Origin of the sequence: Actinomyces sp. AC-20-1 (genome assembly GCF_023369555.1) — a bacterium.
Taxonomy (GTDB): Bacteria; Actinomycetota; Actinomycetes; order Actinomycetales; family Actinomycetaceae; genus Actinomyces.
In genome coordinates this window covers 1-56,366 of record NZ_JACJVC010000004.1, presented here as the reverse complement: position 1 = coordinate 56,366, position 56,366 = coordinate 1, and the positions used below count along the sequence as shown (strand labels likewise).

The 56,366-nt window shown below is 73.0% G+C and carries 51 protein-coding genes, 2 pseudogenes and 1 riboswitch (1 of these 54 running past the window's edge); of the genes and pseudogenes, 29 read left to right on the top strand and 24 right to left on the bottom strand.

Annotated elements, in window-relative coordinates; translation table 11 throughout:
* Positions 1-427, bottom strand: partial view of a DUF418 domain-containing protein gene (locus tag H6X67_RS03735; protein ID WP_249368742.1) — the start only. The gene continues 1,040 nt to the left of window position 1, outside the view; the window shows 427 of its 1,467 coding nt (coding positions 1-427); the start codon lies at positions 425-427; its stop codon lies off the left edge, out of view.
* A 79-nt stretch (positions 428-506) separates the two neighbouring features.
* Positions 507-612: riboswitch (TPP riboswitch) on the top strand.
* A gap of 50 nt (positions 613-662) precedes the next feature.
* Here H6X67_RS03735 and H6X67_RS03730 point away from each other — a divergent pair.
* From H6X67_RS03730 to H6X67_RS03695, 8 genes are all read left to right on the top strand, one after another.
* Positions 663-1,751, top strand: a complete 1,089-nt coding sequence (locus H6X67_RS03730) for a thiamine ABC transporter substrate-binding protein (protein WP_249368741.1) — start codon at positions 663-665, stop codon at positions 1,749-1,751.
* Complete coding sequence (locus tag H6X67_RS03725; RefSeq protein ID WP_249375323.1) at positions 1,748-3,577, top strand: ABC transporter permease; 1,830 nt, start codon at positions 1,748-1,750, stop codon at positions 3,575-3,577. The genes H6X67_RS03730 and H6X67_RS03725 overlap by 4 nt, the downstream gene beginning before the upstream one ends.
* Positions 3,574-4,311 carry an ABC transporter ATP-binding protein gene (locus H6X67_RS03720; protein ID WP_249369032.1) on the top strand — a complete coding sequence of 246 codons (738 nt, stop codon included), beginning with the start codon at positions 3,574-3,576 and terminating at the stop codon, positions 4,309-4,311. The genes H6X67_RS03725 and H6X67_RS03720 overlap by 4 nt, the downstream gene beginning before the upstream one ends.
* A 241-nt stretch (positions 4,312-4,552) precedes the next feature.
* Positions 4,553-5,563: an ABC transporter permease gene (locus tag H6X67_RS11985; RefSeq protein WP_249369031.1), complete on the top strand. Its 1,011-nt coding sequence runs from the start codon at positions 4,553-4,555 to the stop codon at positions 5,561-5,563.
* Entirely contained in the window at positions 5,560-6,546 is a 987-nt protein-coding gene (locus tag H6X67_RS03710; RefSeq protein ID WP_249369030.1) for an ABC transporter permease, read from the top strand. Before H6X67_RS11985 ends, H6X67_RS03710 begins: the two co-directional genes overlap by 4 nt.
* 110 nt (positions 6,547-6,656) lie before the next feature.
* Positions 6,657-8,336: an ABC transporter substrate-binding protein gene (locus H6X67_RS03705; protein WP_249369029.1), complete on the top strand. Its 1,680-nt coding sequence runs from the start codon at positions 6,657-6,659 to the stop codon at positions 8,334-8,336.
* Positions 8,336-10,084: a dipeptide ABC transporter ATP-binding protein gene (locus H6X67_RS03700; RefSeq protein ID WP_249369028.1), complete on the top strand. Its 1,749-nt coding sequence runs from the start codon at positions 8,336-8,338 to the stop codon at positions 10,082-10,084. The genes H6X67_RS03705 and H6X67_RS03700 overlap by 1 nt, the downstream gene beginning before the upstream one ends.
* 135 nt (positions 10,085-10,219) lie before the next feature.
* Positions 10,220-11,083 carry a glutathione S-transferase C-terminal domain-containing protein gene (locus tag H6X67_RS03695; RefSeq protein ID WP_249369027.1) on the top strand — a complete coding sequence of 288 codons (864 nt, stop codon included), beginning with the start codon at positions 10,220-10,222 and terminating at the stop codon, positions 11,081-11,083.
* Positions 11,084-11,090: 7 nt separating this feature from the next.
* Here H6X67_RS03695 and H6X67_RS03690 read toward each other — a convergent pair whose 3' ends face one another.
* Positions 11,091-12,437, bottom strand: a complete 1,347-nt coding sequence (locus H6X67_RS03690; protein WP_249369026.1) for a DUF4921 family protein — start codon at positions 12,435-12,437, stop codon at positions 11,091-11,093.
* Between the two features lie 96 nt (positions 12,438-12,533).
* The gene (locus tag H6X67_RS03685; RefSeq protein ID WP_249369025.1) at positions 12,534-13,787 is read right to left on the bottom strand and encodes an MFS transporter; all 1,254 of its coding nucleotides are present in this window, start codon (positions 13,785-13,787) and stop codon (positions 12,534-12,536) included.
* A 108-nt stretch (positions 13,788-13,895) separates the two neighbouring features.
* Between H6X67_RS03685 and H6X67_RS03680 the strand changes: the two genes are divergently transcribed.
* From H6X67_RS03680 to H6X67_RS03655, 6 genes are all read left to right on the top strand, one after another.
* Positions 13,896-15,269 carry a cation:proton antiporter gene (locus H6X67_RS03680; protein ID WP_249369024.1) on the top strand — a complete coding sequence of 458 codons (1,374 nt, stop codon included), beginning with the start codon at positions 13,896-13,898 and terminating at the stop codon, positions 15,267-15,269.
* A 73-nt stretch (positions 15,270-15,342) separates the two neighbouring features.
* Positions 15,343-18,771, top strand: coding sequence for a DEAD/DEAH box helicase (locus H6X67_RS03675; RefSeq protein WP_249377042.1), 3,429 nt, complete (start codon positions 15,343-15,345; stop codon positions 18,769-18,771).
* Between the two features lie 40 nt (positions 18,772-18,811).
* Positions 18,812-19,333 carry a GNAT family N-acetyltransferase gene (locus tag H6X67_RS03670; protein ID WP_250649263.1) on the top strand — a complete coding sequence of 174 codons (522 nt, stop codon included), beginning with the start codon at positions 18,812-18,814 and terminating at the stop codon, positions 19,331-19,333.
* Between the two features lie 164 nt (positions 19,334-19,497).
* On the top strand, positions 19,498-19,767 hold the full coding sequence (locus tag H6X67_RS03665) for a DUF4244 domain-containing protein (protein WP_249369060.1): 270 nt from the start codon (positions 19,498-19,500) through the stop codon (positions 19,765-19,767).
* A gap of 111 nt (positions 19,768-19,878) precedes the next feature.
* The gene (locus H6X67_RS03660) at positions 19,879-20,175 is read left to right on the top strand and encodes a TadE family type IV pilus minor pilin (RefSeq protein ID WP_349305307.1); all 297 of its coding nucleotides are present in this window, start codon (positions 19,879-19,881) and stop codon (positions 20,173-20,175) included.
* Positions 20,176-20,234: 59 nt separating this feature from the next.
* Positions 20,235-20,609: an Rv3654c family TadE-like protein gene (locus tag H6X67_RS03655; RefSeq protein WP_250649264.1), complete on the top strand. Its 375-nt coding sequence runs from the start codon at positions 20,235-20,237 to the stop codon at positions 20,607-20,609.
* 13 nt (positions 20,610-20,622) lie between these two features.
* Here H6X67_RS03655 and H6X67_RS03650 read toward each other — a convergent pair whose 3' ends face one another.
* The 4 genes from H6X67_RS03650 to H6X67_RS03635 form a co-directional block, all read right to left on the bottom strand.
* Positions 20,623-21,432 (bottom strand): carbohydrate ABC transporter permease, encoded by an 810-nt coding sequence (locus tag H6X67_RS03650; protein WP_249369058.1) that lies wholly within the window; start codon positions 21,430-21,432, stop codon positions 20,623-20,625.
* Positions 21,429-22,352: a carbohydrate ABC transporter permease gene (locus H6X67_RS03645; protein WP_249369057.1), complete on the bottom strand. Its 924-nt coding sequence runs from the start codon at positions 22,350-22,352 to the stop codon at positions 21,429-21,431. Before H6X67_RS03645 ends, H6X67_RS03650 begins: the two co-directional genes overlap by 4 nt.
* 36 nt (positions 22,353-22,388) lie before the next feature.
* Complete coding sequence (locus tag H6X67_RS03640) at positions 22,389-23,795, bottom strand: ABC transporter substrate-binding protein (protein WP_249369056.1); 1,407 nt, start codon at positions 23,793-23,795, stop codon at positions 22,389-22,391.
* Positions 23,796-23,858: 63 nt separating this feature from the next.
* On the bottom strand, positions 23,859-24,887 hold the full coding sequence (locus H6X67_RS03635; RefSeq protein WP_249375478.1) for a carbohydrate kinase family protein: 1,029 nt from the start codon (positions 24,885-24,887) through the stop codon (positions 23,859-23,861).
* Positions 24,888-25,026: 139 nt separating this feature from the next.
* On the opposite strand from H6X67_RS03635, the gene H6X67_RS03630 reads away from it, so the two are divergent.
* Positions 25,027-25,776 carry a DeoR/GlpR family DNA-binding transcription regulator gene (locus tag H6X67_RS03630; protein ID WP_249369055.1) on the top strand — a complete coding sequence of 250 codons (750 nt, stop codon included), beginning with the start codon at positions 25,027-25,029 and terminating at the stop codon, positions 25,774-25,776.
* The gene (locus H6X67_RS03625) at positions 25,773-27,188 is read left to right on the top strand and encodes a 6-phospho-beta-glucosidase (RefSeq protein WP_249369054.1); all 1,416 of its coding nucleotides are present in this window, start codon (positions 25,773-25,775) and stop codon (positions 27,186-27,188) included. Before H6X67_RS03630 ends, H6X67_RS03625 begins: the two co-directional genes overlap by 4 nt.
* An 87-nt stretch (positions 27,189-27,275) precedes the next feature.
* Here H6X67_RS03625 and H6X67_RS03620 read toward each other — a convergent pair whose 3' ends face one another.
* The 7 genes from H6X67_RS03620 to H6X67_RS03590 form a co-directional block, all read right to left on the bottom strand.
* Entirely contained in the window at positions 27,276-29,840 is a 2,565-nt protein-coding gene (locus tag H6X67_RS03620) for a DEAD/DEAH box helicase (protein ID WP_249377040.1), read from the bottom strand.
* 105 nt (positions 29,841-29,945) lie between these two features.
* A complete protein-coding gene (rbsK, locus tag H6X67_RS03615; RefSeq protein WP_249367863.1) occupies positions 29,946-30,890 on the bottom strand; it encodes a ribokinase in 945 nt (314 codons plus the stop codon).
* A gap of 1 nt (position 30,891) precedes the next feature.
* On the bottom strand, positions 30,892-31,911 hold the full coding sequence (locus tag H6X67_RS03610) for an aldose 1-epimerase family protein (RefSeq protein WP_249367862.1): 1,020 nt from the start codon (positions 31,909-31,911) through the stop codon (positions 30,892-30,894).
* 2 nt (positions 31,912-31,913) lie between these two features.
* Positions 31,914-33,302: an L-fucose:H+ symporter permease gene (gene fucP / locus H6X67_RS03605; protein ID WP_249367861.1), complete on the bottom strand. Its 1,389-nt coding sequence runs from the start codon at positions 33,300-33,302 to the stop codon at positions 31,914-31,916.
* Positions 33,299-33,958, bottom strand: coding sequence for a deoxyribose-phosphate aldolase (gene deoC / locus H6X67_RS03600; protein ID WP_249367859.1), 660 nt, complete (start codon positions 33,956-33,958; stop codon positions 33,299-33,301). The genes fucP and deoC overlap by 4 nt, the downstream gene beginning before the upstream one ends.
* Before the next feature lie 242 nt (positions 33,959-34,200).
* On the bottom strand, positions 34,201-35,208 hold the full coding sequence (locus H6X67_RS03595) for a sugar-binding transcriptional regulator (RefSeq protein ID WP_249367857.1): 1,008 nt from the start codon (positions 35,206-35,208) through the stop codon (positions 34,201-34,203).
* A 99-nt stretch (positions 35,209-35,307) separates the two neighbouring features.
* Positions 35,308-35,982: an ImmA/IrrE family metallo-endopeptidase gene (locus H6X67_RS03590; RefSeq protein ID WP_311765871.1), complete on the bottom strand. Its 675-nt coding sequence runs from the start codon at positions 35,980-35,982 to the stop codon at positions 35,308-35,310.
* A 286-nt stretch (positions 35,983-36,268) separates the two neighbouring features.
* Between H6X67_RS03590 and H6X67_RS03585 the strand changes: the two genes are divergently transcribed.
* The 4 genes from H6X67_RS03585 (at position 36,269) to H6X67_RS03570 (ending at position 39,642) form a co-directional block, all read left to right on the top strand.
* Positions 36,269-38,209 (top strand): ribonucleoside triphosphate reductase, encoded by a 1,941-nt coding sequence (locus tag H6X67_RS03585; RefSeq protein ID WP_249367852.1) that lies wholly within the window; start codon positions 36,269-36,271, stop codon positions 38,207-38,209.
* A gap of 27 nt (positions 38,210-38,236) precedes the next feature.
* Positions 38,237-38,506 carry a type II toxin-antitoxin system RelE family toxin gene (locus tag H6X67_RS03580; RefSeq protein ID WP_249367850.1) on the top strand — a complete coding sequence of 90 codons (270 nt, stop codon included), beginning with the start codon at positions 38,237-38,239 and terminating at the stop codon, positions 38,504-38,506.
* 157 nt (positions 38,507-38,663) lie between these two features.
* The gene (relB, locus tag H6X67_RS03575) at positions 38,664-38,900 is read left to right on the top strand and encodes a type II toxin-antitoxin system RelB family antitoxin (protein WP_249367847.1); all 237 of its coding nucleotides are present in this window, start codon (positions 38,664-38,666) and stop codon (positions 38,898-38,900) included.
* The gene (locus H6X67_RS03570; protein WP_249367846.1) at positions 38,893-39,642 is read left to right on the top strand and encodes an anaerobic ribonucleoside-triphosphate reductase activating protein; all 750 of its coding nucleotides are present in this window, start codon (positions 38,893-38,895) and stop codon (positions 39,640-39,642) included. Before relB ends, H6X67_RS03570 begins: the two co-directional genes overlap by 8 nt.
* Before the next feature lie 135 nt (positions 39,643-39,777).
* Here the strand turns inward: H6X67_RS03570 and H6X67_RS03565 are convergent, their stop codons facing one another.
* From H6X67_RS03565 to H6X67_RS03555, 3 genes are read right to left on the bottom strand one after another with little or no spacing between them, the layout of a single operon-like run.
* Positions 39,778-40,458: a cupin gene (locus H6X67_RS03565; protein WP_249367844.1), complete on the bottom strand. Its 681-nt coding sequence runs from the start codon at positions 40,456-40,458 to the stop codon at positions 39,778-39,780.
* Complete coding sequence (locus tag H6X67_RS03560) at positions 40,455-41,162, bottom strand: ABC transporter ATP-binding protein (protein ID WP_249367842.1); 708 nt, start codon at positions 41,160-41,162, stop codon at positions 40,455-40,457. Before H6X67_RS03560 ends, H6X67_RS03565 begins: the two co-directional genes overlap by 4 nt.
* A 2-nt stretch (positions 41,163-41,164) precedes the next feature.
* The gene (locus H6X67_RS03555) at positions 41,165-42,055 is read right to left on the bottom strand and encodes an ABC transporter permease (RefSeq protein WP_249367840.1); all 891 of its coding nucleotides are present in this window, start codon (positions 42,053-42,055) and stop codon (positions 41,165-41,167) included.
* A gap of 134 nt (positions 42,056-42,189) precedes the next feature.
* Between H6X67_RS03555 and H6X67_RS03550 the strand changes: the two genes are divergently transcribed.
* From H6X67_RS03550 to H6X67_RS03530, 5 genes are all read left to right on the top strand, one after another.
* Complete coding sequence (locus tag H6X67_RS03550; protein WP_249367839.1) at positions 42,190-43,074, top strand: sensor histidine kinase; 885 nt, start codon at positions 42,190-42,192, stop codon at positions 43,072-43,074.
* A complete protein-coding gene (locus H6X67_RS03545; protein ID WP_249367837.1) occupies positions 43,071-43,703 on the top strand; it encodes a response regulator in 633 nt (210 codons plus the stop codon). Before H6X67_RS03550 ends, H6X67_RS03545 begins: the two co-directional genes overlap by 4 nt.
* A 158-nt stretch (positions 43,704-43,861) precedes the next feature.
* Positions 43,862-44,377: an excalibur calcium-binding domain-containing protein gene (locus tag H6X67_RS03540; RefSeq protein ID WP_249367836.1), complete on the top strand. Its 516-nt coding sequence runs from the start codon at positions 43,862-43,864 to the stop codon at positions 44,375-44,377.
* A gap of 102 nt (positions 44,378-44,479) precedes the next feature.
* On the top strand, positions 44,480-44,809 hold the full coding sequence (locus H6X67_RS03535) for a type II toxin-antitoxin system Phd/YefM family antitoxin (protein ID WP_249367835.1): 330 nt from the start codon (positions 44,480-44,482) through the stop codon (positions 44,807-44,809).
* Positions 44,806-45,084, top strand: coding sequence for a PIN domain-containing protein (locus tag H6X67_RS03530; RefSeq protein ID WP_249367834.1), 279 nt, complete (start codon positions 44,806-44,808; stop codon positions 45,082-45,084). The genes H6X67_RS03535 and H6X67_RS03530 overlap by 4 nt, the downstream gene beginning before the upstream one ends.
* Positions 45,085-45,324: 240 nt before the next feature.
* Here the strand turns inward: H6X67_RS03530 and H6X67_RS03525 are convergent, their stop codons facing one another.
* On the bottom strand, positions 45,325-46,416 hold the full coding sequence (locus H6X67_RS03525; protein WP_249367833.1) for a bifunctional glycosyltransferase family 2/GtrA family protein: 1,092 nt from the start codon (positions 46,414-46,416) through the stop codon (positions 45,325-45,327).
* Position 46,417: 1 nt separating this feature from the next.
* Positions 46,418-47,511: pseudogene (locus H6X67_RS03520) on the bottom strand (phosphodiester glycosidase family protein).
* A 13-nt stretch (positions 47,512-47,524) separates the two neighbouring features.
* Between H6X67_RS03520 and H6X67_RS03515 the strand changes: the two are divergent.
* Positions 47,525-47,689: a hypothetical protein gene (locus H6X67_RS03515; protein WP_283251307.1), complete on the top strand. Its 165-nt coding sequence runs from the start codon at positions 47,525-47,527 to the stop codon at positions 47,687-47,689.
* A gap of 216 nt (positions 47,690-47,905) precedes the next feature.
* Positions 47,906-49,654 carry a catalase gene (locus H6X67_RS03510; RefSeq protein ID WP_283251306.1) on the top strand — a complete coding sequence of 583 codons (1,749 nt, stop codon included), beginning with the start codon at positions 47,906-47,908 and terminating at the stop codon, positions 49,652-49,654.
* A gap of 81 nt (positions 49,655-49,735) precedes the next feature.
* Here the strand turns inward: H6X67_RS03510 and H6X67_RS03505 are convergent, their stop codons facing one another.
* The 4 genes from H6X67_RS03505 to H6X67_RS03490 form a co-directional block, all read right to left on the bottom strand.
* Positions 49,736-50,755 carry an Abi family protein gene (locus tag H6X67_RS03505; RefSeq protein ID WP_249367832.1) on the bottom strand — a complete coding sequence of 340 codons (1,020 nt, stop codon included), beginning with the start codon at positions 50,753-50,755 and terminating at the stop codon, positions 49,736-49,738.
* A gap of 124 nt (positions 50,756-50,879) precedes the next feature.
* On the bottom strand, positions 50,880-51,674 hold the full coding sequence (locus H6X67_RS03500; RefSeq protein WP_249367831.1) for an ABC transporter permease: 795 nt from the start codon (positions 51,672-51,674) through the stop codon (positions 50,880-50,882).
* Positions 51,675-51,677: 3 nt separating this feature from the next.
* Entirely contained in the window at positions 51,678-52,517 is an 840-nt protein-coding gene (locus H6X67_RS03495; RefSeq protein WP_249375293.1) for an ABC transporter permease, read from the bottom strand.
* Positions 52,517-53,542 (bottom strand): ABC transporter ATP-binding protein, encoded by a 1,026-nt coding sequence (locus tag H6X67_RS03490; protein WP_249375291.1) that lies wholly within the window; start codon positions 53,540-53,542, stop codon positions 52,517-52,519. The genes H6X67_RS03495 and H6X67_RS03490 overlap by 1 nt, the downstream gene beginning before the upstream one ends.
* A 129-nt stretch (positions 53,543-53,671) precedes the next feature.
* Between H6X67_RS03490 and H6X67_RS03485 the strand changes: the two genes are divergently transcribed.
* Complete coding sequence (locus H6X67_RS03485) at positions 53,672-55,030, top strand: sensor histidine kinase (protein ID WP_249375289.1); 1,359 nt, start codon at positions 53,672-53,674, stop codon at positions 55,028-55,030.
* Positions 55,027-55,743 (top strand): response regulator, encoded by a 717-nt coding sequence (locus H6X67_RS03480; RefSeq protein ID WP_249367827.1) that lies wholly within the window; start codon positions 55,027-55,029, stop codon positions 55,741-55,743. The genes H6X67_RS03485 and H6X67_RS03480 overlap by 4 nt, the downstream gene beginning before the upstream one ends.
* Positions 55,744-55,805: 62 nt before the next feature.
* Here the strand turns inward: H6X67_RS03480 and H6X67_RS11795 are convergent.
* Positions 55,806-56,366 (bottom strand): annotated as a pseudogene (locus H6X67_RS11795) (hypothetical protein); the annotation flags it as partial.

The following is a 56,366-nucleotide window of genomic DNA, read 5'->3' as shown; positions in this document are numbered from 1 at the left end:
TCATCCACCACCCGCGGCGGCGCACCATCCGGCGCGCGTCCACCGTCGCCGCCTCGCGCACCGCCGCCACGAAGGCCTCCCGGTGCGCCTCGGGCAGGCAGTCGTGGAAGGCGCGGTTGGCCTCCAGCACGGAGTCGGTGTCGTGCTCGATCCGACGGCGGGCCATCACCATGAGACCGAAGCCGAACAGCAGGGCGAACAGCGGGTAGGAGCGCTGGTTCACCAGGGCGCCGCGCACCCACTCCCAGGCGGTGCCGACCGCCGTCGGCTCGGCGATGTCCGTCCAGAGCATGAGCCAGAACGGCACGTTCGCCACGGCGATGAGCAGCAGCATGAAGCCGCGCGCGACGTCCGGGGCCGGGTAGCGGGGCGAGCGCGCCCCCGTGAACGAGGTGAAGGGGCGCGAGGCCGGGTCAGTGGTGCTCATGGGCACAGTCTCACGAACGCGGTCGCCGTCGTCATCCCCCGTGAGGGTGAACAGGTCCCGGACAACCGGGTAGCCTGCTGCCACACGACAGGGGAGCGCCGACCGGCGCTGAGAGTGCGGTAAGCCCGCAGACCCTCGAACCTGCTCCGGTTAGCACCGGCGAAGGAAGTCGAGCATCTCCCTGCGCGCCCCCCGGGCCGCGCAGGCCCTCCTGACACACGTCCAGGAGACCACCATGACCACCCTCCCGAACCGCCCGATCGCCCGCCGCGCGCTGCTCACCGGGGCCGCCCTCGGCGCCGTCGGCCTCACCCTCGCCGCCTGCGGGTCCAGGGGCGCCGACGGCGACACCCAGGCCGGCGCCTCCACCGTCGCCGTCCTCACCCACGACTCCTTCCACGTGCCCGACGAGCTCATCGCCGCCTTCGAGTCCTCCACCGGCCTCACCCTCGAGCTCGTGCCCGCTGGGGACGCCGGCGAGCTGGTCAACAAGCTCGTCCTGACCAAGGACGCCCCCCTGGGCGACGCCGTCTACGGCATCGACAACACCTTCGCCTCCCGCGCCCTGGGCGAGGGCGTCATCGACACCGGCGTCACGGTCACCCTGCCCGACGGCGTCGACGTCGAGCAGTACCTCGTCGCGGACACCCCCGCGCTCGTGCCCGTCGACTTCGGCGAGGTCTGCCTCAACACGGACACCACCTGGTTCACCGAGCACGGCCTGGCCGAGCCCACCAGCTTCGAGGACCTCACCAAGCCGGAGCACAAGGGCCTGAGCGTCCTCATCAACCCCACCTCCTCCTCCACCGGCCTCGCCTTCCTCGTCGCCACCATTGGCCACTTCGGCGAGGGCGCCTGGCAGCAGTACTGGAAGGACCTCGTGGCCAACGGCGCCAAGATCGACGAGGGGTGGAGCGACGCCTACTACACGGACTTCTCCGGCAGCGGCGAGGGTGGCACCTACCCGATCGTCGTCTCCTACTCCTCCTCCCCGGCCGCCACCGTCAGCGAGGACGGCACGACGTCGACCACCGCCTCCGTCCCGGCCACCGCCACCCGCCAGGTCGAGTACGCCGGGGTTCTCGCCGGGGCCGCCAACCCCGAGGGAGCCACGGCCTTCATCGAGTGGATGCTGTCCGTCGAGGTCCAGGAGTCCATCCCGGACAACATGTACATGTACCCGGTCAACACCCGGGCCGCGCTCAGCGAGGAGATCGAGGCCTTCGGCGCCGTGAGCCGGACCCCGGTCGTCGTCGACCCGGCGGACATCGACGCCAACCGCGAGGCCTGGCTCGCCGCCTGGACCGAGGCCGTCGGCGCGTGAGCGCACGGGCTGGGCGGGTCAGGGGCCCGGGGCCGACGGCGGGTGAGTGCGCGGGCTGGGCGCTCGCCGTCGGCCTGCCCCTCGTCTTCCTCGGCGTCCTGTTCGCCTGGCCCGTCGCCACCCTCGTCGCCCGGGGCCTGGCCCCCGACGGGACGCTCGACCTGTCCGGCTTCGGGGAGGTCCTCACCCGCGAGCGCACGTGGCGGATCATCCGCCAGACCCTCCTGCAGGCCACCGCCGCCACCGCCGTCTGCGTCGTCCTGGGCGTTCCCGGCGCGCTCGTGCTCTACCGGCGCCGCTTCCCCGGACGCGACCTGCTGCGCGCCCTGGTCACCGTGCCCTTCGTGCTGCCCAGCGTCGTCGTCGGCGTCGCCTTCCACGCCATGGTCACCACCGGCGGCCCGCTGGGCGGTTGGTTCGACGGCGCGCTCGCCGGCTCCACGGTGACCGTCGTCGCCGCCCTCACCTTCTTCAACTACGGGCTCGTGGTGCGCACCGTCGGCACCATGTGGTCGCGTCTCGACCCGCGCGCCGTCGAGGCCGCCCGCACCCTGGGAGCCTCCCCCTGGCGGGCCTTCCTCACCGTGACGCTGCCGAGCCTGGCCCCCGCCATCGCCTCCGCCGCCTCCCTCGCCTTCCTGTTCTGCGCGACCGCCTACGGCGTCGTCCTCGTCCTGGGCGGCCCCGGCATCGGCACCATCGAGACCGAGATCTACGTGCTCACCGCCCAGTACCTCGACCTGCGCGCCGCAGCCGTCCTCAGCGTGCTCCAGCTGGCCGTCATCGCCGCCTGCCTGTGGGTCAGTGAGCGGGCCCGCGCCGCCCACCAGGCCGCCCTGCGCCTGCATCTGGACGTGCCCGCCACCCCCCTGCGCCGCGGCGACGCCCCGGCCCTGCTGCTCACCCTGGCCGTCGTCACCGGGCTGCTCATCGGCCCCATGGCGGTGCTGCTCGCCCGCTCGCTGCGGCGCGCCGGGCGCTGGACGCTCGCGAACTACACGGACCTGGGCACCACCGGCGGGCGCAACGCCCTGACCGTCACCGTCTGGGAGGCGGCCGCCAGCTCCCTGAGGGTCGCTGTCGTCGCCGCCGCGATCTCGCTGGTCATCGGGGTGGCGGTGGCCCTGGTCGTCTCGCGCCGTCCCCGATCGCCCTGGCTGCGGCGCGGTGTGCGCGCCCTCGACTCGGCCTTCATGTTGCCGCTGGGGGTCAGCGCCGTCACCGTGGGATTCGGCTTCCTCATCACCCTCACCCGCCCGCCCCTGGCACTGACCCGCTCGTGGTGGGTGCTTCCGCTCGCCCAGGCGGTTGTCGCCGTGCCCCTCGTGGTGCGCACCCTCCTGCCGGCGCTGCGGGCCATCGACCCGCGCCAGCGTGAGGCGGCCGCCACGCTCGGCGCCGGGCCCGGGCGGGTGCTCGCCAGCGTGGACGGCCCGCACCTGCTGCGCGCCGGCGGGCTCGCCGCGGGCTTCGCCCTGGCCACGAGCCTGGGGGAGTTCGGGGCCACGTCCTTCCTCGTGCGGCCCGCTACCCAGACGCTGCCGGTCGTCCTCTACCGGCTCATCGGCTCGCCCGGGGCCCAGAACCAGGGGATGGGGCTGGCCGCCGGCGTGGTCCTGGCGGCCGGGACGGCGGCGCTCATGCTGGCCTGCGAGTGGGCCCAGACCGCGCGCCTGCGGGCATCCCGCCCCGCCGCCCGCCCACACCGCCCGTACCGCCTGCGGGCGCGAGCTCGAGGGTTACGTGCCGAGTTCGAGGGCGTCACCCTCGACGTCGCGACAGAACCCTCGAGCTCGCGGGGGACGCAGGAGAAGGAGAGCGCATGAGCACCGCCCTCGAGGTCGCGGACCTCAGCGTCGTCTACCCGGCCACGGGCCGCGGCGCGAGCCGGAGCGCACCCGTCACCGCCGTCGACGCCGTGAGCCTGACCGTGGCCGACGGCGAGGTCCTCGCCCTCCTCGGCCCCTCCGGCTGCGGCAAGTCCTCCCTCCTGCGCGCCGTCGCCGGGCTCGAGCCCGTTGCCGCAGGCGCGGTCCGCTGGGCGGGGCGGGACGTCGTCGCCACCCCCGTCCACAGGCGCGGCTTCGGGATGGTCTTCCAGGACGGCCAGCTCTTCCCCTTCCGGGACGTCGCCGGCAACGTCGCCTACGGCCTGGCGGGTCTGCCGCGCGCCGAGCGCGAGGCCCGCGTGGACGAGGTCCTCGCACTCGTCGGCCTGCCCGGCTACGGGCACCGGGCCGTGACCACCCTGTCCGGCGGGCAGGCGCAGCGCGTGGCCCTGGCCCGCTCCCTGGCCCCGCGACCCCGCCTCCTCCTGCTCGACGAGCCCCTGTCCGCCCTGGACCGGGCCCTGCGCGAGTCCCTGTCCCAGGACCTGGCGAGGATCCTGCGGGCCGAGGGCATGACCGCCCTCTACGTCACGCACGACCACGCCGAGGCCGAGGCCGTCGCGGACCGGGTGGGGGTCATGGTCGCCGGACGGCTGCGCGCCCTGGGCACCATGGGGGCGCTGCGGGCGCACCCGGGAGACGAGGAGGTCGCCCGCTTCCTCGGTGTGTGAGGACGGGGCCACTGAGAGGCTCGTCTCAGATCACGGGAGGGTATCGACCTGTCGGTCGGCACCTTGCTAGCGTCCGGGACCAGCCGACGGGCGCCCGAGCACGGCCGCCCACCACCCACGTCGAGAGGTCCCGGTCGCATGACCAAGCGAATGTGTTGCTGCTGCTGTCGTTGACGACAGCTCCACACCCATTCGCCCTCGAGCGCGCTCCCGCGCTCACCGACCCCCGTGAGGTGCCGTTGTGGCCCCGTCCGTACAGGACCCCCGTACCCCTGCGACCGCTGAGCCTGCCGCCGACGTCTCCCCGGCCGTCGCCGCCCACCCGGCTGCCGACGACGCCGACCGCGCTGCGGGCCGCCCCAGCGGCTGGCGCGCCGTCGCGCACCGCCTCGGCCGCGACCGGGGCGCTGTCGCCGGCGCCGTCATCGTCGTGCTCACGACGCTCGTCGCACTCCTCGCCCCGCTCCTCACGCGGGCGGTCGGGGTGGACGCCTACAGCTACAACCTCGACCTCCTCGACGACCTCGGACTGCCGCTGGGACCCCTCGGGGGCGTGAGCGCCGCCCACCCCTTCGGCGTCGAGCCGCAGACCGGCCGCGACCTGTTTGCCATCGTCGTCGAGGGCACGCGCACCTCCTTCTCCATCGGCATGGGCGCGACCCTGCTGTCGATGGTCATCGCCATCGCCCTGGGCGTGAGCGCGGGGTACTTCGGCGGCTGGTGGGACGCCCTCGTCTCGCGCGTCACCGACGTCACCCTCGGCTTCCCCCACCTCATCTTCATGATCGCCGTCTCCGCGCTCATCCCGGCCACCGCCCCGCGCGTGCTCGTCATGATCGTCATCATCGGGGTCCTGGGCTGGCCGTCGACGGCACGCGTCCTGCGCAGCCGCACCCTGGCCGTGCGCGCACGCACCTTCGTCGGCGCCTCCCGGGCCATGGGCGCCAGCGAGCCGCACGTCCTGCTCACGCAGGTCCTGCCCAACCTCGTCGCCACCATCATCGTCTTCACCACGGTCTCCATCCCCGGCAAGATCACCGCCGAGGCCGCCCTGTCCTTCCTCGGCGTCGGCGTCGCCCCACCGACACCCTCCTGGGGCCGCTCCATCGGCAACGCCGTCACCTGGGTGAGCACGGACCCCTGGTACCTGCTCTTCCCCGGCGCCGCCCTCTTCCTCGTCACCCTCGCCTTCAACCTCTTCGGTGACGGCCTGCGCGACGCCCTCGACCCCAGGACCGGTGAGCACCGATGAACCGCCTGCGCTTCCTCGCCTCCCGGCTCGTCCAGACCCTCCTCGTCCTGCTCGTGGTCGCCTTCGTCACCTTCGCGATCTTCTCCCTGTGGCCCTCGGACCCGGCCAGCCTGGCCTGCGGCAAGCCCTGCACGCCCGCGAACCTCGAGCGGGCGCGCGAGCTCATGGGCTACGACGACCCCTGGTACGCGCAGTTCTGGCACTACGTCACCGGCATCGTCGCGGGCCGGACCTTCGGTTCCGGGACGGGGGCGATCGTCTGCTCCGCCCCCTGCCTGGGCTACTCCTTCCGCCTGTCGACGCCGGTGACCGAGCTCATCGCCACCCGCCTGCCCGTCACCGCCTCCATCGCGGTGGGCGCGGCCGTCCTGTGGCTGCTCATGGGAGTCGTCGCGGGCATGGTCTCCGCCCTGCGCCGTGGCACGAGGCTCGACCGCGTCATCATGACCGGCACGGTCCTGGGGGTCTCCGCCCCCTCCTACCTGCTGGGCCTGCTGGGCATCCTCCTGCTCGGCTTCACCCTCGGCCTGGTGCCGACCTCCGGCTACGTCCCGCTCACCCGGGACCCGGTGGGCTGGCTGTGGCACCTTGTCCTGCCGTGGACCGTCCTCGCGCTCATCTCCGCCGCCGTCTACGCCCGGATGGTGCGCGGCGAGGTGCTCGAGAACCTCGGTGAGGACTACGTGCGCACCGGCCGGGCCGTGGGCCTGAGCGAGCGGCGCGTCATCGGGCGCCACGTCATGCGCAACATCTCGCTGCCGGTGGTGACCTACTTCGCCCTCGACCTGGGCGGGATGCTCGGCGGCGCGGTCATCACCGAACGCGTCTTCTCCATGCAGGGCCTGGGCGCCCTGCTCATGGACGCCGTCGGCACCGTGGACGTGCCCGTCGTCATGGGCGTGACGATCGTGTCAGCCTCCTTCGTCGTCATCGCCAACCTCGTCGTCGACGCCTTCGCGGCCGTCATCGACCCGCGGGTCTAGCCCGCCCCCGCCGCGCCGCGCGGCCCCCATGCCCCGGCCTCCGGGCCGGCCCACCCATAAAGGAACCCCATACCTGTAAGGGGTATGACTCAACAGGAATGAGCACCACCATGGCACGCACCCTGAACCCCAGCCGCCGCAGCCTCCTCGCCGGCGCAGGGCTTTCCGCCCTCGCCCTCACGCTCGCCGCCTGCGGGGCCAGCTCCACCGGGTCCTCCTCCACCTCCGGCAGCGCGGGCAGCGCCGAGGTCTCCCCCGGTGGCCGCCTGGGCATCCTCACCTCTGGCACCGACATCAACTGGGACCCCGCCAAGAGCCAGTCGATGCCCGTGACCTCCCTCGTCCTCGTCCACCGCCGGCTCACCACCTGGTCCCTGAGCGAGGGGTCCGAGGTCGAGGTCGTCGCGGACCTCGCCACCGACACCGGCACCGTCTCCGAGGACGGCCTGTCCTGGACCTACACCCTCAAGGACGGGCTCTTCTTCGAGGACGGCACGGCCATCACCTCCGCGCACGTCAAGTACGGCCTCGAGCGCTCCTTCGCTCCCGCCCTCGCCGGGGGCCTGGGCTACCACAAGACCCTCCTGGCCGGCACCGAGGGCTACGAGGGCCCCTTCGACGGCGCCCACCTCGACTCCATCGAGACCCCGGACGACAAGACGATCGTCTTCCACCTCAGGCAGACCTACGGCGACTGGCCGTGGATCGTCGCCCAGCCCGCCTTCTCCCCGGTGCCCGAGGACAAGGACGACGTCGCCACCTACGCGCGCACGCCCATCGCCTCCGGCCCCTACCGGGTCGAGCAGTACTCCACCGGCGTCTCCGCCACCCTCGTGCGCAACGAGCACTGGTCCGCCGACACCGACGATGTCCGCCTCGCCCTGCCCGACACCATCGTCTTCGAGCTCGGCCAGGACGAGTCGACCTCCATCCAGCGCATTATCGCCTCCGCCGGCGACGACGCCCACGCCTTCTGCGCGGACCGTGTCGCCGCCGCCCAGCTCGCCCAGGTCTCCGGCAACGCCGAGGCCGCCGAGCGCCTGGCGACCCCCGCCGAGGGCGGCCCGCTGCAGTACCTGGCGATCAACACCGAGCGTGTCACCGACGTCGAGGTCCGCCAGGCGATCTCCCGGGCCGTGGACAAGACCGCGGTCGTCTCCGCCCTGGGAGGCCAGCTCGGGGCCTCCGCGGCCACGACCTACATCGCCCCCGGCATCCCCGGGCGTGTCGAGTACGACCTGTACCCGACCGATGTCGAGGCCGTGGCCGCCACCCTGGCGGGCAAGGAGGTCGGCGAGCTCATCCTCCTGGCCGCCAACGACACCGCCACCCAGGCGGTCGCCCAGGCGGTCCAGCAGGCCCTGACCGAGGCGGGCCTGAGGGTGACCATCGACCCGCAGGAGTCCGAGGTGGTCTCCGAGCGCGCCACCCAGGGCGACGGCTCCACCTACGACCTCGCCATCGGCTCGTGGAACGCCGACTTCCCCTCCGCCAGCGCCTACATCCAGCCGCTGTTCGCCTCCTCGGAGATCGGGGGCGGCGGCTACAACATCTCTCGCTACTCCGACCCCGAGGTCGACGCCGCCATCGAGGAGGCCATCGCGACGCTCGACCCCGCCGAGGCCGGGGCCAAGTGGGCCGCCATCGACCAGCGGGTCGCCGCCCAGGCGCCTGTGGTGCCGCTGGCCAACCGCCGCAACAGCTTCCTGGCGGGCTCGGGCGTGACGGACTTCTTCGTCGAGTCCTACCCGGCGTACCCCAACTACCTCGTCGTCGGGGTGAGCGCCTGATGGGCGGGGAGGAGGCCCGGACCCACCCCCACGGCCCGGCCGGCCAGGTGACGACCCAGGCGCTGGGCGGCCCGACGGGTCCCGCCCTCAGCCTGCGCGGCCTCGGCGTGTCCTTCGTGGGAAGCCCCCGCCCCGCCAGCGCCGACGTCGACCTCGACCTCCTGCCCGGACGCGTCCTCGCCCTCGTCGGCGAGTCCGGCTCGGGCAAGTCGGTCACCGCCATGGGGGCGCTGGGCCTCCTCCCCCCGACCGCCACCGTCTCCGGCTCCGCCCTGCTGGCCCAGGACGGGTCCAGGGCCACCGAGCTCGTGGGCGCCTCGCGCCGCGTTCTCGACGACGTGCGCGGGCGCCTCGTCGGCACCGTCTTCCAGGAGCCGACCACCGCCCTCGACCCGCTCGAGACCATCGCCTCCCAGGTCGGCGAGGCGGTGCGCGCCCACGAGGGTCGCCTGCGCCGTCGGGACCTGGCGCCCCGGGTCCTCGGCCTGCTCTCACGCGCCGGCCTGGGCGAGGGGGAGGACCTGGCCCGCATCGCCCGCTCCTACCCGCACCAGCTCTCCGGCGGCCAGCTCCAACGCGCCTGCATCGCGCTGGCCATGGCCTGCGGGCCACGGGTCCTCATCGCCGACGAGCCGACCACCGCCCTCGACGTCACCGTCCAGGCCGGGATCCTCGACCTGCTGCGCGAGCTCACCCGCACGGGCGTCGCCGTCCTGCTCATCACCCACGACATGGGCGTGGTCGCGGACGTGGCCGACGACGTCGCCGTCATGCGCCACGGGCGGGTCGTCGAGCGCGGCGAGGTCCGCGAGGTCTTCCACCGCCCCCGACACCCCTACACGCGCCAGCTCCTCACCGCCGTCCCGCGCCTGGACTCCCTGCGCCAGGAGAACCCCTTCGAGGCGGTCGCCCGCGAGCGCGCGCCACGCGAGGAGGGCGTGGACAACGTCGTCGAGGTCACGGACCTCAACGTCATCTACCGCAACGGGCGCCGCCGGGTCCACGCCGTCCACGACGTCAGCCTCACCATCGCGCCCGGGGAGGTCCTCGGCCTCGTCGGCGAGTCCGGCTCCGGCAAGTCGACCATCGCCACCGCCCTCACGGGCCTCGTGCCCGTGGCCTCCGGCTCGGTGCGAGTAGGCGGCGTCGAGGTCGCCGGCGCCGGGCGCAGGGACCTCCTGGAGGCCCGGCGCAGCACCGGCGTCGTCTACCAGAACCCGGCCTCCTCACTCAACCCGCGCCGCACGGTCGGCTCCTCGGTCGCCGAGCCGCTCGTCATCCACGGCGGGCTCAGCGCCCCGGTACGCCGCCGGCGCGTCCTCGAGCTGCTCGACGCGGTGCACCTGCCCGCCTCGATGTCCGAGCGCTACCCGCACGAGATGAGCGGGGGCCAGCGCCAGCGCGTCGCCATCGCCCGCGCCCTGGCCCTGGACCCCCGCCTGGTCATCGCCGACGAGCCGACCAGCGCCCTGGACGTCTCCGTCCAGGCGGTCGTCCTCGACCTGCTGCGCGCTCTCCAGCACGAGCTCGGCTTCGCCTGCCTCTTCGTCTCCCACGACCTCGCCGTCGTCGACTCCGTGGCCGCCCGCACCCTCGTCCTGTCGCAGGGCAGGGTCGTCGAGGAGGGGGTCACCGAACAGGTGCTCGCCCGCCCGCAGCAGGACTACACGCGCCGCCTCGTGGCGGCCGTGCCCGTGCCGGACCCCGACATCCAGGCGGCCCGCCGCTCACGGCGGCGGGCCGCCTGAGGGGCCGGTCCGGGCAGCCGGCGCCGCGGGAGGTTCCGCCTGACGGGAAAAGCGTGGCGCGCTCGCGGCCCAGGCCCCACCATGGAGACGCGCCCCACCGGGGCCCCGCGACACCGCCGAGTCCTGGAGGACATCATGGCCATCGCCACCTCGCACCGCTTCACCGCCGGGGACCTCACCCCCGAGCCGGGCCGCTACCGGCTCGTCGCCTCCGGCTCCTGCCCCTGGTGCCGCCGGGTGCTCATCGCCCGCCGCCTGCTGGGCCTGACCGAGGCCCTGCCCGTCTCCTGGTGCTACGGGCGCGGCGAGGACGGCTACTGGGAGCTGACCGACGCCAGCGGGGAGCCCGGCACCGACCCCGTCCTCGGGGCGCGCTCGCTCGCCGAGGTCTACGCGGCCACGCCCGGCCACGAGGACCCGCTCACCATCCCCGCGCTCGTGGACACCACCACCGGGCAGGTGGTCTGCGACGACTCCGGCGACCTGCTCCTCGACCTCGCCACCGCCTGGTGGGACCTGCACGCGGCCGGCTCCCCGGACCTGTACCCCCTGGACCGGCGCCACTCGACGGACGCCTGGGACGCCTGGGTCGGCGAGCACGTCAACCGGGCCTACGGCGTCGCCACCCACGCTGAGGACGAGGAGGTCGCCGAGGCCGCCGCCCACGAGATGCTCGTGGCCCTCGACGTCATCGACACGGTCCTCGCCCGCGCCACCCGCATGGAGGCCTCACGGGAGGCGGGCCTGACGATCCAGGACGCCCCGCCGCTGTCCGCCGTCATCGCCGTCGGCCAGTACCTGTGCGGCGACCAGCCCACCGGCAGCGACATCCGCCTGTTCACCACGCTGCAGTCCTACACCTACGGCGGCCGCCGCCACATGCCGGGCGGGGACGCGCCCTCGCTGTCCTTCTGGCCGGCACTGGCCCGCTGGTTCCGGGCCCTGGAGGCCCGCCCCGGCTGGGTCGGGGCCGAGGAGCGCAGCGCCCTGGGGCTGTGAGGCGGACTCAGCGCGTGAGGACCGGGTTGTACAGCAGCCGGTTGGGCGTCGTCGGGCACTCCTCACCCACCGCCATCGGCGCGATGAGCCGGTCCGCCCGCAGGTCCTCCAGCCGCTCCACCACACGCTCGCGCAGGCTCCACGGGTCGATCGTGTTGAGATAGATCTTCGTGCCGCCCTCGAAGCCCGCCAGCGTGGACACGCGCCACTTGAGCGTCACGTGCCACGGCATCGACTGGTCGACGTCGATGGGCCGGTGGTGCCACTCCTCGTTGCAGGGCACGCCCGCGCCCGTCGCCGCGTGCAGGGCGTGCAGCAGGTCGGACACGGCGTCGACCTCCTCGCGGCTCATGAGCCACGGCTCGCAGACCGGCGACGTCGAGTACACCTCCAGCGTCGGGTAGCGGTGGCCGAAGCCCGCGAAGGCCACCGCGTGCTCGTTCGAGGCCACCAGCAGCCCGTTGTAGGCCGCGTAGTCCACCCCCATCTCGTTGTAGATGTTGGGGTTCGCCCGCACCCGCTGCAGCTCGAGCTGGCTGGAGACCCCGCGTTCGTCGATCCCCACGAGCTGCTTGTGCAGGTGGTCGAAGGACGCCCCCGCCGGCCGCAGCCAGTTCTGGAAGACCGCCACGTAGCGCACCCACCGGTTGGCCTCGTACAGGCTCTGCGCCGACTGCACCGCCAGGCGCGTGTACGCCCGGTGCTCCGCCACGCTCAGCGTGCCCGAGCTCGCCAGGCCCGAGGAGTCGACGGCGTCGTCCGTGTAGTGGCGCCGGGCGATGATGACGTCGTGGCCGGAGGCGAAGAAGGGGGCCGCGTAGGCGCGCTGCTCGGCCGCGCTCATCGCCTCCCAGCGGGCGGGGTCCTGGCCCGAGGCCCGCAGCTTGGTGCGGGCCACCCGGCTCACGTGCTCGTGCCCGGCCGGCTCGGCCAGGTAGGCCTCCATGCGCTCGCGGGCCGTGTCCGGCAGCTCGTAGCCGTGGTTGGCCCGCCAGTAGTCGAAGGACAGGATCTCGAAGAGGTTCGGGACCCGGCGGAAGGCCGCCACCGTCTCGAAGAGCGCCGAGGCCGGAAGGGTATCGACCCGCTCGAAGGAGCCGTCCGCCCGGGCGACGACCCGGGCCTTCTCCGGCGGCGTCTCCAGGTAGTGCTCGCAGCAGAAGGCGCAGGTGCCCGTGCGCTCGTGGGGCTCGAGGTCATGGACCTCGGCGACGGGGTGGGAGATCGGCCGGTTGCCGCGACCCGGCACGGTCCACACCTCGGTCCCCGTGAAGGGGCTGACCTGCTTGACCGTGCCGTCCGCCAGCCGGGTGAGCGGCTCGGCGGAGGGAAGGTAGGGCATGAGGGTCACCATGGGGACATTGTGGCCCGGGGGCGCCGACGGCGGGCGGCTTAGGCCCGGCAGGCCCCCCGGGACCGGTACGGGAAGCCGGTGCCGCCGTGGGCCGGCTCAGTCGACGGTGCGGATCCGGTTCACGCACAGGCCGCCGACGACGCAGGCCAGGGCGGCCATGACGTACAGGCTCGTGTACCCGCCCAGGTGGGTGACGACCGGCGCCGCCAGGACGGGGGCGAGCACCTGCGCCCCCGCGGAGGCGATGTTGATGATCCCCAGGTCGCGGGCCTCGTCGCCCGAGCTCGGCAGCACCTGCGTCACCAGGGCGAAGTCCACGCTCGTGAAGGCGCCGAAGCCGATGCCGAGGATGACGGCGCCCACGGTCGCCCCGGTCATCGTCTGGACGGTGGCCAGGACCAGGGCCGCCAGCCCGGTCAGGAGCGCGGCGGCGATGACGAAGGGCTTGCGCCGGCCCAGGCGGTCGGACCAGACCCCGCCGGCGACGGTGGAGACGAAGACGGCGAGCGCGTAGATGATCGTCAGGCGCAGCGCCCCGCCGGTCGCCTCGTCCGGTGTCAGCCCGACGGCGTCCATGAGGTAGTAGAGCAGGTACAGGGTCCCGGTGGAGCTGCCGAGGTTGACGAGGAAGCGCGTCACCCACGCCCAGCCGAAGTCGGGGTGGCGGCGCAGGGGCGGGACGAAGCCGCGCAGCACGTCCAGCAGCGACTCCTGGCGCCGCTCGCCCACCAGGCGCAGGTCGCGGGCGTTGAGCACGTGCGGCACCCCCAGGGCGACCACCATGGCGGCCAGGACCAGGTAGCCGGTGGACACGCCACCGGCCATCGCGGCGACGCCGGCGCCCAGGACCAGGCCGGCGGTCTGGGCGACCCCGATGAACCCGGAGACGGTCCCGCGCCGCGACTCGGGCACCTGGTCCGCCACCGAGGCGTTGAGGGCCGCGTAGGCGGCGTTGAGGAAGGCCTGCACGAGGCACCAGCCCAGGACCATGACCGGCACCGTCGTCGCGACCGACAGGACGACCAGACCCACCGTGCCGAGGACGAGCCCGCCGGCGATCCACGGCAGGCGGCGCCCGAGGCGCGAGCGCGTGCGGTCGCTCAGGGCCCCGAAGACGGGGTTGCCGAGGGTGGAGACAAGGGCCCCCAGACCGGTGACGAGGGACAGGGTCGCCTCCTTGTGCCCCGGTGCCAGCTGGGCGGCCTGGAGTCCAAGGAGGACCTGGATGGGGCCGAACCAGGCGGAGAACAGGCCCAGCATCGTGAGAGTGAGGGTGAGGGACCAGGAGGCGGGGGGCGTCGTCGTCGGCTTGTCGGCGGTGACGACGCCGCGTGCGGTCAGGGCGGGCACGAGCGCACCTTAGGCCCCCGGGGCGCGGCCCGATGAGGCCCGGCGCGCCCGCGCGCCACAGCGCCCCGCTAGGCTTCCCCCGCGCACCCCGCCCGGAAGGAGCCGCCCGTGGGACAGTCCTTCGTCTCCCTCTTCCTCATCATGGTCGTCGCGTTCCTCGCGCCGCTCGTCTCGCGCGTCGTGCCCCGGCGGATCGTCCCGGACACGGTCCTGCTCATCCTCGGCGGCGTCCTCATCGGCCCCAGCCTGCTGGGGGCGGCGACCATCACGACCTCCGTCGAGTTCCTGCGCGAGCTCGGCGTCGCCTTCCTCTTCCTCATGGCCGGCTACGAGATCGACGTCAACGAGCTGCGCGGCCCCGGTGGGCGCCACGCCGTGGTCGCCTGGACGGGCTCGCTCGTGCTGGCCTTCGCGGCCGTCAGCGTCATCGGTGTGGCGGGAGGTCTCCTGAGCGTCAACGGCATCGCCATCGCCATCGCCATGACCTCGACGGCGATCGGCACCATCCTGCCGATCCTGCGCGAGCGGGGGCTGATGCCCACGGCGGTGGGCGCCTCCATCCTCAACCACGGGGCCGTCGGGGAGGTGGGGCCGGTCATCCTCATGGCCCTGCTGCTGGGCTCGCGCTCGACCTGGCGGTCGGCGGTGGTGCTCGCCGTCTTCCTGGCCGTCACGCTCCTCATCATCCGTTTCACGGAGGGGGTCAAGCGCCTGGGCAAGCGGCTCGTGGACGCCATCCACCTGGGCGGCTCGACGACGGCGCAGACCACCGTGCGCCTGACCGCCGTCCTGCTCGTGGGGCTGTGCACGCTGGCGGAGGTCTTCCACCTCGACGTCGTCCTGGGGGCCTTCGCCGCCGGGTTCATCCTGCGCTACGCGGTCCCCGACGGCGACGCCGAGCTCGAGGAGAAGCTCGACGGCCTCGCCTACGGGTTCTTCGTGCCGATCTTCTTCGTCTGCTCCGGCATGGGCATCGAGCTGGCGCTCGACCGCGACTCCCTCGGCCAGATCGGGGCGGTCCTCGTGCTGCTCGTGCTCGTGCGGGGGCTGCCCGTGTGGGTGGCGGCGAGCGCCGAGCGCCGCACCGACGGCGCTCGCGTGTTCTCCCTGCGCCAGTCCACGCAGGTGGCTGTCTACTCCACGACGGCCCTGCCGATCATCGTCGCCGTGACGCAGGTGGCCGTGGACTCCGGCGCCATGAGCCAGGCCGTCGCCTCCTCGCTCGTCCTGGCCGGCGCGGTGAGCGTGCTCGTCATGCCGGTGCTCGGCCTGCTGCTGCAGAGCGAGGAGGACAAGGTCCCCGCGGTCGAGGCCCTCGGCGTCGTCCAGGGGCCCTCGACCCAGGCCGAGGCGGGCCTGGAGGAGCGGGGGCTCACGCACGCCGAGGCCCAGCACCTGGCGCAGCGGCTGGCGGACATCGAGGAGGAGCGGCGCCTGTGGCGTGAGCAGGTGCGCGCGCACCTGACGCACCGCACGCACTGAGGCCGGGGCGCCGGGGCGGAGGGGCTGTGCTCGTCGTCCTCCACGTGTCAGTGGCGCCTCGTAACCTGGCCCCGTGGCGCGCGAGATCACCGAGGAGGACTGGCCCGCCCGCGTGAGCGACGAGCAGGTCGTGGTGCGGGTCGGCGGCCAGGCCTTCCTGCGCGGGCGCCGCTACGCCGACGAGGGGTGGGTCCTGAGCGTGTCCGTCTCCGCCGGAGGCGACATCCTCATGGCCCAGGTCCGCGGCAGCGGGCGCACCTACCAGACGATGCTCCACGTCACCGGCCACGGCGAGCAGCCCATCTGGAGCGGCTCCTGCTCCTGCCCCGTGCGCACCGACTGCAAGCACACCGTCGCCCTCCTGCTCACCGCCCGCGCCCAGGCCCTGGCCCCCGGCGCCACCGAGGACTGGCAGGCGCAGCTCGACGAGCTCCTGCGCGTGAGCGAGCGCCCCACCCGGGCCCTGGCGCTGGAGGTGGCCGAGGACCCGCGCGGGTGGAGCCACGGGCTCACCCTCCTGCCCCTCATCGAGGGCAGGCAGGGCTGGAACAGGCGCGGCGCCGCCTGGGGCACGGTGCTCGGCGGCGGGCTGAGGGACGAGGTCGCCCCCGAGGTGCTGGAGCCCGTCCAGGAGGTCGGCCGCATGTCCCCGGCCGGCTTCTACTACGAGGACGAGCGCGTGAGCCTCGACGACGTCCCGCCTCGCGTCTGGGACGCCCTGCGCCGCGCCGTCGCCGCGGGCCTGACCCTCACCACCGCCCAGCGCGGCGGCACGCCGGTCCTCATCCAGCCGGGCCTGCGCGCCGGGGTGGGCATCGAGCGCCAGGAGGACGGCTCCCTCGTCATCCTCCCCGAGGTCGACACCTCCCGGGTCGAGGCGCTGCGCCAGGCCCACCCGGGCAACGGGCCCGCCCTCGATCTTGAGCCGGTCGGGCAGCCGGTCCACGCCTTCGCCGCCTCCACCCCGGACCGGCTCGTCCTCATGCCGGTCGACCCCGCCCCGGACGAGGTCCTCGCCCGCCTGCTCGCGGACCCCGAGCGCCGCGTCGTCGTGCCCGAGGTGGACGTGCCCCGCTTCGAGTCCGAGCACCTGCCGCGGCTGGTGCGCGCCGTGCCCGTGCTCCGGGTGGGCGAGGGCGTCGCGGTGCCCGAGCCCGCCGTCGTCACCCCGGTCCTGCGGGTGACGGTCGACGGCGCCACCCACCGGGCCCGCACCGACTGGCTCATGCGCTACCTCACGCCCGGCGGGGAGCTGCGCCGCGAGGTCCTGCTGGGCGACCTCGGTGCCGAGGGGGCTGAGGGGGACGGGGCGGGCAGGCGGGAGCGCCCACCCGCCCGTGAGGTCGCCCGCCCGGTCCCCCGGGACCTGACCGCCGAGCGGCGCGCCGCCCGCCAGGCGCTCTCCGGGCTCATCCCCCTGGCGGCCGAGCACGGCCTCCTGTGGCACTCCAGGCGCATGAGCGGCATCGAGACCGCCCGCTTCATGGTCCGCAGCCTGCCGGTGCTCCAGGCGCTGGACGGCCTCGAGGTCGAGGTCGTCGGAGACGTCCCGGACTACCGTGCCGCCGAGGGCGAGCTCGTCGTCTCGACGCAGGTGAGCGAGGAGGAGGACCGGCCCGACTGGTTCTCCCTGCGCGTGCGCGTGCACGTCGGCGAGGACCAGGTGCCCATCGAGCGCCTCATCGCCGCCGTGGCCAACGGGGACAAGGAGATCCTCCTCGACTCCGGCGCCTGGGTCGAGGTGGACCGCCCCGAGGTGCACCGGCTCGCGGCCCTCATGGAGCAGGGGCGCGAGCTGGCCGAGCCGCACGCCAAGGACCCGGGTGCCATGAGCGTGACCGCCTACCAGGCGGGCTACTACGCCGAGCTGGTGGAGATGGGGGTCGTGGGCGAGACCGCGCAGCGCTGGCGCGAGAGCGTCGAGCGCCTCCTGGCGGTGGTGGAGGGCGGGGCCGGTGCGCTCGGGGAGACGGAGCAGACCGGGCCCGGGCAGCCCGGCGGCGCCTCGCCGTCGGCTCAGGGGGCCCTGGCCCTCGACGCCCCCGCCCCGCAGGGCCTGCGCGCCGGCCTGCGCCCCTACCAGCTCGAGGGCTACCGCTGGCTGCACCTGCTGCGCGGCGCGGGCCTGGGCGGCGTGCTCGCGGACGACATGGGGCTGGGCAAGACCGTGCAGGTCCTCGCCGAGGTCCAGCAGATGGTCGAGGAGGCCGACGGGCCCCGCCCGCCGGTGCTCGTCGTCGCCCCCACGAGCGTCGTCGGGGCCTGGGTGGAGCAGGCCCGGCGCTTCTGCCCGGACCTGGACGTGCGTGCCGTCACCCGCACCCGTGCCGCGCGCGGCACCGCGCTCGAGCAGGAGACCGACGGCGCGGACCTCGTCGTCACCAGCTACACGATCGTGCGCCTGGACGAGGAGGCCTGGGCCGGCGCCGACTGGTCCTGGGTGGTGCTCGACGAGGCCCAGTTCATCAAGAACCACGCCTCCGCCACCTACCGGGCCGTGCGGCGCCTGCGCACGCCCTGCGCCCTGGCGGTCACCGGCACGCCGCTGGAGAACTCCCTCATGGACCTGTGGAGCCTGCTGAGCGTCAGCGCCCCCGGCCTGCTGCCCGGGCCCGAGCGCTTCAACGACCTCTACCGGCGCACCATCGAGCGCGGGGGAGCAGCGGGCTCGCGGAGGCTGGCGGACCTGCGCCGGCGCATCGGCCCCTTCATGCTGCGCCGCACCAAGGAGCAGGTCGCCGCCGACCTGCCGGTCAAGACCGAGCAGGTGCTGAGCGTCGAGCTCAGCCCCGCGCACCGGCGCGCCTACGAGCTCAGGCTCATCCGCGAGCGGCAGAAGGTCATGGGCCTGCTCGAGGACGACACCGCCCAGGCCCGCTTCTCCGCCCTGCGCTCGCTGACCATCCTGCGCCAGATGGCGCTCGACCCCGCTCTTGTCGCGCTGGACGAGCAGGACGGGGAGCAGGCCGGTGGGACCACCCGGCGCCGGCCCGCGGCGAAGGCAGGGCTGCTGCTCGAGACCCTGGGGCCCGTCATCGCCGAGGGGCACAAGGCCCTCGTCTTCAGCCAGTTCACGCGCTACCTGCGCAGCGTCCAGGAGGTCCTCGAGGGGGCCGGCCTGCGCGTGCTCTACCTCGACGGCTCCACCTCGGACCGCGACGGCGTCATCTCCCGCTTCCGGGCGGGTGAGGGCGACGTCTTCCTCGTCTCGCTCAAGGCCGGGGGATTCGGCCTGACCCTCACCGAGGCCGACTACGTCTTCCTGCTCGACCCGTGGTGGAACCCGCAGGTGGAGGAGCAGGCGGTCGACCGCGTGCACCGCATCGGCCAGGACCGGCCGGTGCTCGTCTACCGGCTCGTGTGCGCGGGCACCATCGAGGAGAAGGTCATGGCCCTCAAGGAGAGGAAGGCCGACCTCTTCGCCCGTGTCATCGAGGGCGGCGAGGCGCCGGCACGGACCTCGCTCACGGCCGAGGAGATCCGCGAGCTGCTTCAGGGGTGAGAGGGCCCCGGCCGTCACGCTTCCTGAGCACAATGCCCACATGATCATCCGCCCAGCCACCCGCGAGGACCTGCCCGCGCTGCGGGCCCTGTCCATCGAGACCTTCTGCCAGACCTTCGCCCGCCTCTACACCCCCGAGGACCTGGAGGCCTTCCTCGCCGAGACCTACTCCGAGGCCGCCCTCACCGCTCTTCTCGACGACCCCGCCCACCGCTTCCTGCTGTGCGAGGAGGAGGACGACGGCGCGGCCACGGCTGTCGGCTACGTGCTCGCCGGCCCCTGCGACCTCGAGCACGAGGACGTGCGCCCCGGCGACGGCGAGGTCAAGCGCCTCTACCTGCGCCGCACCCACCAGGGCGGTGGCCGTGGCGCCGCCCTCATGGACGCGGCGATGCAGTGGCTCCTGGCCGACGGCCCGCGCGTGCTGTGGCTCGGCGTGTGGGAGGACAACGTCGGTGCCCAGCGCTTCTACCAGCGCTTCGGCTTCACGCAGGCCGGTGAGCACGTCTTCCTCGTCGGCGCCCACGAGGACCGCGACCTCGTCTACCGCCGCCCCGCCTGAGCCGCCCGGGCACCACAGGCTCCGGCCGTGACACCCCTGTCCACAGGTGCGCCCAGGCGCGGTGCGCCCCAGGACGCCGCCGGGCCACTCTGAGCAGGCGGGCAGGCCGCCCGCGGACGACGGAGCCGGCACAGGGCCGCCGTCGCTCACCCTGAGGAGGAGACATGCCCACCACCACCCACGCCACTCACTCGCGCCGCTTCCTGGACGCCGTGCGCACCTCATGGCTGCTGGCCCACCCCGCGGACGGCGGCCGGACCGCCCCGGACGGCAGCAGCGACCCCGGCCAGGAGGCCGGCATGGCCACCGCCGAGTACGCCATCGGCACGCTCGCGGCAGCGGCCTTCGGGGGCCTGCTGCTCGCCGTCATCCGCTCCGGCTCCATCGGCGGGCTCATCCAGAGCCTCATCGAGTCGGCCCTCTCGATCGGCTGAGCCGTGCGCCGGGCCTGGGGGACCCCACGGGCGCGGTGCGAGCAGGACGGGCGGGCGCGAGGGCGCACGCCCCGAGGCGGCGAGCACGGCATGGTGACGGCGGAGACCGCCGTGACCATGCCGGCCGTCGCTCTCGTGCTCATCCTCGTCCTGTCCGGCGTGAGCGCCGGCGTCACCCAGCTGCGCGTGGCCGACGCCGCCCGCGTGGCCGCCCGGGCCGCCGCCGTCGGAGAGAGCGACCTGGTCGGACCCGCCTCGCGCGCGGCGGGCGGGGTCGAGCTGAGCGTCTCGACGGAGGGCGGCCTCACCTGCGTGAGCGCCAGCCGCGCCGTGCCCGGGCCCCTGGGCGCCGCCGGGCTGAGCGCGCGCAGCCGCGCCTGCGCCTGGACCGAGCCGGGTGCGCCATGAGCCCGGGCAGGTGGTGCGCCCGACCAGGCTGCGGACCGGATCCGGCAGCGCGACGCGGTCTGCCTCAGGCCACCCGCCGCGACCCCGAGGACGGGTCGGGCACCGTGACCGCGCTCGCGGTCATCGCCGTCCTGCTCGTCCTCGCTGTCGCCACCACCGGTCTCATCCAGGCGCAGGCGGCTGCCGGCCGGGCGCGCCTGGCCGCGGACCTCGCGGCGCTGGGCGGGGCGACGGCCCAGAGCTCACTCGTCTCCCCGGGCGAGGCGTGCGCGGTGGCGCAGCGGGTCGCCGAGGCCAACGGGGCCGTGCTCACCGGCTGCACCGTGCTGGGCGAGGACGTGACGGTGCGGGTCGCCGTCAGCGCCAGCGTGCTGGGCGTGGGGCGCACGGCGGCGGCCGCTGCCCGGGCCGGCCCGGTGGAGCGGACGGGGTGAGTGGCCGCGGGCCTCAGCCCTTGACGGCGCCGTCGGTCATGCCGGAGATGAACTGCTTCTGCAGGACGAGGTACAGCAGCACCATCGGCAGCGCGACGAGCACGGCGCCGGCCGCGAGCAGCGTCGTGCCCTGCGTGTACTGGCCCTGGAAGAAGGCCAGGCCCAGCGGCGCGGTGCGCATCCGCCCCGACGGGCTCATCACCAGGGGGATGAGGAAGTCGTTCCACGTCCACATGAAGGTCAGCACCACCTGGGTGACGACCGCGGGCCGGCCGATGGGCAGCAGGATCGACACGAGGATCCTCACGTCCGTCGCGCCGTCGATGCGGGCGGCCTCGAGGATCGCCGGGTCCACGCCGCGGAAGAAGGCGCGCATCCAGAAGGTGCCGAAGGCCAGTGACTGGGCTGTCTGGGGCAGCGCCACAGCCCAGATGGTGTCCGTCAGGCCGAGGACGCGCATGTCGAAGAACAGGGGCAGCACGATCGCCTCGGAGGGCACCATGATGCCGATGAGGAACACGTAGAAGACGAGGTTGGCGCCCCTGGGGCGCAGGATGCCCAGCACGTATCCGCTCATGAGCGAGAGCACGAGGGCGAGTGAGACGACGAGCACGGCGATGAGCACCGAGTTCGTCATGTACTGGGAGAAGTGCCCCTGCTCCCAGGCGGTCGCGAAGTTCTCCACGTGGCCCCAGGAGGAGTCTCCGATCCGCTCCGAGCCCAGCGCCAGGAGGAGGACGTACAGGACGGGGACGAGCGCCTGGAGCGCGAAGAGCAGCAGGACGACGTAGGTGAGGGCCCTCTCGGCCCGGGACACGCTCATCGCTCACGCTCCCCGAGCAGGTTGATGGTGAGGTTGATGACGAAGATGACCAGCGTGAGCACGACCGCCAACGAGGACGCCGTGCCCACCTGGCCGAGCCGGAAGGCCTGGTTGTAGACCTCGTAGGAGGGCACCGTCGTCGAGGTCCCCGGTCCGCCGGAGGTGGTGACGTACACCAGGTCGAAGGTCTTGAGGGCCGCGATGACCGTGAGCGTGAGGGACACGAGGATCTCGGCGCGCACGCCGGGGACCGTCACGTGCCAGAAGCGGCGCCACCAGCCGGCTCCGTCGAGCGTGGCGGCCTCGTAGTAGTCCTTCGGGATGCCGGCGATGCCGGACATGAGCAGGACCGTCACGAGGCCGGTGCTCACCCACGTGCCGATGAGGCCGACGGTGACGAGAGCCGTGTCGAAGTCGCCCAGCCAGGACCTCGTGAGGGCGTCGAGCCCGACGAGCCTGAGCCCGGAGTTGAGCAGGCCGTCCGGTGCGTAGATCCTGCGCCACGACACCGCCAGGACGACCATCGCGATGACCTGCGGCAGGAACACGACCGTGCGGAAGAAGCCGGTGCCCCGCACCTCGGAGCGCGCCAGGAGGCTGGCCAGCACGAGGCCGATCGCCAGCGGGAGGAGGGCGTAGAAGACGATGAGGACGAGCGCGTGGGCGAAGGCGCCGACGAGGCGCTCATCGGTGAAGGTGGTCCGGTAGTTGTCGAGCCCCACCCAGGTGCCCAGGCTCAGGCCGTCCCACCGGTAGAAGGACAACTGTACCACCCTCGCCAGCGGGTAGAGCATGAACAGCGCGTAGACGAGCACGGGCAGTGCCAGCAGCGCGATGGAGACGACGACGTGGCTGCGCCTGGTCGACAGCCTCCGGCGCGGAGGCCCGGCCGTCGCCGGCGGCGTGGTCTGAGCGGTCATCGGTGAACCTCGGGTGGTGGGCCGCCCCGGTGGCGCTCAGGCGCCCGTGAACTGCGTGTAGGCGGCCTCGAGGGTGTCGAGGAACTCCTGCGGGGTCGAGCGGTTGTCGAGCAGTGTCTGCAGGGCGTCGCCCATGACCTGGTCGAAGGTCGGGGTCGCGTAGTCGAGGTAGGGCAGCACCTCGCCCGCGGTGGTGACCTGCTCGAAGGCGGTCATGACGTCGTTGACGACGCTCGTGTCCCCGGTGGTGAAGGCGGCCGTGTCGTTGACGGGCACGTTGCCGGTCTGGGCCAGGACCTTCATGGCGTCGGCGTTGGTGATGAAGTCGATGTAGGCGGCGGCGACGTTCTTGTCCTTCGCCGCGGAGGTGATGGCGAAGGGCAGGCCGGTGCCCCCGGTGGTCGCCACCGTGCTCATGCCCTGCGCCTGGGGCGGGAGCATGAAGCGCACGTCCTCACCCATGACGGCCTCGAGGTCCGGGGCCAGCCAGGAGCCGGCGATGAGGTAGACGCCCGTGCCGGTGGAGAAGTCCTGCCAGACGGTGTCGTAGTCGACGCCGTTGAAGCCCTCGTTGAAGTAGCCGCTGGTGGCCCAGCCCTGGATCTCGGTGGCGGCGGCGAGGTTCTCAGGGGTGCTCCAGGAGGCGCCGGCGTTGCCGAAGCCCAGGGCGCGGATGGTCTGCGGGTCGACGTGGGCGCCCTGGACGGGGCCGAACACGTGCAGGGCGGGCCACTTCTCGACGTTGCCCAGCATGAGAGGGGTCTTGCCCGCGTCCTTGATGGTCCTCAGGCCCGCGGTGAAGTCCTCCCAGGTGGCCGGCAGGTCCATGCCGAGCGCGGCCAGGCGTGAGGGCGAGTAGTAGATGCCGACGGACTCACCGACCTGGGGCAGGCCCCACAGCCGTCCCTCGCCGAAGACCGTGCCGTCCTCGGAGTAGGAGGAGTAGCTGAGGATCGACGGCGAGTAGGAGGAGTCCCAGCCGTATGCCTCGGTCCACGGGTCGAGGGACACGAGCTGGCCGGCGGCGACGAACTGGCCCATGGTGCTGCGGCCGTTGTTCGCCTCGACGACGTCGGGGGCGTCGTCGCCGGTCAGTGCCAGGCGCAGCGTGGTCTGCAGGTCGTCGAAGGACTGCGAGTTCCGCTCGATCGTGATGTTCGGGTACTTCTTCATGAAGGCCGTGTTGAGCAGCTCCATCTGCTCGTTCTGGCCGCCGCGGACCTCCTGGTCCCACACGACGAGCGTCTGCTCGGGCAGGGAGGCGATGTCGGTGGTGACCTCCACTGGGGCGGCGCTGGTGCCGTCGGATCCGCCCGAGGAGCCGGGTGCGCAGGAGGCGAGGACGCCCGCTGTGGCGAGGGCGCCCGTGGAGATGAGGAAGCCTCGGCGGGTGGTGGCCAGGCGCAGCGCCTGCGAGGCGGTCGGGGTGGGACGGGGGCTCATGGTCTTCTCCTTCACGGGGGTGGCGCGGTGCTCGTCGGTGGGCTGCGCTGTCTGCGGTGGGGGTCAGTGGTCGGTCGTGCTCGGGGTGGGGTTGATGAGGTCGAGGAGGGTGAGGTCGTAGTCGTCACTGAGGTCGAGCGAGCGGGCGTGGGCGGCGACCTCGGTCAGGGTCGGGGCGTTGGCCGAGCCGCCGGGGCGCCCGAGTGTGCAGGAGGCGGTCAGGCTCCCCGCGCTCAGCGCCGCCCGCAGGCCCAGCCCGTGGGACAGGGCCCAGACGAGTCCCGCCGTGAAGGAGTCGCCGGCTCCCGTCGTGTCCACGGGGCGCACGGGCGTCGCCGGGAGGGCGATGAGGGTGCTGCCGTCGCAGGCGACGACGCCGTCCCCGCCCCGGGTGACCACGGCCAGGGGGACCCGCTCGGCCAGTGCCCGGGCGGCCTGCTCGGCGGTGGCGGTGCGGGTGTAGCGCGTCGCCTCGCCCTCGTTGGGGGTGAACACGTCCACGAGGTCGAGCCGCGCCAGGTCCGCGGGGTCCCAGGCCCCGGCGGGGTCCCAGCCGGTGTCGGACACGACGCAGGGGCGTACGTCCCCGCTGCGCCAGGAGGCCAGGACGGCGGCGTTGGCCGTGACGGCCCGCTGGTCGGTGACGACGACGGCTGGGACCGTGCCCGTCCGGGCGAGCGCGGCCAGTGAGGGGGCGTCGTCGCGCCCGACGGTGGTCATGGCGCGGTCGCCGTCGAAGGCGAGGGAGGTGGTGACGTTCTGCTGCTCGACGGCGACCGCCCACCCCAGGTCGATGCGCTCGCGCTCGAGCATGGAGCGGACCAGGGCGCCGGCGGCGTCGGTGCCGAGGTGGCAGACCAGGGCCGTGGGCAGAGCGAGCCGGGCGAGCGCGACGCCCTGGTTGGCAGCGCCTCCGGGCATGAGCGCGCAACCGCTCACCCACTGCTCCTCGCCCGGGCGCGGGGCGTGGGCGAGGCCGGTCATGATGACGTCGAGGAAGATGGGGCCGACGGCGACGACGGGGTGCGCCGGGCTGGGCGCCATCGGCAGGAGGGTGCTGCGTGCACCGCCCGGGGTGTCTGCCTGACACATCACGACTCCCTCCTTCTCCTCCGGCCTGAGCGACATGCGTCACATGACGTGGCTCTACTCTACGCCGCATCTGCGCATCCGTAGACGATTCTGCTCAGATTTGACTGAAACGGTGATGGGACCGCGCTATTCTCTGCTCATGATCGCCCAGCAGCGCCAGTCCGTCATCCTCCAGATGGTGCGCGCGCACGGCGGCGCCTCCGTCGGCGAGCTCGCCGAGCGCCTCGAGGTCTCGCCCTCGACGATCCGCCGGGACCTCAACCAGATGGACAAGGCGGGGCTGCTGCAGCGCGTGCGCGGGGGCGGCACCCCCGAGGCCGACGACCAGCCCTTCCCCCAGGTGGCCGCCCGCGCCGCGGACGAGAAGGACCGCGTCGGCGCGGCCGCCGCCGCCATGGTGGAGGAGCGCGACGTCGTCGTCCTCGACATCGGCACGACCTGCGCCGCCGTCGCCCGCCACCTGCGCGGCCGTGCCCTCACCGTCGTCACAGCCTCCCTCGCCGTCGTCGACGAGCTGCGCGGGGACCACGACGTCGAGCTCATCGTCCTGGGCGGGCTGCTGCGCTCCTCCTACCTCTCACTCGTGGGCACGCTGACCCAGCAGGCCCTCGCCCAGCTGCGCGCCGACATCGCCTTCCTGGGCACCTCCGGCCTGCGCGCGGACGGAACCGTCATGGACTCCACCGGCACCGAGGTGCCGATCAAGCACGCCATCCGGGCCGCCTCCGAGCGCACCGTCCTCGTCGCGACCACCGACAAGCTCCCGGGCTCGGGCCTCCTGCCGGTCCTACCCGTCACCGACCTTCAGGCCGTCATCACCACGGCCGACCCCTCAACCGCCCCGCTGGACACGCTGGCGGGCACCAGCACGGAGGTTGTGCTCGCATGAAGCTCGTCATCGCCGGTGGAGGCGGCTTCCGCGTCCCCCAGGTCGCCGAGGTCCTGGCCCAGGCGCGCGCCGGCACCGGCGCCTACCCGGGACTCGTCGTTGACGAGCTGTGCCTGTACGACTCCTCGCAGCGCCGCCTCGACGTCATGCGCGCCGTGCTCGCCGACCTCGACTACCCGCAGGCCCCCACCATCACCTCCACGACCGACCTGCGCGAGGCCGTCACCGGGGCCGGTTTCATCTTCTCCGCGATCCGCGTGGGCGGCACCCACGGCCGCGTCATCGACGAGCGCGTGGCCCTGGCCCACGGCGTCCTCGGCCAGGAGACGGTCGGCGTGGGCGGCTACGCCTACGCCTTCCGCACGATCCCGGTCGCCATGGAGCTCGCGCGCGCGGTGAGGGACCTCGCCCCCGAGGCCTGGGTCATCAACTTCACCAACCCCGCCGGCATCATCACCCAGGCGATGCGCACGGTCCTCGGGGACCGCGTCGTCGGCATCTGCGACACCCCGATCGGCCTCGTGCGCCGCGTGACGGCCGCCGTGGGCGGGGACGCCGTCCGGGTGTCCACGGTCGAGGGGACGGCGGCCGGGGACGCCGTCGACTTCGACTACGTGGGCCTCAACCACCTCGGCTGGCTGCGGTCCCTGAGCCTCGGCGGCCAGGAGCGCCTGCCGGGGCTCCTCGCCGACGACGCCGCCCTCGACCACATCGAGGAGGCCCGCACCATCGGCGTCGACTGGATCCGCGCACTCGGGATGCTCCCCAACGAGTACCTCTTCTACTACTACCTCAACCGCGAGTCCGTGGCGCGGATCCTCGCCGAGGAGCGCACCCGCGGCGAGTTCCTCGAGCGCCAGCAGCGCGCCTTCTACGAGGCCGCCGAGAGGGACCCGCGCAGCGCCGGCCGGCTGTGGACCGCCGCCCACGACGAGCGCGAGGCCACCTACATGGCAGAGTCGCGGGACGAGTCCGAGCGCGCCGGGCGCCGAGAGGAGGACCTCGCCGGAGGCGGCTACCAGCAGGTGGCCCTCGACCTCATGACGGCCGTGTCCACCGGGACGAGCGCGCGCATGATCCTCGACGTCGGCAACGCCGACGCGTCCGACGGCGCCGGCCTCCTCATCCCCCAGCTGCGCGAGGACGCCGTCATCGAGGTGCCCTGCGTCGTGGACGCCGACGGTGTCCACCCCCGGAGGGTCGCCGCCCTCGGCGGCACCGAGCTGGGGCTGGTGACGACGGTCAAGGGGTGTGAGGAGCTCGTCATCGACGCGGCCCTCAGCGGTGACCGGGCCCTGGCCTGGCGCGCCCTCGCCTCGCACCCGCTGGTCGACTCGGTCACCGTCGCCCGTGACGTCCTGGACGGCTACCTCGACCAGAACCCGCAGGTGGCCGCGACCTTCAGGCGCTGAGCACCGGCCCCGAGACGTGAGCCTCGCGCCCGCCTGGGCACTCCTCGGCGTCGCGGTCGAAGGCGGGTCGCGCGGGGGTGGGGCCGGTCACCGGTCAACCGGGCCCCCACCCACAGCCGGCTGCGTGCCGGGGGCGGCCGCCAGCAGGAGGCGCAGCAGCGTCGCCGCCCCGGCCTTGTCCAGGGGCTCGTTGTTGTTGCCGCACTTGGGGGACTGCACGCAGGACGGGCAGCCGGCCGCGCAGCCGCAGCCCTCGATGACCGCGAGCGTCGCCGTCAGCCACTCGCGCCCGGCCCTGAACCCCCGCTCGGCGAAGCCCGCCCCGCCCGCCTGGGCGTCGTGCACGAACACGGTCGGCACCATCGTCTGCGGGTGCACGGCCGTGGACAGCCCGCCGATGTCCCAGCGGTCGCAGGTCGCCAGCAGCGGCAGCATCCCGATGGAGGCGTGCTCGGCCGCGTGCAGCGCCCCCGGCAGGTCGGCGGGCGTGAGCCCGGCGGCCTCGGTGACCTCAACGGGAACCGTCCACCACACGGCCGCCGTCGGCAGGACGTGCTCGGGCATGTCCAGGGGGTGCTGGGAGATGACCTCCATGCCGGGCAGGGCCTGCTTCATGTACCCGACGACCTGGCTCGTGACCTCCACGGACCCGAAGGACCAGGTGACGCCGTCGGCCCACTGCTGCCTGTCGCGCTCGGCGATGACGCGCACGCTCGTGTGCTCGCGGGCGCGCGTGCGGTAGCCGACGGCCCGCCTCTCGGTGACGACGGCGGCCTCGTCGGTGAGCGCGTCGACGACGTAGCTGCGCCCCTGGTGGACGTAGACGGCGCCCTCGTGGACCGTGGAACCGGCCGCGGCCCCGTCCACCGTGCCGATGACGGTGCCGGTGGCCGCCTCGACCACCGGCACGTCCGGCGGCCCGTCGCCCCGCAGGCTGGTGAGGTCCTGGGCGCGGCCGGGCAGGCCCGTGTTCCAGAACCAGCCCGCCGGCCGGCGCCGCAGCGCCCCGCGCGCGGCCAGGTCCTCGAGGAGGGACTCGTCCCTCAACCCGAACAGGGCCAGGTCCTCGGCGCGCAGGGGTGACTCGCTGGCGGCGGCGCACAGGTGCGGGGCCAGGACGTAGGGGTTGGCCGGGTCGAAGACCGTGGCCTCGGGGGCGGCGAAGACGTCCTCGGGGTGGTGGACGAGATAGCTGTCCAGGGGGTTGTCGGAGGCGATGAGCACGGCCACTCCGCGCGACCCGGCCCGTCCGGCGCGCCCGGCCTGCTGACCCAGCGAGACGCGCGTGCCCGGCCAGCCGGCGATGAGCACGGCGTCCAGGCCCGTGACGTCGATGCCGAGCTCGAGGGCGTTGGTGGTGGCCAGGGCGCGCAGGGCGCCACGCCGCAGGTCGCGCTCGAGGGCGCGCCGCTCCTCGGGCAGGTAGCCGCCCCGGTAGGCGCCCACGGCCGGCACCAGCTCGGGCGCGGACAGCCCGAGGCTGTGGCGGGCGCGCTCGGCGACGACCTCCGCGCTGCGGCGCGAGCGCACGAACACGAGCGCACGGGCGCCGACGCTCATGAGGTCGACGAGCAGCTCGGCGGCCTCGATGACGGCCGAGCGCCGCGCGCTGGGGTCCTCGGTCGGGTCGCCGGAGTCCGGCCCAGCGGCCCCCTGCGGCGTCCCGACGGCGACGGACCCGCCCGGCCCACTCGGCCCGCTGTCCTGCCAGGTGGCCCACGGCTCCCTCAGGGCCGGCTGCCACAGGGCGAGGGTCCGCTCACCGGCGGGGGCGCCGTCGTCGGTGACGGTGACGACAGCGGACTTCTCGACCCCGATGAGGCGTGCGGCCGTCAGGGCGGGCTCGGCGGCGGTCGCGGAGGCGCACAGCACGACGGGCCCGGGGCCGTCCGGGCGCAGGCGCCGTACGAGCCGCAGCAGGCGGCGCACGACGAGGGCCACGTGCGCGCCGAGGACGCCGCGGTAGGCGTGGCACTCGTCGATGACGACGTAGCGCAGGCAGCGCAGGAAGCGGTTCCACCGCTCGTGGCCGGGCAGGAGGGAGAAGTGCAGGAAGTCGGGGTTGGTGAGCACGACATCGGCGTGCGCCCGGGCCCAGTCGCGCTCCGGCATCGAGGTGTCGCCGTCGCAGGTGCCCGTGCGCACGGTGCGCACCGACCCGGCGGGGGCGCCGGCCTCACGTTGAAGGGCCTCGAGCTCTCCGACGAGCCGCTCCAGGGCGGCGGCCTGGTCCGCGGCCAGGGCCTTGGTGGGCGACAGGTACAGGGTGGTGGGACGCCGCCCGTAGGAGGAGATCCGCGCGGAGGAGCCCCCGGGCCGCTGGGCGTCGAGGACGTCGGAGAGGGCCGGCAGCCAGGCGGCCAGCGACTTGCCCGAGCCGGTGCCTGTGGCGAGGACCGTGTGGTGGCCGCGGTGGACGGCGTCGGCCGCCTCCTCCTGGTGCGTCCACGGGCGCGTGACGCCCAGGCGGGCGTAGGCGGCGACGAGGTCCGCGTCCGCCCAGGCGGGCCAGTGGCCGTGCCGCCCGGGGCGGGCGGGCGTGCGCTCGAGGTGGATGAGGCGGCCGTCGCGCGCGCCGATGGACTCCAGCAGGCCGGTGAGGTCGCGTGCGGGGGAGCGCGGGACGGCGGGCGGGGTAGGGGCGGCGGGCACGGGGACAGTGTGCCCTCCCCCCAACTCCTCGGTTTGCGCTCGAACGTACGGGGAACTCCCAGGGAGCTCGAGCGCAAACCGAGGATGTCGGGGAAGGACCGGGGCTCAGCCCCGCAGGGCCTCGAGGACGGCGGCGAACTCCTCGGCGGTGGCGTACGAGGTCTGCGTCCCGCGCTTGGTCACCGAGTCGCCCGCGTAGGCGTTGGCCTGGACGATCGCCTCACGGATGTCACCGGTCTCGACGAGCACGTGGCTGAAGCAGCCGATGAACGCGTCCCCCGCCCCGGTCGTGTCCAGGGGCTGCGTGTCCGTCGCCGGAAGCAGCTCCTCGCCGTCGTCACTGAGCCACAGCACCCCGCGCGAGCCCAGGGTGACGATGACGTGACGCACCCCCGCCCGGCGCAGCACGGAGGCCGCGCGCCGCACGTCCTGCTCGGTGTCCACGGGCATGCCCGTGAGCAGGGACAGCTCGGACTCGTTGGGCACGAGGAAGTCGCAGCCCTTGACACGCTCGAGCAGCAGGTCCGGCTGGGCCGGCGCCGGGTTGAGCAGCACCGGGATGCCTAGGCGCTGGCCCATCTCGATGGCCGCGTAGACCGTCTCCAGCGGGATCTCCAGCTGCAGCACGATGAGCCGGCAGCGCGCCACGTCCTGCTCGGCGGCCTCAAGGTCCGCCGGCGTGAGCAGGGCGTTGGCGCCCTTGATGATGAGGATCGAGTTGTGCGACTCCTCGTCGACGAAGATCGGGGCGACACCGCTCGTGGCCTCGGTCTGCAGCACGTAGGTGGTGTCGATCCCGTTGCGCTCGAAGTTCGCGATGGTGTTCTGGGCGAAGATGTCGTTGCCGACCCTCGTGACCATGAGCACCCTCGAGCCCAGGCGCGAGGCGGCCACGGCCTGGTTCGCGCCCTTGCCGCCGCAGCCCATGGAGAAGTCGGGCGCCTCAAGCGTCTCACCCTCCTTGGGCATCCGGCGGATGTAGGAGATGAGGTCGACCATGTTCGAGCCGATGACCGCGATCTGCGGGTCGGTGGTACTGGTGCGGGTCATGTCAGCTCTCCTTCAGGCCGGTGGTGACGAGGAAGCGGCGGGTCTCGCCGGCGGCCAGGCTGATGAGCGTGCCCGCCTGCTCGGCGGCCAGGCGCCCCTCCGGCCGTGACGTGCCCGGCAGGACGAAGGCTGCCACCTTCTGGTCGGGGTTGTGCAGGACCCAGCGGGTCGCCACGGGGAAGTCCGCCGAGGAGAAGCGCGTGACGAAGGTCCGGCCCTCGGGGGAGGAGAGCGTGAACTCCAGGTCCTCGCCGTAGCGGGGCAGGTCGTCGGCGAAGTAGACGATCTCCGGGTCGAACTCCTCCGCGCCGGTGAGGCAGTCGGGGTCGAGCCTGCCGGCCAGGATGTCCTCGTTGAGGGCGGTCCACCGAGGAGTCGGGTGCACGTGCGCCGGGACGGTGCGCCGCAGGGCGAAGGCGCCGTCGGGCAGGGTCTGCTCCATGCGCCCGTCGGGGACGAAGGCGTAGTTCATGTGGCACATGTACTGCAGCGGCATGGGCGCGTAGGCGGACAGGTTCGTCACCTCCAGGCCGATGTCGAACAGGGTGGAGCCGTCACGCACCTCCACCCAGGGGCGGGCCTCGTAGTGGTTGCCGAAGCCCATGACGTACTCGTAGCGCGAGACGACGCGCACCCTGTCGCCGTCGACCTCGAGCCAGGCCTCCTGCATCGGGGCGCAGGAGAACTCCCCGTGCAGCGGGTGGTCGTCCTCGGGGGCCGGGCAGCCCGCGGCCAGCAGGCCGGAGTGGAAGGCGAAGCAGCCGTAGGTCCCGGTGATCTCGGTGGCCGGGACGGGCTCACGGAACATGTTGTCCATGCGCAGGCTCACGCCGTCCATGACGGCGCCCCAGATGATCTGGCCCATGAAGGGCAGCACCTCGACGTGCCCGCGACGGGTCTCGACCCGCAGCGAGGCGACACCGCTGGGGTAGCGCGAGGCGGTGGCCCTGAGGTCGCCGTCGTGGGCGACGACGAGGGGCTCGCAGGTGAACAGGGCGGGGTGGAGGGGGATCGTGAGCATGGTCAGGAGTCCTTACGGTGGGTGTCGGCCGCGGGCGCGGTAGTGGAGGCGGGCCGGCGGTACTCGGCGAGGAAGTAGAGCAGGACCGCGGCGAAGCAGACGATGTTGACGGCGAAGGACACCTGCATCGACCCGACCGTGTCCGACACGAGGCCCTGGATGACGGGCACGACGGCGCCGCCGATGATCGACATGACGATGACGGCCCCGCCGGTCTCCGTGTGGCGCTTGTCCTCGATGGAGTCCAGGGTGCGGGCGTAGATCGTCGCCCAGCACGGGCCGAACAGGCCCGACACGAGGATCGCGGCGTACACCGCGCTGATGTTCGGCACGAGCACGACGTACAGGAGGGCGGCCACGCCCGCGGCCGAGTACGTCACGAGGACGAGGTTCTCGTTGAAGCGGGTCATGAGGATGTTCGCCAGGAACTTGCCGGCGAAGAAGGCGATGAAGGCCAGGATCATGAAGTTGGAGGCGGAGCGCTCGTTGATGGCGGAGTCGAGGTTGAGCGCCAGGCGGATGGTGAAGGACCACACCGCCGTCTGCATCCCGACGTACAGGAACTGGGTGACGATGCCCCGGCGGAAGCGGTTGTTGTGGGCCAGGTAGCTCAGTGTCTGGCCGATGGTCGCCTGGTCCTTCTCAGTCCCGGTGGCGGTCACGTGCTGGGGCTTGCAGGACGGCATCTGGGTGAGGGCGACGACGACGAGCAGCACGAGCAGGACGATGACGAGGAAGCGGTAGGGCTGAAGCGTGCGCAGGAGCATCTGCTGGCTCAGCTCGTGCGCCTCGGTCGCCGACAGCCCCTCGAGCTGGGTGTGCAGGGCCTCGCCCTCGGTGAAGATGAGGTACTTGCCCAGCAGGATGCCGGCGATCGAGCCGATGGGGTAGAAGGTCTGCGAGATGTTGAGCCGCAGCGTCGACAGGCGCTTGGGGCCGATCATCGAGGAGTACGTGTTGCAGGACGTCTCGAGGAAGGACAGCCCGACGGCGATCGCGAAGATCGCGGCGAGGAACACCGAGTAGGTGGCGACCCGGGAGGCGGGGAAGAACATCGTGCAGCCGATGATGTAGAAGGTCAGGCCGGTGAGGATGCCGGTCTTGTAGCTCCACTTGCGGATCACCCGGGAGGCGGGGATCGCCAGGACGAAGTAGCCGCCGTAGAAGGCCGACTGCACGAAGGCGGAGGCGAAGTCCGACAGCGTGAACACGGACTTGAACTGGGTGATGAGGATGTCGTTGAGGGAGGCGGCGGCACCCCACATCGGGAAGCAGATCGACAGCAGGATGTACTGGAAGACCGGGGTGCGGTCGAGGTAGCCGTCGGTGAGCTGGCGGCTGGGGTCGGGGATGAGGCCCCGTGAGCGGGAGGGGACGACGGTGGTGCTCATGCCCGGGCCTCCTCTCCCAGCAGCGCGCGTCCGGCGGAGGCCCCGATGCGGGTGGCGCCGGCCGCGACGAGGGCGTCCAGCTCCTGCGGGGTGTGGATGCCGCCGGAGGCCTTGACCCCCAGGCGGCCACCGACGGCGGCGTGCATGAGGCCGACGGCGTGGACGCTGGCCCCACCGGTGGAGAAGCCGGTGGAGGTCTTGACGAAGCCCGCCCCCGCGGCCTCGGCGCACAGGCAGGCGCGGGTGACCTCCTCGTCGTCGAGCAGGCAGGTCTCGAGGATGACCTTGACGGTGGCGGCGGGGCCGGCGGCCTCGACGACGGCGCGCACGTCCTGCTCGACGTAGTCCCAGTCGTGCTCCTTGACGGCGCCGAGGGCGATGACCATGTCGACCTCGGTGGCGCCGTCGGCGACGGCCAGGCGGGCCTGCTCCGCCTTGGAGACGGTGCTGCTCGCCCCGAGGGGGAAGTCGATGACGGTGCACACCGCGACGGGAGCGTCGGCGAGCAGGCGTGCGGCGAGGGGGACGTGCACCGGGTTGACGCACACGGAGGCCATGCCGAGCTCGGCGGCCTCACGGCACAGGGTGGTGACGGCCTCGCGGCTCGCCGTCGGTGTCAGGAGCGTGTGGTCGATGAGTGACGCTCGAGGTGTCATGTGAACTCCTTTGTTCTCTCCACCCGGTGGGGCGGGCGGTGAGATGGAGGCTAGGAGCGGCGCACAGGGCGGCGAAAGGGTCCACGACGGAAGCGACAACCCCAGGAAATCCCTGTGATGACGGGGAAAGGTCGCTGTCCTTGGGTGCGGGTGCGCCTGAGGTGGCTCGGAGGTGCGCCGTCGGCACATCTGTGCCTCCGGGGCGTGGTGCGGGCCCGCCACGGGGCCGTCGCCCGGTCCCGTCAGGCCGCCCGGTCCAGGGCGAGGACCTCCCGGGCCGTGGCGACGTCGACGATGAGCCGGTCGACGTAGCCGTTGGACAGGGCGGCGCGCACGACGGAGGCGCTGTCGCGGCCGCAGGTGAGCAGGACCTTCTGCTCGATGTGGCGCAGCTCGGTCAGGGACACGCCCAGCGTGCGGTTGTTGAGGTCGGGCAGGCAGACGCACCCGTCGGCGTCGACGATCCGCCCGCAGATCTCGCCGACGGCGTGCTCGCGCAGCGTCTCGCTCTCCTCCTCGGTCAGGAGCAGACGGTCGAGCAGGGGCAGAAGGCGGGAGGCCGGCGTCGCGGTGAACAGGGCGATGCGGGCGCCGCCGAGAGCGGCCAGGGGCTCGCGCATGGGACCGGTGAGCCTGAGCCGGTTCGCCTCGGGGACGCTGTCGGCGACGAGGGGGCCGGGCAGCGGGAGCGAGCGGGCGCTCAGGGCGTTGGCGAGCAGTGGGGCCGAGGTGGTCTCCTCGCGTCCCGACAGGCAGTCCGTGAGGCTGCGGGCCATCTGGACCACACGCGCCGAGCGCAGCGGGGTCGGGTTGAGGCAGCGGACGACGTCGGCGAGCAGGGGCGAGCCCTGGACGGCGATGACGTCGCCGTCGCGCACGATAGTGGACAGCAGGTCCGCGCCCTGGGCCCCCAGCGCGGTACGCGCGTAGCCGGGCAGGTGCGGCGGGGCCGTGACGAGACGGACCTCCGTGAGGTCGAAGCGCTCGGTGAGAGTGGCGATGACGTTGCCGTCGTGCTCGCGGGGGTCCCACACCTCGATCCTCACGAAGCCGCGCTGCAGGGCGTGGGTGAGCAGCTTGGAGACGGTGGGGCGTGACAGGTGCACCCTCTCGGCGACCTCCGCCTGGGTGAGGCCGGCCTCGTGGTAGAGGTGGGCGACGTCCAGGGCCAGCAGGTCCTTGTGCGTGAGCGCGCCGGCCGGGTCCTCCATCAGTGCCTCCTCCTCGGGTCTGCGGACACGGTAGGTCATGGGGTGAGGTGCCTGCCCTGTTGGTGACGCCGTCGCGCGCCGGCCGACCACCCTCGCCGAGGTGACCGGGGCCGCGCTGGTCTGAGGGCGCCCGGGCCGCTACACCGCCAGCATCATCTGGCCGAAGGTGAAGGCGAGGACGTCCTCACGGCGCTGCCCGATCGCGTCGACCCACGACCCCGGAGACACGCCCCTCGTGCGCAGCGCCCCCGGCAGGGCGTCGAAGACCCGGGACCTCTCCCAGGACAGGCGGCTGCCCGGCTCTCCCGTGCGGAAGCCCCGACGCTCCAGCTCGGTGAGGGCCTGGCGCGCCGCCCAGTCGGACAGGCGGCCCGCGTCCTTGAGCGAGTACGCCATCGCCCGCGCGGGCACGCCGAACCGCGCTTTGAGGTCCAGCAGCGCCTCCAGGCCGACTGGTGCTGGCACTCGCGCGCGAAGAGTCTGGCGCGGTACCAGGAGCTCCGCCGCGAAACGGTTGGCCTCGCGCTCCAGGTAACGGTCCGTGACGTGCTCGCCGCGTGTGTCGGCGTGCATGACGAGGTGCCCGAGCTCGTGCGCCAGGTCGAAGCGTGCGCGCTCCGCCGTCTTCGACCGCGCCAGGACCACGAAGGGCTCCCCGTCGGCCCAGAAGCTGAAGGCGTCCACGCCCTCCTGACCCTTGTCTCGAGCTCCTCGGTTCGCGCTCGAGCTCCCTGGGGTTGTGGCGTACGGTCGAGCGCAAACCGAGGAGGTGGGCTGGATGGTGCGGGTGGTGTGAGTGGGGTGGTGCGACACGCCGTCCCGCACCCCAGGGATGTGATGCCCGTCACCTCGAAGCTCCTAGGGCTCCCGTCCGGCCTGTCGCGGAATACTGGCGAAAACGGCCACCTATTCCCGTGGCAGCATCTCACTACACCACAACATCTTGTGGTCGCGATTCTTCTCGACCACCGGATGATGTGTCACAACCGTGTGGTTCGGTTGTAGTGTCGTGACCGGCGACGACGCCCCGGACCTCCCCGAGCCGCTGCACAGGGCGCGCTCCGACGACCGCCGCCCAACCGCACCCCGCCCCGCACCGATGGAGAGACCCGTGTCCGACGCGCACCTCGCAGCAGCCCACCCCGAGCTCGTGGCCCACGGCTCCGCCGACTCCGCCGTCGCCCACGGCTCGCGCCCCGTCGTCGACGCCGTCGCCACCATCACCGAGTACCTGGACCGCTCCGACTGGCGCGTCAACGCCAACGCCAACCAGGGGTACTCGCTGGGCGGCATGATCCTCAACACCAGCGGCAAGGTCATCGCCAACTACTGGCTGAGCCAGATCTACTCCCAGGCCGCCGGCGACGCCCACCGCAACGGCGACATCCACATCCACGACCTCGACATGTTCGCCGGCTACTGCGCCGGCTGGTCGCTCAAGTCCCTCCTGCAGCAGGGCTTCAACGGCGTCCCCGGCAAGATCGCCTGCAACCCGCCCCGCCACTTCTCCAGCGCCGTCGGCCAGATCGTCAACTTCCTCGGCACCCTCCAGAACGAGTGGGCCGGTGCCCAGGCCTTCAGCTCCTTCGACACCTACATGGCGCCCTTCGTCCGCCTGGACGCCATGACCTACGACCAGGTCCTGCAGTGCATGCAGGAGCTCATCTTCAACCTCAACGTCCCCTCCCGCTGGGGCACCCAGACGCCCTTCACCAACCTCACCTTCGACTGGACCTGCCCTGCGGACCTCGCCGACGAGCACCCCCTGGTCGGCGACGAGCTGTGCGGCTTCACCTACGGCGACCTCGCCGACGAGATGGCCATGATCAACCGCGCCTTCATGGAGGTCATGACCGCGGGCGACGCCGACGGACGCGTCTTCACCTTCCCCATCCCCACCTACAACATCACCAAGGACTTCGACTGGGACGCGGACAACGCGGACCTGCTGTTCGAGATGACGGCGAAGTACGGCCTGCCCTACTTCCAGAACTTCATCAACTCCGAGCTCGACCCCGGCATGATCCGCTCCATGTGCTGCCGCCTCCAGCTCGACCTGCGCGAGCTCCTCAAGCGCGGCAACGGCCTCTTCGGCTCCGCTGAGCAGACCGGGAGCGTCGGCGTCGTCACCATCAACATGGCGCGGCTGGGCTACCTCCACGCCGGTGACGAGGAGGGCCTGGTCGCCGCCCTCGACCGCCTCATCGACATCGCCTCCGACACCCTCGAGCTCAAGCGCGTCGTCATCCAGCACCACATCGACGCCGGCCTGTTCCCCTTCACCAAGCGCTGGCTCGGCACCCTCGACAACCACTTCTCGACCATCGGCGTCAACGGCATGAACGAGATGGTCCGCAACTTCACGTCCGACGCCTACGACCTCACCGACCTGCGCGGCCACGACATGTGCGTGCGCCTGCTCGACCACGTGCGCGAGCGCATGGTCCAGGTCCAGGAGGCCACCGGCCACCTGTACAACCTGGAGGCCACGCCCGCGGAGGGCACCACCTACCGCTTCGCCAAGGAGGACCGCAAGCGGCTGCCCGGCATCCTCCAGGCCGGCACGGACGCCAACCCGTACTACACGAACTCCTCCCAGATCCCCGTCGGCTACACGGACGACCCCTTCCTCGCCCAGGAGATGCAGGAGGAGCTGCAGACCAAGTACACAGGTGGCACCGTCCTGCACCTGTACATGAACGAGCGCGTCTCCTCGGCCCAGGCCTGCAAGGAGCTCGTGCGCCGCTCGCTCACGGCCTTCCGCTCCCCCTACATCACGATCACGCCGACCTTCTCGATCTGCCCGACCCACGGCTACCTCGCCGGCGAGCACACCACCTGCCCCAAGTGCGCCGAGCTGCACCCCGGCGCCGAGCCCGTCGAGTGCGAGGTGTGGACGCGCGTCATGGGCTACTTCCGCCCGGTGCAGTCCTTCAACATCGGCAAGAAGGGCGAGTACGCCGAGCGCACGATGTTCACCGAGGGGGCCGCCGGTGCCCACGGCCCGGCCGTCTCGCACCTGACCGCGACGAGCGCGTGAGCACCCGCCCCGGAGAAGGAGGAACGAGTGGCGGATTGGAGCGTTGAGCTCACCCCGCGTGCCGAGAAGGCGCTGACCCGGCTTGATCGCAGCGTTCAGGAGCGTGTGGTCCGCAAGCTGCGGGAGGTCCAGGCGGCAGATGAGCCGCGGGCCTTCTTGAAGCCGATGACGGGACCACTCGCGGGGAAGTTCCGGCTCCGGGTTGGGGGCTACCGGGTGGTCATCGATGTCCAGGATGCGCGCTGCGTGATCCTCGCGATCGATGTCGGTCACCGTTCCGCTGTCTATGATCGCTGACGTTGCCGGGCCTGGTCGCGAGTAGACCGCTGAGGAGTCGGGGCTCTCACCGTTTCTGTGGTGAGAGCCCCCGACTCCTCAGCGATGAGGGGCCTGTGTCCGGTGCCGTACGGGTTGCGGGGTTGTGGTGAGCGAGGTTCACTCTTATGCTGTAAACATGTCTACAGCGGTTCTGAGCGTACGGCTTCCGGAGGACCTCAAGCACCGGCTCGACGACCTGGGCAGTCGCACCGGTCGCTCGGCGACCTTTTATGTGCGTCAGGCCGTTGAGTCCTACATCGATGAGCTGGAGTACGCGTACGCGCTGAACGCGGAAGCGGAGGCGGCGCGACGTGGCGAGATCAAGACGCGCCGCCTCGATGAGATCGCGGCGGCCCTCGGCCTCGATGCCTGAGGCTGAGGGGGCGAGAACCCTGCCGGCAAGCCCCGCGGACTCGCTGCGGATCGCGGGGCTCGTGCCCATGTCCACCGTGGACTGGCCGGACCACCTCACCGCGACCGTCTTCACACAGGGCTGCCCCTGGAACTGCTTCTACTGCCACAACCGCGACCTCATCCCCACCCGCACCCCCGGCGCCGTCGCCTGGCAGGAGGTCCGCGACCTGCTCGCGCGACGCCGGGGGCTGCTCGACGGCGTCGTCCTCACGGGCGGAGAGGCCCTGCGCCAGGACTGCCTGGCCGACGCCGCCCGCGAGGTCAAGGACATGGGCTTCCAGGTGGGCCTGCACACGGCCGGCATGTACCCGCGTCGCCTGCGGGACCTGGTGGGGGCCGGCCTCGTCGACTGGGTCGGACTCGACGTCAAGGCCCTGCCCGAGCACTACACGCAGGTGGTCGGCCGACCGAACGCCGCGGCCAAGGTGTGGGACTCGCTCGAGGCCCTGCTCGCCTCCGGCACGGACCTGGAGGTGCGCACCACCGTCGTCCCCGGTGACGTCACCGCCGACGACGCCGTGGAGGTCGCCCGCCGGGTCCACGAGGCCGGGGCCCGGGTCTACGCCCTGCAGCAGGCGCGCTCACGGGGCACGAGCGGCACCTTCCCGGCGGCGGCCCCCGGCTGGGACGCCCAGTGCGAGCGCATGGCCGCCGCCATCGAGGCCCTGGGCTGGGAGCGCTTCACCTACCGGCCCGCCTGAGCGCGACGCCGTCGGCCCGATAACCCTGCCCCCGCCGTCGTGGTGCCGAGACCTGAGCCCTCACGCTGAGACCTGACCCGAGGGGCCAGGCGCCAGTGTGAGACGTCAGGCCTCAGCCGGAGCGGAAGGGCCGGCTCAGGCGTCGGAGCGCACCAGGCGCAGGCCCCCGGCGACCACCGCCGTCACCACCCACGCGAGCACGACGGCGCCATCGTGCCAGGCCCCCTCGCGCACCCAGTCCTGGGCCGCCGCCCCCGGCAGCCACGTCGCCCAGGACCCCAGGGCCTGGGAGGTCGCCGGGGCGACGACGACGAGCAGCAGGAGAACCGAGGTCGTGGCGAGCACGTGCCTGAGGAGCGCGCCCGTCCCGGCGGACAGGAGCGCCACCGCCACGAGCCAGGCCCCGGTGCGCACCGCCACCTCCACCGAGGCCCGAGCCGGGTGCTGGTCGAGCACGACCAGCGCGGTGGCCGCCAGCACCACGGCCACTGGCAGCACCGCAGCCGCCAGGACCACCAGCCGCCCCGCCCAGACGGCACCCCGCCCGGGCACGACGAGCAGCGTCGTGCTGCCCATCGCGCTCATGTGCTCCTTGGTGGACATGAGGACGCCGACGGCGAGGAAGCCGGCCTGGACGAGCCCCGCCCAGGTCCACAAAGCCGCGGCGATGGCCTCGGGCGTCACCGAGTCCGCGGCGGGCGCGTCCTGGCGCAGGGCGGCGAGCACGAGGACGCAGGCGGCCGCCGTGAGCGCCACCGTCCAGCGCAGTGACGGCAGGCAGGCCGCCTTGAGCGCCTCCGCCCTCAGCACGTTCACCGCGAGCCTTCCGGGGAGGTCAGAGCGAAGAAGGCCTCCTCCAGGTCGCTGTGGCCCCGGGCCACCTCGGCCAGCGTGCCGCTGGCGCGCACCCTGCCCTCGGAGATGACGGTGATGTCGTCGGCGACCTCGGCCAGCTCGGACAGCACGTGGCTGGAGACCAGGACGGTGCCTCCCGCACGGGCCCGCTCGCGCATGAGGTCGCGCATCCAGCGGATGCCGGCGGGGTCCAGGCCGTTGACGGGCTCATCGAGGATGAGGATCTCAGGGTCGCCGAGCAGGGCCGCCGCCAGCCCCAGGCGCTGGCCCATGCCCAGGGAGTAGGTGCGCACGCGGCGCCCGGCCGCCTCGGCCAGGTCCACGAGCTCGAGGACCTCCTCCACCCGACGTCGGGGGATGCCCGATCCGGCGGCCACCCAGCGCAGGTGCGCGCGTCCCGTGGAGGAGGGGTGGGCGCCGGCGCCGTCGAGCACCGCGCCGACCGTGTGCAGGGGGTGGCGCAGCTCGCGGTAGGGGCGCCCGCCCAGCAGGGCGGTGCCGGCGTCGATCCGGTCCAGGCCGAGCAGGCAGCGCAGGGTGGAGGACTTGCCCGCCCCGTTGGGCCCGACGAAGCCGGTGACCCTGCCGGGACGGGCCACCAGGTCCAGGTCGTGGAGCACCGTGCGCGAGCCGTGCCGCTTGATGAGGTTCTCGATGGTGATCATCCTCAGGCGTCCTTTCGTGTCCAGGGGACGACGGTGAGCGCGAGCCCGGCCAGCGCCCAGGCGGCCAGCGCGGCCCACGCCCCGCCGGCCGGTAGCGCGCGGCCGCTGTAGTCGGTGAGCATGAGGCTGTAGGCGGCGGCGTCGGGAAGCCCGGCGGCCAGGTCCGTCACCCTGGACAGCAGGAGGCTGGGGGAGACCAGCACGGTGGTGGTCACGCACCAGGTCAGGGGCACGAGCGCCCCGCGGGTGAGGCAGGCCAGGCCCATCGCGCCCAGGGCGCTGACGACCCACCAGGCGTACAGGCCCGCCACCCTGCCCCAGGGCACCGGCCACAGGGTCGGCGACCACTCGCCCAGCGCCCTCGTCGTGATGGTGAAGGTGAGCGCGCAGGTCAGGGCGGCCAGCACCGCCGCCGTCGCGAGCACGAGGAGCACCTTGGCGGCCACCGTGGCTGAGCGCCGGGGCTCGACGAGGAGGGTGGTGCTCACCTGGCGCGCCGAGCCGAGCGTCTGGGTGTTGGGGGTGTGCTCCGCGGCCAGGCACACGGTGGCGAGGACGACGACGCCCACCACCCCGAAGCTCGCGTCCATGACGCCCATGTCGGGCCGCATCTCGTGCAGGTAGGACCCCGGGTCGGCTGCCAGCTCATCGGCCATGCCCCGGGTGTTGAACAGGACGAGGGCTACCGGCAGGACCACGGTGAGGGCTGCCCCCACCCAGGCTCCGGGGAGCGCGGCCAGCTTGAGCGCCTCGGCGTGCAGGGCCCGCAGCAGGACGGGGCGGCCCGGCTGGGCGGGGTGGAGGTCGCGGTGCTCCGGGCGGCCGTGGCCACCAGGGTGGCCCGGGCCGCCAGGACCGGTGGCGCCGCGTGAGAGCGGAAGGGTGTCGTTCATGGGACCAGGCTGGGCGCGGGCGCCGGAGGAGCGCATCGGCGCCCTGGACGAGCGGGCGTCGCGGGCCTCGGACCCAGGACCCTCGGACCCTGGTCCGATGAGGACGCCGGCCGCTTGTCCCTACACTGCGGGGCGTGCCCGTTGCCCTTCGCTCCCGCCTGCGTCGGACGGCCGTGGTTCTCGGCCTCGCCGTCCTCCTCATGGTGGGCGTCGCCCCGGGGCCGGAGCGGGCGGCCTGGGTCCAGGCCCTCGCCTGGGCCGTCCTCGTGCTCCTCGTCGGTGCTCTGCTGTGGCTGCGACGGCGGGACCGGGCCGCCTATGAGGCGGCCCTGACCGAGCAGGCGGCCCGCACCGCCGTGGCGGAGGACCGTCTGGACATCGCCCGCGACCTGCACGACCTCGTCTCCGGCAGCCTGGGGACGATCACCGTGCGCGCCGCCGTCGCCCAGCGCCTGGAGACCGGCGCCGACGGCCTGCGCGCCGCCCTGGCCGAGGTCGAGCAGGTCTCGCGGGCCGCGACGGCGGACCTGCGCTCCATGCTGGCCGTCCTGCGCGGACAGGACCCCGCCCCGGCCCCTGGCACGCCCCGCCTGGCCGAGGCCGTCGAGCAGGCCGCGGCCGGGGCCCGGGCCCTCGGCCTCGAGGTCCGCGCACGCGTCGAGCCCGGTGCGGCCGCCCCCGCCGCCGGGGACCTGGCTCTGGCCGTGGTGCGCGAGGGGCTGGTGAACGCCGCCCGGCACGCTGGGCCCGTCGCGGTCGGTGTCTCAGTGCTGTCCGACGGCGAGGCGCTGAGCGTCGAGGTCGTTGACGAGGGTCCCGCCCCGGGCTGGGCGGCGCGCCCCGGCACCGGCACCGGCCTGGCCGCCCTGGCGGAGCGGGCCGAGCGGGTCGGGGCAAGGCTGAGCGCCGGGCCGCGGGAGGGACGGGCCGCTGAGGTGGGGGACGGTCCCGCCGTCGCCGCAGGCCCCGGTTTCCGGCTCAGTGCAAGGATTCCCCTGGACGCGGGGGCAGAGCGGTGAGCGCGCCGGTGCGGGTGCTCGTGGCCGAGGACCAGGCCCTGCTGCGAGCCTCCCTGGCCGCACTGCTCGACGCCGAGCCCGATATCCAGGTCGTCGCCCAGGCCGCCGACGGCGCCGAGGCCGTGCGGCTGGCGATGAGCCTCGCCCCCGACGTCGTCCTCACCGACATCCGCATGCCGGTCACCGACGGGATCGAGGCGACCCGGCTCATCTGCGAGGCGCTGCCGGGCACGCGCGTGCTCGTCCTCACGATGTTCGAGGTCGACGAGTACGTCCTGGGCGCCCTGCGAGCCGGGGCCTCCGGCTTCCTGCTCAAGGACGCCGAGCCCCAGGCCGTCGTGGACGCCGTGCGCGCCGTCCACGCCGGGCAGAGCCTGCTCAGCCCCCGGGCCCTGGCCCGGCTCATCGACCCGGTGCCCGCAGGGGGCGGTGGGATCGAGGGGCTGACCCCGCGCCAGACCGAGGTGCTGCGGCTCATCGCCCGGGGCCGCTCCAACGCCGAGATCGAGGCCGAGCTGGGCATCACCCGGGCGACGTGCCGCACCCACATCACCGCGCTGCTGGCCCGCCTGGGGGCCCGCGACCGCGCCCAGCTCGTCATCGCCGCCTACGAGGCGGGCCTGGTCTGAGTCCCGACGTACTCGGATCAGCGCTACAGTGACGGTGGCCCTCCCGACGCCCGTTCCCGCGGGTCGCCTTTCCCTCTTCGGCGACGCCGAGTCCTTGGCGGTTCGGGGCGCGCTCAACTGCCTTCTTCCAGGTCCCACCTTGTCCCCGCGAGGTTCTCATGACGTTCCCACCTGCCCGCCCCGGTGCTCCCTACCCGCCTCGGCCCACGGCACCTTTCCGTCAGTCACCGCCTCAGCGCTCGGCAGGTGCCGGGAAGGTTGCTGCGTTGGCTGCCGTCCCGGCCTTCGTCCTGGGAGTGGGGATCGGGGGTGCCGCGACCGCCGAGGGTGAGTCCTCGACCCCTCAGGTGGCGCCGTCTCCTGTGGTGACAGTGGTGTACGAGCCGACGCCGGTACCCACCCTGGTGCCAACGGTTGTCTACGAACCGACCCCCGTGCCGACACCGGTCCCCACCTTCATCTACACCACTGCTCCGCAAGAAACGAGCGACAGCGATGGAGCGGCGTCTGTTGCCGATCCGGTCCCAGCCCCCGCGCCGGAGCCGGCTCAGGCGGATGCGTACTACGCCAACTGCACCGAGGCCAGGCAGGCGGGTGCCGCGCCCTTGTACGTCGGCGATCCGGGCTACAGGTCGGGCCTGGACCGTGACAAGGACGGGATCGCCTGCGAGTAGGTGACGGGCTGCCGGGGACGCACGGCACGCCGCCCGTGGGTCCGGGCCGAGTCAGGACCACAGGGGGTAGAACATGTGCTACTGGCTTCGTAGACCGGTGTCATGAACGCGAGCACAGCCCCTGTTGAGCCCGCCGTCAGGGTTGCCTCCGGTGAGAGAACCGTCGGTCTGCGCGAGGTCAACCAGCGCGCCGGCCAGATCTACCGCGAGGTCGAGTCCACCGGTGTACCCGTGACCGTCACCGACCACGGCCGCCCTATCGCCCAGATCGTCCCGATCCGTCGCGACGAGACCCCCTTCGAGCGGCTGGTCCGCCTGGGGCAGGTGCGCCGGGCCAAGCGACCCTTCCGGATCCCGACGGAGCGGTACGTGCTGCCTGAGGGTGTGGACCTGGAGGAGTTTCTGCTCGGGGAGCGCGAGGAGGAGAGGTGATCGACGTCGACACGTCGGCGGCGCTCCTCATTCTCCTGCAGCAGTCCGGAGCCGAGGCGGCACGGGCCTTCCTGACGCGCCTGGTGCCCGACCAGCAGGTCGTGGACCGTGCCTGCGCCCTGACGGGCGAGCTGAACTCCCTGGACGCGATCCACCTGGCCACCGCCCTCCTACTGGACGACCCGCGCGACCCGGTGACCGTCTTCACCCACGACGCGCGCCTGGGCGGCGCCGCTCGGGCGCGCGGGCTGGAGGTCGTCGACCCGCTGGGATGAGCCGGCAGGGGCCGTGGCACGCTCATGTGATTAGGCGCTGAGCATGATCCGCATGATTCCACGGTTTTTCGGATTGCTCGCGTGGCTTCCTGGGGCTCCCATGTGCGTGAGCGGTCCTCATGCACATGGGAGCCAGCGCAACCGTCCTCGAGATCGGGGCGTGAGCCCCGGGATCGCAACGAAAACCCGGGATCGCCGGAATCACTCGAGCGTCATGAGCGTGCCACGGCCCCTGCCGCCTCACCCGTGCTCGCGGAAGACGACCCGACGCTGGAGCGTGTACGAGGCGAGGTAGAGCAGGCCGTCCACCACCGGCTTGGCCAGCGCCAGCGGCGCACCCGCCCCGGTCAGCACGGCCAGTCCTAGGTAGGAGGCCGCCACGAGCCCCACGGCCAGCAGGACGTAGCGCACGCCCGTGCGCCACAGCGGGCCCGTCGCCCGGAAGACGCGCCGGTTCATCGCGAAGTTCGACGCCCCGGACACGAGGCGAGCCCCCGCCACCGCGGCCAGCAGGCTGCCGGTCAGGGCGTGCAGCAGAAGCACCATGAGCCAGTCGATGAAGAAGCCGCCCAGGCTCGCGCCCGTGAAGCGCAGCAGCGGCGCGTAGATCCGCGCCGAGTCCCGCAGCGGCCGGAAACGGCTCGAGGTGTTGCCCGGCTCGTAGACCGTCTCGATGCCGACCTGCTCCACCTCGAGACCCATCTCGTGGGCACGCAGCAGGGCGCTGAGCTCGTACTCGTAGCGGTCGCCCGGCACCTCGAGCATCCAGCCGTAGCCGCCCGCCGGGTAGCCGCGCAGCCCCGTCTGCGTGTCACGCAGCCGCCATCCGGTCGCGCCCCGGAAGAGCAGGGCGGTGACGTCGTTGCCGATCCGCGAGCGGGCCGGCACCGGGCTGGTGAATTCCCTCACGCCCAGCGTCATCCGGCCGGACTCGCGCACCCGCCCGGCCACCGCCGCGATGTCCGACGGCGTGTGCTGGCCGTCGGCGTCGGCGCACACGACGTCCGCACCCGGCCAGGCGTCGGCCGCCCGGGCCAGGCCCCTGCGCAGCGCCCGCCCCTTGCCGGCGTTGACCGGGTAGGACAGGACCTCGGCGCCGCGCTGGCGGGCCTCGTCGAAGACGTCCGCCCAGGCGGGACCGGAGCCGTCGTCGACGACGAGCACCTGCACGCCCTCCAGGTCACGGCGCAGGCTGGTGACGAGCCGGGGCAGGCGGGCGTCGGGCCGGTAGGCGGGTATGAGGACGACCAGGCGCGCGGGCGCCGTCGGGGCGTGGGACGGGGCCGTCCCACGCCCGGGCAGGGAGGCCTGGGCGCTCGGACGGGTGCTCATCTCAGGCCCCCGTCGCGACGTAGAGGATGTCGGAGGTGGCGCGCTCGCCGCCGTTGGACGGCTGGTTGACGATCTCGCCGTTGAAGTACATGGCCGAGGAGCCGCCGCCGTCGAGGTTGTAGGCGCACTGGCAGCCCAGGCCCGCCATGAGGCCGGCCAGCTCCGGCAGCGTCATGCCCCGCGAGTAGCCCTCGTCGCGGCCGTCGACGACGACCACCACGTAGTGCGCGTCATCCACCCAGCCGATGGCCGTGCGCGGCTGGTTGCCCTGGATGGAGTGGTTGCCGACGTTCGTGTCCACCTCGACCCGGTCGATGCCCTCGATGACGGCGCCCGCGCGCACGAGCGCCGGGCCGAAGGAGCAGGTGGACCACGCGCCCGCGTCGAGGAGCGCCTGGGCGCTGGTCGTGGTCTCGTGTAGACCTCGGCGTGGCCGTCGGTGAAGAGGGCGATGCCCTCGCGCACGCCGTCCTCGCGGTAGACGACGCCGTTGCGGATGAGGATGCCGTCCTCGCGGAAGCCGTAGTAGTCGCCGTTGACGGCGAGGACGGCGCCCACGGACTGGGCGATCTCGCTGGGGGCCTGGGTGATGTTGCGGCCGTACTGGTTGTGCGCGAAGGCTGAGCGCAGGGCCGTGGCGTCGGACAGGACGACGTCGGCGACGTGGTAGGTGACCGTGTCCGAGCCGGAGCCGGTGGTGAGCGTCTCGATGCTGATGCTGGTCGCCGACGAGGTGTACGTGCGGCCCTCGACCCGCGCGCCGGTGGGGGTCGCGGAGGAGGCGGTGGAGGCTGCCGAGGTGGAGTGGGCCGCCTCGTGGGCGGCGACGTCGGCGATCTCGGTGTGGTCGATGACGAAGCGGTCCAGCGCCCAGGTGCCGGCGCCGGTGGCGGACAGGCCGAGGAGGGCGGCGCCGCCCACGAGGAGGGTGCGGCGGCTGGTGCGCGGCAGGGTCTGGCCGCGGACGTGCTGTGTGCTCATGGCGTGAGCGTCGGCGGTGGGCGTGTGACGGCCGTGAGGCCGGGTTGTGCCGCTCCTGTGAGAAGGGGGTGGGCGAGCCCGGCTGGGCTTCGTCCAGTTCGTCGCCGGCGGCATCGCCTCCCCGCTGGTGGGGCTGACGGGCTCCGCCTCGGGCGCGGCCTTCGGGGTCACCGTCGTGGTCATCGGCCTCATCGCGAACGTGCTCGCCGCCTTCGGCGTGCGGGCCCGGGGGGACAAGGAGCGTGCTGCGGCCGCCAGGGCTGAGCGCGCGGCCCACCGTCTGGGGCGCTGAGGGGTCGGGGGCCGACGGCGGTCCCGACGTCGACCCCCATATTACATTGGTGATTCCACTCAGTAGAGCAACTACTGAGACAAGTTCTTATTGTTCGGCTATGGTTGCTGACACCCGGTCAGGACGTCCTCGACGCCGTCGACGCCCCGACCGGTGCACGCGACCGCGCACCCGCCAGCACGAGACCCGGCCTGGCGGCCGAGCAAGGAGACACCCATGAGCGACAGCACCCACCGCGACCCTCAGGACACCGCCCCCACCGGCTGCCCCATGGACCGCGCCGGACTGGGCGAGCACCTGCCCAGCCGCAACGACACCACCGGCCAGGGCCGCATGACGATGGCCAACGGCTCACCCGTCCACAACAACCAGGACTCCATGACCGCCGGCGTGCGCGGCCCCATCGCCCTCCAGGACGCCTGGCTGCTCGAGAAGCACGCCCACTTCAACCGCGAGGTCATCCCCGAGCGCCGCATGCACGCCAAGGGCTCGGGCGCCTGGGGCACCTTCACCGTCACCCGCGCCATCCCCGAGCTCACCCGCGCCGCGATCTTCGCCACCGAGGGCAACCAGTGCGAGCTCTTCATGCGCATGTCCACCGTCGCCGGTGAGCGCGGCGCCGCCGACGCCGAGCGCGACATCCGCGGCTTCTCCGTGCGCCTGTTCACCTCCGAGGGCAACTGGGACGTCGTCGGCAACAACACCCCCGTCTTCTTCTTCCGCGACGGCAAGAAGTTCATCGACCTCAACCACGCCGTCAAGCGCGACCCGCGCACCAACCTGCGCAGCCCCAACACCAACTGGGACTTCTGGACCTCGTTGCCCGAGTCCCTGCTCCAGGTCACCATCACCATGTCCGACCGCGGCATCCCGCTGTCCTACCGGTACATGCACGGCTTCTCCTCCCACGCCTACTCCTTCATCAACGCCGAGGGCGTGCGCACCTGGGTCAAGTTCCACTTCCGCTCCCAGCAGGGCGTCGCCAACCTCACCGACCAGGAGGCCGCCGCCGTCGTCGCCCAGGACCGCGAGTCCAACCAGCGCGACCTCTACGAGTCCATCGAGAAGGGCCAGTACCCCCGCTGGACCATGTACGTCCAGACCATGACCGTCGAGCAGGCCGAGGCCATCACCGGCTGGAACCCCTTCGACCTGACCAAGATGTGGCCCAAGGCCGACTACCCCTTCCAGGAGGTCGGCGTCCTCGAGCTCAACCGCAACCCCGACAACTACTTCCAGGACGTCGAGCAGGCCGGTTTCACGCCCCAGAACATCGTCCCGGGCATCGGCTACTCCCCGGACAAGATGCTCCAGGCCCGCCTGTTCTCCTACGGCGACGCCCAGCGCTACCGCCTGGGCGTCAACCACCACCAGATCCCGGTCAACTCCCCGCGCGGCGTGGCCTGCCCGCACTCCTTCCACCGCGACGGCGCCATGCGGGTGGACGGCAACGCCGGCTCCCAGAACGCCTACGAGCCCAACTCCTACGGCAACTGGCAGGACTCTCGCGGGCTCTCCGAGCCCGTCCAGGCCGGCGGCGACGTCGCCATGTACGACTTCCGCGAGGACGACCACGACTACTACACCCAGCCCGGCATGCTCTGGCGCGCCATGACCCCCGAGCAGCAGCTCGTCCTGTGCGAGAACACCGCCCGTGCCATGGGCGACTCGACCCTGCAGATCAAGCACCGCCACATCTTCAACTGCTACCACGCGGACCCCGCCTACGGCCGGGGCGTGGCCCAGGCACTGGGCATCGACATCGGTGCCGTGGACCTCGACGGCCCCACCGCCGACTCCTACGAGCTGTGGCTCGAGCGCAACCGCGCCAACGCCGAGCTCGACGTCCCGACGGCGCCGGCCTCCCCGGCCTCGGCGGCGGGGCTCGGCCCGGCCGGACGCGACACCAACGCGGCCGACCCGACCTCGCTCACCGACCCCATGAACGACCCCTACGTGCTCTGAGCCCCGGCTCTGCCCACGGAACCGGGCGTCCGACGGCGGCCCGCCACCTCCCAGCGGAGGCGGCGGGCCGCCGTCGTTACCTCATAGTCGTGCGTTGTCTTGCCAGGGGGCCAGCGTCTCCCAGTTCTCAGGAAAACCCATGACTGTCAGGTCCAGCGGTGCACCGCTTCCGTCTCTGATCCCGGTGGGGAGCTTCCGGATCTGGGTCCGCAGCGGCAGGTGCCAGCGGCTTTCGGCTGGGTGGCTCCGCAACACATAGGCCAGGAGCGTGAGGTGCATGTAGATCTTCGGTGACTTGTGGCCGCGTAAGTGCTGCAAGGCGTCTGCTGGGACCTGGCTCGGCTGGATCGTGATCTTGCGCTTGACGTTGCTGTTGAACAGCCGCAGGTCATGCGCACAAATGTTGCGAAGGTCAACGAAGGCGCGAGTCCACCGAGTCAAGGCGTTGCCGTTGCGTACCCCGAAGAGCCGGGCGACGGCGTTACGGTCCTCGTCACGCATGAGGTCCATGAAGTATGGAAGGGAGCCGAAGGAGACGACGTCGAGCGCGATCCAGATCGGGGGAGGTGTGTTCTCGTAGGCAACGAGGTGGTGAGCCACTGCGTCGCTCTGCCTCGCATCATGTGTCGCATCCCGAACGGTGTGCTCCCACCGCTCCAGGAGTGTGGCTGACGACCCCTTTTGTTGCTGTGCGGTCTTTCGTGGGTCAAGACTGTCACGAGGCTGGTCGAGGTGCGCGTAAGCCCCTCGCACGGAGACAACGCCGATGAGCGCGCTGCGTAGGCGTGCTTCGTACTCGAGAACCCCCTGGAGCACGACCTCCCTGAGCCGACGGTCGAACTTGTACAGGCGCATGACATCGTCATGGCTCGCACCCTCGATGAACTCGTCTGACCGAAACCGTCGCTGGGCCGGGTCTTGCTCGTCATCCGGGAGAAGCTGACGAAGGGGATAGCGGTAGCCGCCGAGCCGGTGGTAGCCGTAGGTCTGGAGGTCCCGCAGTGCGCCCGTCCGGTCAGGAACACTGAGACCTCGCTCCACCAGGAGGTCCAACAGCTCCTCGTCACTGCGCGAGTGCTTGGGGAACGACGGTGTTGCCACCTATGCGCTATAGAAAACCGCCCCCGTGATGGCGAGCCAACAGCGGGGGGCGGTGTCTGATGAGAGGCACACTATCGCACCTCTCGATATGTGTGAATGCTGAAGTGGGTGGTGTCGCCCGCCCTCACCGCCTCGCGCTGCGGGCGGCCACCGCCACGAGCAGACCCCAGCAGATGACGCCGGACGCGGCGGCGCCCACCAGGACCGGGCCGATGCCGGCCCAGTCCAGGGCGCCGGAGCCCGACAGCGCCGTCGAGCCCAGGGACTGGGCCGAGGTCACCAGAGAGTACGGCCACAGCCGCGCCAGCGCCGAGGCCTTGACGCTCAGCGCGATCCCCACGACCGTGCCCACCAGCCCCAGCGCCACCGGCGTGCCGAAGGAGCGCAGCACCATCGCCAGCAGGGACTGCAGGGCCACGAGCGGCAGCGCCGCGACCACCGTCAGCGCCCCGGCCACGGCCACCACCGCCGGCAGGCCGCCCGGCAGGCGCAGCACCACAGCGCCCGAGAGCCAGGTGAGGGACACGAGCACCACCTGCATCGCGAGGACCGGGACCATCGTGACGAGCGTCTTGGCGACGGCCACCTGCGCCACGGAGGCCGGGGTGGTGCGCATGGCGTTCCAGGAGGTCCCCCGGTGCTCGGGGCGCCACACGGCCGCGCAGACGAGCGCCACCCCGACCGAGAGGAACAGGAGCCCGTAGAACAGCGTCACCTGGCTCGTGTAGGAGGCCCAGCCCGGAGACAGGACCCCCTGGTTGCCGGCGTAGTTGACGCTGCCGGTGATGACGGTGAGCGCTGGCAGCAGGAGCGTGAACACCCACACGAGGGAGCGGCGCAGCTTGAGCGCCTCGACCGCCATGAGGTCGATGAGGGCGGCCCGGCGGGGCGCGTGCTGAAGAGATGCGGACGTGCTCATGTCTTACCTCTCGATCCGGTCGAGTCGTGCGGTGGCGGCGGCGAAGGTGGTGGCCGCCAGGAGGAGGAAGCCGATGACCCACGGCCAGTCGGGGGACGTGTAGACCACCTGGAAGGCGCCGTCATCCAGGTCCCCCACGGTCACCGCCGGGGTGATGGCCGCCCAGTAGCCCCAGGGGACGAGGTGCGTCAGCCACGGCGGCATGAGCAGGGCGAACAGGGAGATGAAGGAGCCGAGGAACCCCACCCCGACGCAGATGATCTGGTTGTCCACCAGCGCCGCCAGCAGCAGGTGCAGCCCGCAGGCGACGACGTCGAGGACGAACAGGCTCAGCCCGTAGGCCAGCCACGGTGCGGTGTCCAGCGCCCACGTGGCGCCGACCAGTCGCCCGGCCACCACCGGGAGCGCGACCTGAAGGACGACGACGGGCGCCAGCACCCCGGCCAGGGCGGTGAGCTTGGCCCGGCACAGGCGCCCGGGCGTCAGCCCCATCGTCGCCGACAGGTTCCAGCCCCCACCGGTGTGCTCGACGTCGACGAGCCGGCTCGCCAGGACCGACACGAGCAGCGGGGAGACGAGCGCGGCTGACATCGACACGGTCAGCAGCCGGTCGGGCCAGGGGTCCCTCACCGCGTTGGCGAGGTGGTCGCGGGCGGAGGCCGAGACGGGAAGGGACAGGGCCAGGCACACGCCCAGCAGGGCCAGGGCGACCGGCCACAGCCGCAGGCGGCGCGTCTTGGCCACCTCCAGGCGCACCGCCGTCGCCCAGGACAGGCCGCCTGCGGCGGGGCCGGGGCCCCCGGCGGCCGGTGAGGTGGGCAGGGGTCCGGGCGTCGTCGTCATCACAGGACCCCCGCCCCGCCGGTGAGCGCCATGAACACGTCCTCCAGGCTCTGGGACTCGCGCCGCACCTCGTGCACCGACACCCCGTGGGCCACGAGCCGGCGCACGAGCTCGGCCACGCCGTCGGCCGCCAGCCCCGGCACCACGAGGCCGTCAGCACTGCGCCTGGCCACACCGGGGGCCGCGACCAACCCGGCGAGCAGCCGCCCGGCCTCCTCGGGGGACAGGGCGGCGACGTCGGGCGTCACCACCCGCAGGTCCGGCACCGAGCGCTCCATGAGCGCCGCGCGCGTGCCCTGGAAGACGAGGCGCCCGGCCGCCAGCACCCCCAGGACGGAGGCCGTCCGGTCGATCTCGTCCAGCAGGTGGCTTGAGATCATGACCGTGACCCCCTCACCGGCCAGGGACACGAGCAGGTGGCGCACCTCCTCGATGCCGGCCGGGTCGAGGCCGTTGGTGGGCTCGTCCAGGACCAGTAGCTCCGGCTCGCGGGCCAGCGCCATGGCGATGCCCAGGCGCTGCTTCATGCCCAGCGAGTAGGTGCGCACGAGCCGGTCCTTGTGCTCGCTCAGGCGCACCAGGGCCAGGGCCCGGTCCACCTGCGCCTGGGACAGGGACAGCATCCGGGCGACGACCCGCATGTTCTCCGCCCCCGTGAGGTGACCGTAACCGGGCGGCTGCTCGATCATCGAGCCCGTGCGCGCCATGAGCGCGGCGCGTGTGGCGCGGGTGAGCGGCTGCCCCAGGAGAGCGACGTCGCCGCGGGTGGGGGCCAGCAGGCCCAGGAGCATCTTCATCGTCGTCGACTTGCCCGAGCCGTTGGGGCCCAGGAAGCCGTAGACGGCGCCGCGCGGGACGGCCAGGTCCAGGCCGCTGACGACGGTGCGCGCCGCCTCGCCCTTGCCGAAGGTCTTGGTCAGGCCGTGGGTGACGACGGCGAGGTCCCCGTGGGCGGGGCGGGCCGCGCCGCCGGGGCGGGCGCCGGCCTCGGCCGGATGCTGGTGTGTGAGAGAGTGCTGTGTCATGCCCCCAAGGCTTCCCGCCGCGGGGCCGGGCGTCGTCAGGCCCGGGTCCGATCCTCACCGCCCCGGGGTGCGCGACCGTCATACCCGGGTAGGACGAGGCGCCGCCCGGCCGTCGCTACGGTGGCGGGTATGACCCAGCCCCACCGGAGCCCGCAGGAGCCCGGGCCGCTCGCGCGCCTGCGCCGCCTGCCCCGCCCCGGCTGGCCGGACCTCGTCGCCGCCGCCCTGCTCGTGTACGTCAGCGCCTGGAACGTCCCCGACCCCCTGTCCGCCTCGGCCTCCGCCCACATCGGCGCGACCGGGGCGCCGGCCCTGTTCGCCGTCCTCGTCGCCGCCGGGGCCGTGGCCACCCTCCTGCGCCGCGTCCTGCCGATGGCGAGCGTCCTGCTGGCCTGCCTCGCCTGCCTGGTCCACTTGGCGGTCTATGACTCCCTGTCCTTCCTCGCCGTCGGGGCCGGGCTCATCGCGGTGGAGACGACGACGAGCCGCCTGCCGCGCCCCTGGGCCTGGGTCCTGCTCGCCGCCCAGGGCGTGGGCGCCGCCGCCGGCACCGTCCTGGCCGGGTACCGGGGCGCGGGGCTGGAGATGGAGCCGGCCCGGATGGGGGCCCTGGTCACCATCGCGCTCGTCTTCGTCGCCACGGCCGCCCTCACGGGACTGCTGCGGCGCCGCTCCCGCGAGCGCCGGGACCAGGTGCGTGAGCGCCTGGCCCTGCTCACGGCCCAGCAGGAGACTGAGCGGCGCCTCGCCGTCGTCCAGGAGAGGAGCCGCATCGCCCGCGACGTCCACGACCTGCTCGGCCACTGCCTGTCGGTCATCGGTATGCAGGCCGAGGGCGCCCGCGCCGTCCTGGCCACCCGGCCCGAGGAGGCCGAGCGGGCGCTCGCGGTCATCGGGGAGACGAGCCGGCGGGCCGTTGACGACGTGCGCGCCCTCGTGGACGTCCTGCGCGGCGACGACGACGAGCCGGCTGCCCGGCCCCTCGGCCCGGGAGGCACTGTCGAGCCCGGTGCGCCGGGCGGTGCTGCGGGGAGCAGCCCGGACGCTGCTGCGGATGCTGCGGCGGGCGCGGGGGCCGGTGGGACCGGCCGCGAGCCGGGCGTCGAGGACGTGCCGGGCCTCGTGGCCGGGGTGCGCGAGGCGGGCACGGCGCTCACCCTGAGGCTCGACGTCGCCGCCGCGGTCCCCGAGCCGGTGAGCGCGTGCGCCTACCGGGTGGTCCAGGAGGCCCTGACCAACGCCGTGCGCCACGCGCCGGGCGCCTCGGTCGCCGTCGAGGTGGACGTCACTGAGAGCCGGGTGGAGGCCACCGTGAGCAACACCGCCTGCCAGCCCGGGGCCGACGCCGGTGCGCGCCGCAGCGGGCTGGGACTGGTGTCGATGAGCGAGCGCGTCCACGCCGTCGGCGGCACCCTCACCGCAGGGGCTCTTGCCGACGGCGGCTGGCGGGTGCACGCCGTCGTGCCCGTGGGTGGAGGCCGGGCATGAGCGCCCAGGTCCCGGTCCGCGTGGCCCTGACCGACGACGAGCCCCTGCTCACCGCCGGCCTGGCGATGATCCTGTCCGCCCAGGAGGACATGGAGGTGGCCTGGCAGGCCGCCGACGGCGCCACCGCGCTGCGCCGGGCCGTGAGCGACCCGGTGGACGTCCTCCTCCTGGACGTGCAGATGCCCGGTCTGGACGGCATCGAGACGACCCGGCGGCTCGTCGCGGAGGGCGCCCAGGGGCGGGTCGTCATCCTCACGACCTTCGACACCGACGGCTACGTCCTCGGGGCGATCGAGGCCGGGGCGGCCGGCTTCCTGCTCAAGAGCACCCCGCCCGCGGACCTGCTCGACGCGATCCGCACCGTCCACGCCGGTGACAGCGTCATCTCACCGGGCCCGACGCGGCGCCTGCTGGCGGCGGTGCGCCGGGGGGCGGCCCCGGGCGCGGGGCGCACCGGCCCGGGCGGGGCAGGGCCGGTGCCGGGCCTGGCGGCGGGGCTGACCGAGCGGGAGCGCGAGGTGCTGCGGCTCATCGCGCTGGGGCTGACGAACCAGGAGCTGTGTGACCGGCTGTGGCTGTCGATGACGACGGTCAAGACGCACGTGTCCCACCTGCTGGCCAAGACCGGCAGCCGCGACCGGGTCCAGCTCGTCCTCACGGCGATGCGGGCCGGGGTGGTCGACGTCGAGGAGGTGCTGGCCGAGGGCGCCTGAGCGCGGGTCGGGCCTGGTTGGTGGGGCCGGGGGGCGGCTCGCGGCTGAGAGGGCGGTCCCGCTCAGTCGCGGCCGGCCGTCCACAGGGCCAGGGCGACGGCGAAGACGCTCACCACGGCTTGCGCCAGCAGCAGCGTGGGACCTGCGCCCGCCCCGAGCAGGACCATGACGAGGGGCCACATGACGAGCGCCGCGGCGTCCGGGCCCTGGGAGAGGGGGCGCAGGAGGCCCTGGGGGACCGGGCCGACCGGGGAGGCGATGACGTCGGACCAGTTCGGGTGGGCCCGCATGGCCGAGCGCACGGCCACGCCGCCCCAGCCGACGCCGGCGAGCACCCCGGCCCCGAGGAGCCAGCCGGCAGAGCCTGCCCGCCCGCCACCGGCGAGGGCGAGCACCCCGCCGAGCACCGCGCCCCACACCATGAGGCACGCCGCCGGCACCACGAGGTGGCCGGCGCGCACCCACCGGGGCGAGGCCGGCCATGAGGCGTCCGGCCCGCCGTCGAAGGCCGCCCGCCGGGCCGGGTCGCCCACCGCGACGGTTGCGAGGAGCGCTGCGGCGAGCACGACGCCCGTGCTGGCCACCCAGTGCAGCCCGGGCACGAGCAGCAGCGCGCTCAGGCC

What these genes read in the sequence shown, in the direction of transcription:
- H6X67_RS03595 (WP_249367857.1), bottom strand. Translation starts at nt 35,208, where the DNA reads ATGACCTACCGTGTCCGCAGACCCGAGGAGGAGGCACTGATGGAGGAC.
- H6X67_RS03650 (WP_249369058.1), bottom strand. Translation starts at nt 21,432, where the DNA reads ATGAGCGTGTCCCGGGCCGAGAGGGCCCTCACCTACGTCGTCCTGCTG.
- H6X67_RS03635 (WP_249375478.1), bottom strand. Translation starts at nt 24,887, where the DNA reads ATGTGTCAGGCAGACACCCCGGGCGGTGCACGCAGCACCCTCCTGCCG.
- H6X67_RS03560 (WP_249367842.1), bottom strand. Translation starts at nt 41,162, where the DNA reads ATGATCACCATCGAGAACCTCATCAAGCGGCACGGCTCGCGCACGGTG.
- H6X67_RS03570 (WP_249367846.1), top strand. Translation starts at nt 38,893, where the DNA reads ATGCCTGAGGCTGAGGGGGCGAGAACCCTGCCGGCAAGCCCCGCGGAC.
- H6X67_RS03695 (WP_249369027.1), top strand. Translation starts at nt 10,220, where the DNA reads ATGGCCATCGCCACCTCGCACCGCTTCACCGCCGGGGACCTCACCCCC.
- H6X67_RS03720 (WP_249369032.1), top strand. Translation starts at nt 3,574, where the DNA reads ATGAGCACCGCCCTCGAGGTCGCGGACCTCAGCGTCGTCTACCCGGCC.
- H6X67_RS03490 (WP_249375291.1), bottom strand. Translation starts at nt 53,542, where the DNA reads ATGACACAGCACTCTCTCACACACCAGCATCCGGCCGAGGCCGGCGCC.
- H6X67_RS03640 (WP_249369056.1), bottom strand. Translation starts at nt 23,795, where the DNA reads ATGAGCCCCCGTCCCACCCCGACCGCCTCGCAGGCGCTGCGCCTGGCC.
- H6X67_RS03645 (WP_249369057.1), bottom strand. Translation starts at nt 22,352, where the DNA reads ATGACCGCTCAGACCACGCCGCCGGCGACGGCCGGGCCTCCGCGCCGG.
- H6X67_RS03535 (WP_249367835.1), top strand. Translation starts at nt 44,480, where the DNA reads ATGAACGCGAGCACAGCCCCTGTTGAGCCCGCCGTCAGGGTTGCCTCC.
- H6X67_RS03670 (WP_250649263.1), top strand. Translation starts at nt 18,812, where the DNA reads ATGATCATCCGCCCAGCCACCCGCGAGGACCTGCCCGCGCTGCGGGCC.
- H6X67_RS03730 (WP_249368741.1), top strand. Translation starts at nt 663, where the DNA reads ATGACCACCCTCCCGAACCGCCCGATCGCCCGCCGCGCGCTGCTCACC.
- H6X67_RS03485 (WP_249375289.1), top strand. Translation starts at nt 53,672, where the DNA reads ATGACCCAGCCCCACCGGAGCCCGCAGGAGCCCGGGCCGCTCGCGCGC.
- H6X67_RS03500 (WP_249367831.1), bottom strand. Translation starts at nt 51,674, where the DNA reads ATGAGCACGTCCGCATCTCTTCAGCACGCGCCCCGCCGGGCCGCCCTC.
- H6X67_RS03705 (WP_249369029.1), top strand. Translation starts at nt 6,657, where the DNA reads ATGGCACGCACCCTGAACCCCAGCCGCCGCAGCCTCCTCGCCGGCGCA.
- H6X67_RS03700 (WP_249369028.1), top strand. Translation starts at nt 8,336, where the DNA reads ATGGGCGGGGAGGAGGCCCGGACCCACCCCCACGGCCCGGCCGGCCAG.
- deoC (WP_249367859.1), bottom strand. Translation starts at nt 33,958, where the DNA reads ATGACACCTCGAGCGTCACTCATCGACCACACGCTCCTGACACCGACG.
- H6X67_RS03480 (WP_249367827.1), top strand. Translation starts at nt 55,027, where the DNA reads ATGAGCGCCCAGGTCCCGGTCCGCGTGGCCCTGACCGACGACGAGCCC.
- rbsK (WP_249367863.1), bottom strand. Translation starts at nt 30,890, where the DNA reads ATGACCCGCACCAGTACCACCGACCCGCAGATCGCGGTCATCGGCTCG.
- H6X67_RS03610 (WP_249367862.1), bottom strand. Translation starts at nt 31,911, where the DNA reads ATGCTCACGATCCCCCTCCACCCCGCCCTGTTCACCTGCGAGCCCCTC.
- H6X67_RS03710 (WP_249369030.1), top strand. Translation starts at nt 5,560, where the DNA reads ATGAACCGCCTGCGCTTCCTCGCCTCCCGGCTCGTCCAGACCCTCCTC.
- relB (WP_249367847.1), top strand. Translation starts at nt 38,664, where the DNA reads ATGTCTACAGCGGTTCTGAGCGTACGGCTTCCGGAGGACCTCAAGCAC.
- H6X67_RS03540 (WP_249367836.1), top strand. Translation starts at nt 43,862, where the DNA reads ATGACGTTCCCACCTGCCCGCCCCGGTGCTCCCTACCCGCCTCGGCCC.
- H6X67_RS03625 (WP_249369054.1), top strand. Translation starts at nt 25,773, where the DNA reads ATGAAGCTCGTCATCGCCGGTGGAGGCGGCTTCCGCGTCCCCCAGGTC.
- H6X67_RS03495 (WP_249375293.1), bottom strand. Translation starts at nt 52,517, where the DNA reads ATGACGACGACGCCCGGACCCCTGCCCACCTCACCGGCCGCCGGGGGC.
- H6X67_RS03555 (WP_249367840.1), bottom strand. Translation starts at nt 42,055, where the DNA reads ATGAACGACACCCTTCCGCTCTCACGCGGCGCCACCGGTCCTGGCGGC.
- H6X67_RS03525 (WP_249367833.1), bottom strand. Translation starts at nt 46,416, where the DNA reads ATGAGCACCCGTCCGAGCGCCCAGGCCTCCCTGCCCGGGCGTGGGACG.
- H6X67_RS03665 (WP_249369060.1), top strand. Translation starts at nt 19,498, where the DNA reads ATGCCCACCACCACCCACGCCACTCACTCGCGCCGCTTCCTGGACGCC.
- H6X67_RS03690 (WP_249369026.1), bottom strand. Translation starts at nt 12,437, where the DNA reads ATGGTGACCCTCATGCCCTACCTTCCCTCCGCCGAGCCGCTCACCCGG.
- H6X67_RS03630 (WP_249369055.1), top strand. Translation starts at nt 25,027, where the DNA reads ATGATCGCCCAGCAGCGCCAGTCCGTCATCCTCCAGATGGTGCGCGCG.
- H6X67_RS03510 (WP_283251306.1), top strand. Translation starts at nt 47,906, where the DNA reads ATGAGCGACAGCACCCACCGCGACCCTCAGGACACCGCCCCCACCGGC.
- H6X67_RS03585 (WP_249367852.1), top strand. Translation starts at nt 36,269, where the DNA reads ATGGAGAGACCCGTGTCCGACGCGCACCTCGCAGCAGCCCACCCCGAG.
- fucP (WP_249367861.1), bottom strand. Translation starts at nt 33,302, where the DNA reads ATGAGCACCACCGTCGTCCCCTCCCGCTCACGGGGCCTCATCCCCGAC.